The organism is Rhizobium sp. 05L429 (assembly GCF_056397645.1).
Genome location: NZ_JBFTNV010000001.1, coordinates 55,927 through 110,535, shown reverse-complemented (window position 1 = coordinate 110,535; position 54,609 = coordinate 55,927). Strand labels below are relative to the sequence as shown.

Genomic DNA, 54,609 nt, shown 5'->3' with positions numbered 1-54,609 from the left:
AAGAGCAGCGCAGCGACGGACAGCAGATTTCTTGTCATATCCCCAGACTCGGCGTGTTCGCTTTGAAAAGGACATAAGGCGAGACCTGTATCCGCCCAGTCCATAAGAATGTTGATTGTGCCCCGGAATGCCTTTACGGCGTGTAGATATTCTCTGTTCGCGTGAAAAAATGTCCGTCCTGTGACATTCTGATAGATGGAAAAAATAAAGCCATGACAAAGCTGATAGCTTTGCTGCTCATCCTTGCCATGGCAATCCAGATCATCAAGCCGCTCGGCTATCCGGGGCTGCGCCGCCGGATGGATTTCTGGAAGATCGCACTGATTGCCTTTGCCATCTGGGCGGTGGCACTGCTAGCGCGCGACTTCCTGGTGCAATAGGCAGGTTCAGTCCCGCAGGATGATCTCGCCTTTCATGACCGGCACACAGCTTCCGGAGATCGTCACGTCGGTGACGGTTCCGGCTCTCTTGACGACATCAAGTTCGATGATGCTGCGCCGGCCCATTTCGACGCCCTGTTCGATCGTTACGTGCTGGCTGATGTCAGCTTCCGGCAGCAACGAGACGAGATAGGCGGAAAGGGCTGCCGATGCGCTGCCGGTCGCCGGGTCTTCGATGACGTTGTCCAGCGGCGCGAACATGCGGGCGCGGATCTTCCAAGGTATCACCGCCGAGCGAACATAAAGGAACAGGGAGAAATCATGGCTGCCGGTTACAGACTTGGCCGCAGTCTGGAAGCCGTTGATATTAGGGCTAGCCGCAGCCAGAGCCTCAAGGCTCTCGAGTTCGGCAACGGCAAATTTCAGGCCGACCGAAACGAAGACCGGGACATGCGTGTTCTTGCGGATTGACGCCGGATCGATAGAGACGCAGCCAGCGATGACCGCATCGGGTATCGTGTCTTCTATTTCAAGCGGTCGTGGAGCGCGGATCGTCGCTGTGGTGACCCGGCCTTCGCGGCGCTTCAGGGCGACTTCTACCAGACCGGCCTTCTCCTCGAACCGCAGCGTATCGCCGATGGGGCGGCCGAAGATTTCGCTCTGCTGGCCCAGTACATAGGCGGTGCCGACATTGGGATGACCGGCGAAGGGTATCTCCATCGTCGGCGTGAAGATGCGCACCCTTGCCGTGTTTTTGGGGCTCTCCGGCGGCAGCACGAAGGTGACTTCGGAATAGCCGAATTCGGCAGCGATCTTCTGCATTGCCGCGTCGCTCAGCCCCCTTGCATCGGCCATGACCGCGAGCGGGTTGCCCTCGAAGCGGGTGGAAGTGAAAACGTCGACAGTGGTGTAGGACAGGCTGTTCATGGCGGCTCCGATGGTTGGGCGCCATGATTAGCGAGGCCAGCGGTTGCGGCGAAGGATTATCTTGTCGCGATGACAAATCGCCATCGCGATATGCAGGCACAAATAAAACAGGCGGCGAAGGTGTTCGCCGCCTGCATCATTCTCTCAAGCTTCAAAAGCTCATGCGGCCTTTTCGAGCTCGGCCTTCCAATTGCCCTTGGCGGCGAGGCTGTTCATTTCGGCGCGGTGCGTGAGTTCGCGCTGGCCGGCAGCGACATTTTCCGGCTTGCCGTTCCAGGCCTTGAGCGCGCTGTCCTGCAGGGCCCGGCCGTAGGAGAAAGTGACGAACCAAGGCAGTTCATAGCCGGAATTGATCGCCGAGAGATGGGCGGTCGCTTCTTCCGTGGTCTGGCCGCCGGAGAGGAAAGCGATGCCCGGAACGGCCGATGGGACCGTGCGCTTCAGCACCTGAACGGTACGTTCTGCGACTTCGGCGACCGAGGCCTTGCGGGCGTTCTTGCCGTCGATGACCATGTTCGGCTTCAGGATCATGCCTTCGAGGCTGACGCGGGCATCGGCCAGTTCCTCGAACACGATGCGCAGCGTGGATTCGGTCACTTCGGCGCAGCGGTCGATATTGTGGTCACCCGGCTTGCCGTCCATCAGGCATTCCGGCTCGACGATCGGCACGATCCCGGCCTCCTGGCAGAGGGCTGCATAGCGGGCGAGCGCCTGAGCGTTGGCGCGGACGGAACCGCGGGTCGGCAGGGTCTGGGAGATGGCGATGACGCCGCGCCACTTGGCGAAGCGGGCACCGGCGTCATAATATTTAGCCAGACGTTCTGCGAGGCCATCGAGGCCTTCGGTGACCGTTTCACCCGGATATTTCGCCATCGGCTTGGCGCCAGTATCGACCTTGATGCCTGGAATGCCGTCGGCGGCTTTGATGATGTCGACGAAGGGCGTGCCGTCGGCAGCCTTCTGGAAAAGGGTTTCCTCATAGAGAATGACGCCGGAGATATATTTCTTCATCGCTTCGTCGGAGCGGAAGAGCATCTCGCGATAGTCGCGCCGGCTGGTTTCGGTCGATTCAAGATTGATCGCGTCGAAACGCTTCTTGATGGTGGCGGTCGATTCATCGGCTGCAAGCAGGCCCCGACCACCGGCAACCATCTTCACTGCAATGTCTTCCAGTCGTTCGCTCATCTTGTTCTCTCCACAATGAAACCCGGTAGAATTGATAATATAGAACCCGGATAACAGAAGTTTATAGGGAGAAAAAAGGGAGCGCTAAGTCGTTGAAACGATTGAAATGATTTCAATCGTTTGAAAGTTCGGGAATTTTTTCTTTTCTTGAGCAAAAGACCGCAGAAGCGTTCGCCTCCACGGTCTATCCTGCTGGAATATCTGTCGAATCGGCTTATCGATTAGCGGCGGTTAGCGGGAGAGAACGGCCACGCCCGGCAGTTCCTTGCCTTCCATCCATTCAAGAAAGGCGCCGCCCGCGGTCGAAACATAGGTAAACTCTTCGGCAACGCCGGCATGGTTCAGCGCGGAGACCGTGTCACCACCGCCTGCGACTGACGTGAGCTTGCCGGCCCTGGTGCGTTCGGCGGCATATTTCGCAGCGGCGACGGTCGCTGCATCGAAGGGCTCGATTTCAAAAGCGCCGAGCGGGCCGTTCCAGACGAGCGTGGTCGCGCGCTCGATCCAGGCCTTGACGGCATCAATCGACTTCGGGCCGACATCAAGGACCATGGCATCGGCCGGAATGGCGTCGATGGAGACGGTCTCGTTGGCCGCACCTGCCTTGAATTCGCGGGCGATGACACCGTCTTCCGGCAGGACGATCGCGCAGCCGGCGGTGGCGGCTTCGATCATGATCTGCCTGGCGGTATCGGCGAGATCATGTTCGCAGAGCGACTTGCCGACATTGGTGCCGCGGGCGGCGATGAAGGTGTTGGCCATGCCGCCGCCGATGACGAGCGCATCGACCTTCTTCACGAGGTTCATCAGGAGGTCGATCTTGGAGGAGACCTTGGCGCCGCCGACGATCGCCACGACCGGGCGAACCGGGTTGCCGAGGCCCTTTTCCAGTGCCTCAAGTTCGGCCTGCATGGTGCGCCCCGCATAAGCCGGTAAATGATGAGCAAGGCCTTCGGTGGAGGAGTGGGCGCGGTGAGCAGCCGAGAAGGCATCGTTCACATAGATATCGCCGTTTGCGGCAAGTGCCTTGGTGAAATCAGGATCGTTCTTTTCCTCGCCTTTATGGAAGCGGGTGTTTTCCAACAGCAGGATATCGCCGTTGTTCATCTTCGCGACGGCGGAAGCGGCAGCCTCGCCGATGCAGTCGGAAGCTGTCAGCACGGCATGGTCAAGCACCTGTTCGACGGAGGGGGCAACCAGCGAAAGAGAGAATTCTGCCGAGGGTCCATCCTTAGGGCGGCCGAAATGAGCAAGCAGGATGACCTTCGCGCCCTTTTTTGACAGCTCAAGGATCGTCGGCGCAACGCGCTCGATGCGGGTCGTGTCCGTGACCTTGCCGTCCTTGACCGGGACGTTGAGGTCGACGCGGACGAGAACGCGCTTGCCGGCGATGTCGTTGAGGTCGTCGAGGGTCTTGAAAGCTGCCATGGGAGGATCCATTCGTGGTTGGCGAAAGTTGCGCCGACCATAGCAAGGATCGGAGGAGACGCAAGGCAGTCGGCCGCCGTTTCAGCGCGGGTTTTCGTCACGTCCTGCAGCACCTTCCGCCGTGGCTGCCTCACGTTTCTGGCGGCCTTTCATGCGGTCGCGAATGCGCTGGATAATATCGCGCAGATTGATGAAGATCGGCAGCGTGGTGGCCGGCTCGACAGCCTCCAGCGACATGCCGACAGAGGTGATGTGATCCTGATCGTCGAGGTCGCGGACGATGAGGATGAGCGAGCCGAGACGGACACGATCGGCGTAGTCCGCCTTGCCGCCGAGGCGCTGTTTCATCAGTTCGGCGATTGTCAGCCCCTTTTCGGATTCATTGAGAAGGCCCGGGCCATAGGCGGCATCGAGATCGGCTGCGGGGCGGGCCGGGGACAGTGCGAAGGCGCCGAAGAATTCCGCATCATCGTCATCAACGGGAGCGCGGCTGGCGAAGAGGCGGTCGAGCAGGCGTGAATAGCTGGGCGCGATGAAGAGATAGACGAGATCGTTTTCCCTGAGGCGGCCGGCATACTGATAACGCATCGACTTGCCGTCGCGGATCACCAGCGAGGGTGCTGCCCAGCGCGGAATGCGCTCGCCGCGCAGAACCGGACTGTCCTTGACGACGCGATAGGAAAGCAGTTCGTGATTGGCGGCACCCGGCAGGTCTACCTCCACCTTGTCGACCGCGCCGATGCGTGGAGGGATGATGAGGCCGAGGCGCTTGGCGACGGGTTTGATCGTCCAGCCCTGTACGAGCAGCGAGACCAGCACGATGATGAAGGCGGTGTTGAAATAGATTTGGCTGTGCTCCAGCCCGCCGAGGATTGGCATGATGGCGAGCAGGATGGAGACGGCGCCGCGCAGGCCGACCCAGGCGACGAAGCCGATTTCCTGCTGTGTATAATCGAAAGGCAGCAGCGACAGCCAGACGGCGAGCGGCCGGGCGACGAAGATCAGGAAGAGCGCGAGCAGGATCGCCGGGACGATGATAACAGGAAATTGCGAAGGTGTTGCGAGTAGGCCGAGGACAAGGAACATGATGATCTGGGCAAGCCAGGTCATGCCGTCCTGGAAGCGCCTGATGGTGCCGATCGCCTGCATCTTGCGGTTTCCGGCGTAGATGCCGGCGACATAGACCGCAAGGAAGCCGCTGCCACCCACCGCGCCGGTGAAGGAAAAGACGAGCAGGGCGAGCGCCAGCACGAAGATCGGCGTCAGGCCGCGATCGGTTTCCAGTCGGCCGGCGATCAGCACGATCATCATGCCACCAAGCAGGCCGAGGATAACGCCGAGGCCCATCTGCTGGATGAACATGGCGAGCATGCCGATATTGATGCCGGCGTAACGTTCGCCGCTCGCGAGAACCTCGACCAGGGCGATGGTCAGGAAAATCGCCATAGGGTCGTTGGTGCCGGATTCGACTTCCAGCGTGGAACGCACCTTGTCGCGGATGTTGATGCCGCCGATGCGCAGCAGGAAGAAGACGGCTGCGGCATCGGTGGATGCGACGATGGAGCCGAGCAACATACCTTCGAGCCAGCTGAAATGCAGCAGCCAGCGGGCCGCAAAGGCGAAGAGCGCTGCGGTCAGAAGCACGCCGACCGATGCGAGCGTCAGTGACGGGATTGCGGCGATGCGGAAGGCCTGCATCGGCGTGCCGAAACCGGAATCGAAAAGGATGATGGCGAGTGCGATCGAGCCCAGAACATAAGCGAGATAGTTGTTGCTGAATTCGATGCCGACACCGTCAACGCCTGCAGCAAGGCCGATCATCAGGAAGAGCAGAAGCAAGGGGGCGCCGAAGCGGAAGGCCAGCAGGCTCGAAAAGGCTGCAAGAAGCACGAGCGCCGTTGCGACCAGCACCACGATGTAAAACGCTTCCATGCCTACCCCTTTCGCTTCATCACGCCATCCCGAAGCCGCCCCGGCCTATTCTTCAACCCTCCGCGTCCAGCACGATCCGTTAGTAAACGGCAAAATGCGGCAGAAGGGTAGGCCTTGCGGCTTAACCTCGGCTGCATTGCTGCATCATGCTGCTGGACGGCCCTTGAAATGAGGGCCAGTGGAGAATGTTACGGGAGAAAGTCTGTAAAAAGAATGTATAGGCAAATCAGGCGAGAGCAGGGCAGATAGGCGGGGCACTGCACTTTTTGTTGATGAGGCTGTCAGAGGCCGCTTCGTTCCTTCTTCACCAGATATTGTTTCTGAATTCTGTCCACGGGGGTACCGTCGTCGAGAGGCACTTTTTCCATTACGTTATAAGTGCGGAATCCCATCTTTTCGTAATAGGCTAGCCCGCCGCCGTTATCGGCGCGAATGGTTGCGTTGATGAAGTCGATATTGCGTTCTTTCGCCACAGAAACTGTTGCTGAAAAAAGCGCGGTGCCGACGCCCGGTATCTTCGGACTTCGGCGAGCGAAGGTCCCGATGTCGGCCCATCCCTCCGGCCGGTTTTCATAGAGGCTAAGGAACTGAAAGCCGACGAGCCCGGATCCTGCTTGCGCTACATGACATGTGAGGGCGAATTCGCCGGTAATGAACCAGTCGGCCAACTGGTCGGGGGAAAGGGGAGCCTCCAGGGCAGTCGTGCCGCCGGCTTCGATGATCTCATTGAGAAGTCCGCTGAGTTCCTGTGCGTCATCAGCCGTCGCCTTGCGAATAGTGAGATGCGCCATGCTTTTCTATCCTTCCGTTGTTGCATGCAGGGTCGGGTACTTCGATCCCAGCCGCTCCGATCTTCTGTTTATCGCAGAAACGAAAACGGCCCGGTTTCCCGAGCCGTTTCCTGATCTCTCTGCCGGAAGCTTAGATGAGCTTGGCGAAGGCTACGGCCGTGTCGGACATACGGCTGGAGAAGCCCCACTCGTTGTCGTACCAGGACAGGACGCGCACGAAATTGCCTTCCATGACCTTTGTCTGATCGGTTGCGAAGATCGACGAGTGGCTGTCGTGGTTGAAGTCGCGGGAGACGAGCGGCTCGTCGGTGTAGCCGAGGATGCCCTTCAGCTTGCCGTTTGCAGCGGCCTTGATCGCTTCGTTGATTTCGCCGACAGAGGTGGCCTTCTTGGCAACGAACTTGAAGTCGATGACCGAGACGTTCGGGGTCGGAACGCGGATCGAGGTGCCGTCGAGCTTGCCCTTGAGGTGCGGCAGCACAAGGCCAACGGCCTTTGCGGCGCCCGTCGAGGTCGGGATCATCGAGAGGGCAGCGGCGCGGGCGCGATACAGGTCCTTGTGCATCGTGTCGAGCGTCGGCTGGTCGCCGGTGTAGGAGTGGATGGTCGTCATGAAGCCATGGTCGATGCCAACGGCGTCGTCGAGAATCTTGACGACCGGTACCAAGCAGTTCGTGGTGCAGGAGGCGTTGGAGATGACCAGATGCTCCTTGGTGAGCTGGTCATGATTGACGCCGAAGACGACCGTCAGGTCAGCGCCGTCGGCAGGAGCCGAAACGATGACGCGCTTGGCGCCTGCCGTCAGGTGAGCGGCTGCCTTGTCGCGGGCGGTGAAGATGCCGGTGCATTCCATCGCGATGTCGACACCCAATTCCCCATGGGGAAGGGTAGCCGGATCCTTGATGGCGGTGACCTTGATCGGCTTGCCGTTGCCGACGGTGATCGTGTCGCCTTCGACCTTCACGGTCGCTGGGAAACGGCCATGGATGGAGTCGTAACGGAGCAGGTGGGCGTTGGTCTCTACCGGGCCGAGGTCGTTGATGGCGACGACTTCGATGTCGGTGCGGCCGGATTCAACGATGGCGCGAAGAACGTTGCGGCCGATACGTCCGAAACCGTTGATGGCAACCTTGACTGTCATGTGCATTCACTCCCTAGAGGTGGGGCTTACAGATAGTAGGTGAGGAAGTGCCCGAAGGCACTTCCGTTGAAATCAGCCCGTTAAAGCTTGGCTTCTGCCGCGGCGACGACGGCGTCAGCCGTGATACCGAAATGTTCGAAGACCTTCTTTGCCGGACCGGATGCGCCGAAGCCCTTCATGCCGACAAACGAGCCTTCCGGACCAATGAAAGCATCCCAGCCTTCGCGAACGGCGGCTTCGACGGCGATCTTGACCGGTGAGTTGCCGAGGATTTCCTTGCGGTAGGCATCCGGCTGATCGAAGAAGAGTTCGGTGCAGGGAACGGAAACGACGCGGGTGCTGATACCCTTGCCTTCCAGCGTTGCGCGGGCAGCCACGGCCAGTTCCACTTCCGAGCCGGACGCGAAGATCGTGACCTTGGCGTCGGCATTGCCTGATAGCGTGTAAGCGCCGAGTTCGCAGAGGTTCTTCTCATTATACTCGGTGCGGACGGTCGTCAGGTTCTGGCGGGTGAGTGCCAGCGCAGACGGATGGTCCTTGCTCTTCATGGCGATCTGCCAGCATTCGGCCGTTTCGACGGCGTCTGCCGGGCGGAAGACCCGCAGGTTCGGAACGGCGCGCAAACCAGCGATCTGCTCGACCGGCTGATGGGTCGGACCGTCTTCGCCGACGCCGATCGAGTCATGCGTGAGCACGTGGATGACACGAATGCCCATGAGAGAGGCAAGGCGGATCGGCGGGCGGCAATAATCCGAGAAGATCATGAAGCCGCCGCCATAGGGGATAAGACCGCCGTGCAGCGCGATACCGTTCATGGCAGAGGCCATGCCGTGCTCGCGGATGCCCCAGTGCATGTAGCGTCCGGCAAAATCCGTCGGCGTGATCGAATGCATCTGGCTGGTCTTGGTATTGTTCGACGGAGTCAGGTCGGCGGAGCCGCCAAGCGTTTCCGGCACGAAGCCGTTGATGACTTCAAGCGCGTCTTCAGATGCCTTGCGGGAGGCGATCGTCGGCTTGGTCTCTGCGAGCTTCTTCTTGTAGTCGTCTATGACCTTGTCGAAACCATCAGGCAGATCGCCAGCGAAACGGCGGCTGAACTCGGCCTTGGCCGGTGACTTGGAAAGGGTCTCTTCCCAGGCCTTGACGATATTGTCGGAGCGGGTGCCGGCAGCGCGCCATGCGTCGAGGATGTCGGAAGGGATGACGAAAGGCTCGTATTCCCAGTTCAGCGCCTTGCGGGTGGCGGCGATTTCGTCGGCGCCGAGTGGGTTGCCGTGCACCTTGTGGGTACCCTGCTTGTTCGGAGCGCCGAAGCCGATGACGGTCTTGCAGGCGATGAAGGTCGGGCGGTCGGACTTGTGGGCGGCTTCGATCGCGTCTGCGATGGCGGCCTGGTCGTGGCCGTCGATCTCGATCGTGTTCCAGTGAACGGCCTTGAAACGGGCGACCTGGTCGGTCGAGTCCGACAGCGATACGGCGCCGTCGATGGTGATCGAGTTGTTGTCCCAGAAGAGGACCAGCTTGTTGAGCTTCAGGTGGCCGGCAAGCGCGATCGCCTCATGGCTGATGCCTTCCATCAGGCAGCCGTCGCCATTGATGACGTAGGTGTAGTGGTCCTGCAGATCGGAGCCGAATTCCTCGCGCAGCTTGCGCTCGGCAATCGCCATGCCGACGGCATTGGCAATACCCTGGCCAAGCGGGCCGGTGGTCGTTTCGATGCCGGTGGCATGGCCGTATTCCGGATGGCCGGCGGTCTTGGAGCCGAGCTGACGGAACTGCTTCAGGTCCTCGACCGACATGTCCGGATAGCCGGTCAAATAGAGAAGCGAGTAGAGCAGCATCGAGCCATGACCGGCAGAGAGAACAAAGCGGTCGCGGTTCGGCCAGTGCGGCTTCTGGGGATCGAAGCGGAGATATTTGGTAAAGAGGACCGTTGCCACATCCGCCATGCCCATCGGCATGCCCGGGTGGCCGGAATTCGCCTTTTCGACAGCATCCATGGAGAGGAAACGGATCGCATTCGCCATCCGGTCGTTTTGTTCGCGTGAGGTCATGGCTTTTCCGCTAGTTCCGGGTTTGAGGATGGCCTCGAGCCTGCCAAGACCATCAATGAGAGCGGTCGAGACATACCAGTTGGAACGGCCAAGTCAACAAAATGGAAGCCGTTTGGAGGCCGGGTGCGACGATTTTTGACATTTGACCGTCAAGTTTTACAAAAGACGAATCTTGTGTGACAGGCTTGTGTAAATCGCTCATCCACAGAATAGGGCGGGGTGCAGCGGGGAGGCTTTATTGACGTGCTCCGGGCTAGCTGCATATCCTCTTGAAAATACAGGGTCGGCGGCAGAGGCCGATTCGCGGGTCTTGTGCGGGGAACCGGAAAAGACATGACGCCTAATGGCAACATCATCGAAGCTGCGCTTACGGAGCTGAAACAGGCAATCTCGGGCCTAGAGAATGCCGTCGACATGCGCATCGAGCGCCAGCGTGAGCAGGGCGAGATCGAAGGCGAGGTCCGCCGCGTGCATGCCGACCGCTCGCGCCTTGCCCAGGAGCTCGATCAGGCCGAATTCCGCGCGAACCGGCTGGAAGAGGTCAATCGCGAGGTTTCGCGGCGTCTGGTGACGGCGATGGAAACGATCCGCGCGGTTCTTGACCGCTAAGAGGACTTGATGACATGGCGCAGGTAACGGTAACGATCGACGGCAAGGCCTATCGCATGGCCTGCGAAGAAGGCCAGGAAGATCACCTGACTGACCTCGCGGTGCGTTTCGACCGTTATGTCGGCCATCTCAAGGGGCAGTTCGGCGAGATCGGCGATCTCCGGATCACCGTCATGGCCGGGATCATGGTCATGGACGAGATCTCGGAGCTGACGCGACGTGTTGCCGGGCTGGAATCGGAGCTGGAGACGCTCCATAGCAACCGGGACACGGTCCTTGCCGCCACCGCTCGCACGGAAGAAGGCATTGCAGTTGCGCTTTCGGAGGTCACTAGCCGTATTCAGGGCATTGCCGACAAGCTGAACGGCCGCACGCCCGCCGAGCTTAATTAATTTGGGAGAGCAGTGCTGACCCACTGGTGCGGTGCTGCAAATGCCCCTATATTCTCTTACGCGGTCTGTGCTTCTCGACAGGAACAATGAATCCTCGGGGCCATACCCGATCCTTAGGGAGCTGTCCCTGTCCAGGCTCGTGGGTCTGGATACACGGCGCCCACCTACTTTCGTAGGCGCCCAGGATCGAAAGTTTCCACCGGTTGTGTGGATCGCGCTTCTCTCTTTCGGCCGGGTTCTTCCCCGTTGCGGGATATCTCCCGATAAGCTCTCTAGTCGCCCGGCGGCTCCGTCCAGCCGGTGAGCTTCGCCCAGTCGTAGGCGCCCTCCATGATAATATCGAATACCGGATCCTTGATGTCGTAATAGGCATTGACGTCATCGGGGAAATAGCCGGCGAGGCGTTGTTTGATCAGCCCGTAGGCCGCGGTGGCCGTCGGATGGGCGCGCAAAAAATCCCGGCAGAGAAGCGGATAGCGTTGATTGAAGCGGCCTCTTCCGCGGATATGCACATTTGCAGCACGGCCGGTGCTCTTGAAGAGCAGCTTTTGCAACTCGCCCTCCGCCAGATCGAGGCCCGGCGGGCAATGGTCGGTCACGCCTGCGCGGCGGATGAAGCCTTCCCGCTCGAAAGCTGTGTCGTTGATCTGATCGAGGGAGACGACGCTGAGCTGAACGTCAATGATATCCTTGGCAGCGAGATCAGGCACGGCGGTGGAACCGATGTGGTGGATCACAACGTCGGCTGGCGCTACGCGCAGGAGGGCCTGTTTCAGGCCCAGGAAGTCGTCGCTCCAGCTCTGTCTTGGCGGATGAATTTCTATTGGCATGAGGCTCGCTATCTTTTCGCCGTGACGGGCCTATGACAGGCTTGATATCCAGCCTAGCGGATATTGCTGACCAGGAAATCGATGAAGGCGCGGATGCGCGCCGCCAAGTGCTCGTGACCGGGATAGACGGCGTGGATGAGCTCGATATCCTCCGGATTATAGGCTTCAAGCACAGGTAACAAAGTTCCGGCGTCGATATCTGGCTGCACATGGAATTGGCCGACGCGTGCAAGACCAAGGCCGGCGAGGCAAAGACTGCGTGCTGTCGGTCCATTGTTGGTTTCAAAGTTGCCGAAAATGGGTCTTGCGAAACGATCGCGGCTTTGGGGATCGCGGAACGGCCATTCCGCCGCACCCGCAAGGAAGCTGAAGGTCAGGCAATTGTGACGTTCGAGATCGTCAGGAGTCTCCGGGATTCCCTCCCTTTTCAAATAGTCTGGTGACGCAACGATAATGCGGCGGCTTTCGAGCAGCTTGCGCGCCTTCAGGGAAGAGTCGCGCAAGGCGCCTGAGCGGATGGCAATATCGGCGCGCTCGCCGACAATATCGATGATGCCGTCGTTAAGTGCGAGATCGAGATCCACCTCCGGATAGAGATTCAAGAAATCCGGAACCAGCGGCACGATATAGCGAACGCCGAAGGCGACGGAAGTGCTGACGCGCAGACGTCCCCGCGGCACTGCCGCCCCGCCGGCGGCAACGGCACGTTCCGTCTCCTCGATGTCTGAGAGAATACGGCGGGAGCGTTCGAGATAGATTTCGCCTTCCGGCGTGAGCTGCAAAGCGCGGGTGGTGCGCACCAGAAGACGCGTAGCGAGACGCTCTTCCAGCCGCGTTACGAGCTTGCTGACGGCGGAGGGCGAAAGCCTGAGTTTGCGGCCAGCTGCCGAGAAACTCTGAAGTTCGGCGACCTGCACGAAGACATCCATCTCGCCGATGCGGTTGTCCATGACACCCTATCTTGAATTCAATTCACAACTGTTGAGCCATTATAGGCTGTTATCGAGCAGGTGCGCCACGCCCATATTCCGGCCCGAACAAGAATCAAACCATCGGGTTACTCTCATGCCACTTGCTCTCTTTGCGTTGACGATCGCCGCCTACGCGATCGGCACGACGGAATTCGTCATCGTCGGCCTGCTGCCGACGGTCGCCAACGATCTCCACATCACCCTGCCGCTCGCCGGCCTCATCGTCAGCGTTTACGCGCTGGGCGTCACCTTCGGTGCGCCGATCCTGACAGCGTTGACCGGGCGGATCGAGCGTAAGCCGCTCCTGCTCGGGCTGATGGCGCTTTTTGTTATCGGCCACATCATTGCCACGCTCAGCCCAGGCTACGAAGTGCTCTTGATTGCCCGTGTCGTCTCGGCTTTCGCACACGGCGTCTTCTTCTCCGTCGGTTCCACGATCGCTGCCGATCTGGTGCCGGAAAACCGCCGGGCATCGGCTATCGCCATGATGTTCATGGGCTTGACGGTCGCCATCGTGACCGGCGTTCCGCTCGGCACCTTCATCGGCCAGACCTTCGGCTGGCGTACCACCTTCGGTGTCGTCGCCGGTCTCGGTGTCGTTGCCTTTGCCGGCATCGCCTTGCTGCTGCCATCGAACCTCAAGAAGGCTCCGCCGGCCAGCATCGGCGAACAGATCCGCGTGCTTGCCACCGGTCGCTTGCTGCTCGTCTATGCAATGACCGCGCTCGGCTATGGCGGCACGTTCGTTGCCTTCACCTTCCTCGCGCCGATCCTCGAGCAGATCACTGGCTTTGCCTCCTCGGCCGTTGCCTTGATCCTGATGCTCTATGGCGTGGCGATTGCCATCGGCAATGTCGTCGGCGGGCGCATTTCCAACCGTGATCCCGTCAAGGCGCTGACTGTTCTGTTCATCGCCCAGACGCTGGTGCTGGTGCTCTTCGGCTTCACCGCGATTTCACCCTGGCTGACGATCCCGACGCTCGCGATCCTCGGCTTCCTGTCCTTCGCCAATGTGCCGGGCCTGCAGCTCTATGTCGTGCAGCTCGCACGTGAGCTCCGGCCGAATGCAGTCGATGTCGCCTCGGCGCTCAACATCGCCGCCTTCAATCTCGGCATCGCCTTGGGCGCCTGGATCGGCGGTCTGGTCGTCGAGTCCCGCTTCGGGCTGGGTGCAACGCCTTTCGTTGCGGCAGCGCTTGTTGCTGTCGCCCTTGGTCTCACCATCAGGAGCGGCGCACTCGACCGCCGCTCCACGCCTGCTGCGGCTGTTGCCGGCAGCGCCGCCTGATCTCTGCGTATTGAAAGGAAACAGCATGAAAATCGTCAGCGCCAATGGCGCCTCCATCCCCACCCTCGGCTTCGGCACGTTCCGCGTGCCAGGTCCTGATGCAGAACGCATGGTCTCGCATGTGCTTGCCACTGGTTATCGCCACATCGACACAGCGCAAATCTATGGCAATGAGGCCGAGGTTGGAGACGGTATCCGCCGTTCCGGCGTCGCACGCGGTGATCTCTTCCTGACCACCAAGGTCTGGGTCGAGAACTACAAGCACGCTGCCTTCATTGCCTCGGTGGACGAGAGCCTGAAGAAGCTCAGGACCGACTATGTCGATCTGCTGCTTCTCCATTGGCCGAACGAAGTCGTGCCGCTTGCCGAGCAGATCGATGCGCTGAACGAAGTCGCAAAGGCAGGCAAGGTGCGCCACATCGGCGTGTCGAACTTCAACACCGGCCTGATGCGAGAGGCCGTCAAGCTCAGCAGCCTGCCCATCGTCACGAATCAGGTCGAATATCATCCTTATCTCGACCAGACGCCGGTGCTCCGCGCTGCGAGCCAGCTCGATATGTCTGTCACCGCCTACTATGCCATGGCCGACGGCAAGGTGCTGAAAGATCCGGTGCTGCAGGAGATTGCGGCCAGTCACGGCAAGTCGGTCGCCCAGATCGTGCTGCGCTGGATCGTGCAGCAGGATGTCATTGCGCTGTCCAAGACTGTCTCGGAAGAGCGGGCGAACGAAAATGCGGCGATCTTCGATTTCGCGCTGACGGCGGATGAGATGGCGGAGATCCAGGCGCTGGCACGGGCCAATGGCCGAATTGTCAATCCGGATGGATTGGCGCCGGTCTGGGACAAGACCGCTTAAGGAAACGGGCGCTTCGGCGCCCGTTTTGCCGTACCGGATCAGCGGCCTTGGAGCGGGTAAGGACCATCCTCAAAGATCTGGTCGTGATAGCCCTTGGACCCGACAATGCGGGCGAGCGGGCTCCTCCAATCCTTGCCATCAGCTTCGGCAGGACAACCTATAATTTATGCAGCAGGATGCAGAAATTCTGCAGGCTCAGCCGAGCGTTGTGACCAGCCGTACATCGCTGCCGTCGGCAAGGAAGGTGCGCACCCAAAGAACATATCCGACGGTGATAGGCAGTACCCCAGGGCAGCAAAGCTCACTAAAGCGAGGGAGTGTCGAGTTCGCTTTTCAGCCGGTCCAGGATGGAGAGCGCATGCCCGGCATAGGCGCTGATCCAACGGTCATGGATCTGCTTGATCGGCAGGCTGTTCAGGTGGTTCCAGCGCTCCCGGCCTTCCTTCCTGGCTATGACCAGATCAGCTTCTTCGAGCACCTTCAAATGCTGCATGACGGTGCAGCGGTCCATCTCGGGAAAGGCTTCGCAAAGCGCACCGGTTGTGCGGGGTGCATCCTTCAGAAGGTCGAGAATGTCGCGGCGGCGGCGGTGCGCCAACGCCTTGAAAATGGGGTCGTCATCCGATTCGCTTGACATGTTATGTTTTTATAACATAATTGGGCGAGATACAACGGGGAAGAGGAGGAAGTCACATGTCCCTCAATATTCGCGTCTCGGGCCGTATCGGCCGCCCGGTGGCTGATGTCTTCGATGCGGTCGTCAATCCGAAGAGCCTGTCGGGCTATTTCACAACGGTCGGCGGAGCGAGCGCGCCGCTTGTGCAGGGCACGACGGTTACCTGGTGGAAGGATGTGCCGGTCGAGGTGGTCGAGCTCGTGCCCGACAGCAAGATCGTGCTGCGCTGGGATGGCGCCACGGACGAGGAGAAGAAGCCTTATAAGACGCTTGTGGAGATGAATTTCAAACCGCTTGATGATGGTGGCACCATGGTGACTATCGCCGAAGACGGCTGGCGCGAGGATGAGCCGGGGCGGCGCGGAACCTACCAGAACCTGGAGGGCTGGACGCAGATGTTCTGCTGCATGAAGGCCTTTGTCGAATACGGCATCAACCTGCGCGACGGCATGTTCCTCAGCGAGATGCGCGGCGAGCAGGCCAAAGCGCAGGAAGGTTGAGAGGAAGTGCCATGAGCGATTTGATCTATGGCGGCGTCGACGTTGCGATGAAGGTTCCGGCGCATCAGTATGAGGCCACTATTTCCTTTTACCGCGACGTTGTGCAGCTGAAGGAAATCGAAGGGGAGGATGTCTCCTTCGAACTCGGGCCGATCCGGCTCTGGATCGACAAGGTGCCGACCATGAGCCAGGCCGAGCTCTGGCTGGAATTCATGACGCCTGACTTCGACAGCGCCGCGGAGCATCTGGAGAAGGCCGGTGTTCCGCGCTGCGATCCCATCGAGCCGTTGCCCTCCAGCCTCCGCGGTGGCTGGATCCTTAATCCGGCTGGCATCGTGCATCTGGTGCGAGAGACTGGCCGCGGCTGACGGCATCCAAGAGACCGCTCGATGGACATAGATAGCCGCCGATGAGGCGGCTATCTGCTTTTGAAGGGTTGGAATTGCTCTTCAAAGACGGCAAGGTAGGAGGCGCGAGAGGTAGAGCCCTGCGCAAGATGCAACAGACGCATTCGCCTTTGTGACAGAGACTTCGCTTGCCTGTCACGATGCGGGTGCTAATTTCCGGAATCATATCGATTTAAATCCCAGGAGATTTCAGATGCAGCTTGGCATGGTAGGTTTGGGCCGTATGGGCAATTACATGGTCCAGCGCTTGATGCGGGGCGGCCACGAGTGCGTGGTTTATGACGCCAAGCCCGAAAGCGTAACCGAGCTTGTCGGCCTCGGTGCCGAGGGCAGCGCCTCGCTCGAAGAATTCGTCTCGAAGCTCGCGCGCCCGCGTGCGGTGTGGCTGATGCTGCCGGCGGCCATCACCGACAAGGTGATTGCAACGCTTCTTCCGCTGCTGCATGACGGCGATATCCTGATCGACGGCGGCAATTCCTACTATCACGACGATATCCGCCGCGGGGCGGAGCTCATCACCAAGGGCATTCACTATGTCGACGTCGGCACCAGCGGTGGCGTCTTCGGCCTCGAGCGCGGCTACTGCCTGATGATTGGCGGCGAAAAGGGCATCGTGCAGCATCTTTCACCGATCTTCGCGACGTTGGCGCCGGGCGATGGCACCACGGAAGCCTCGCCGAACCGCACGGCTGAAGCTGCGGCTCTCAGCACCGCCGAGCAGGGATTCCTGCATTGCGGCCCGCATGGTGCCGGCCATTTCGTCAAGATGGTACATAACGGCATCGAATATGGCCTCATGGCCGCCTATGCCGAAGGCCTCAACATTTTGAAGCACGCCAATGTCGGCGCCCTGACGCATGAGGCGGATGCCGAGACGGCGCCGCTCTCCCACCCGGAATTCTATCAGTACGATTTCAACCTGCCGGAAATTTCCGAAGTCTGGCGCCGCGGCAGCGTCATCACCTCCTGGCTGCTCGACCTGACGGCCGATGCGCTGCACAAGGATCCCGTCCTTACCCAATATGCGGGTCGTGTTTCGGATTCCGGCGAAGGGCGCTGGACGATCATGGCCGCTATCGACGAAAGCGTGCCGACGCCGGTGCTGAGTGCCGCACTCCATGGCCGTTTCTCCTCGCGCGACCAGGATGAATTCGCCAACAAGGTGCTTTCGGCCATGCGCGCCGGCTTCGGCGGCCATGCCGAGAAGCCGCACAAATAGGCGAAACATATTGTTCTGCTGTGATGAGCCGCCGGCCGCGAGGCCGGCGGCTTTCTTTTGACCATGATCAGCTAGACCGTTTGTTCGTCTGGCTTTTCCGCTGCGGCGCTTGCATAAATGCCTGACGTACGAAACCGGAGGCGGGCATGCGGCGAATTTCAGCGATCGGCATCTGCAGCATCATGATGCTGCTTTCTCTTTTCAGTGCCGTTTACGCACAGACGACCCCGGCAGCCTCTCCTGATGTTGCGCCGCCGCCTGCCCAGGTGCGGCAGATGATGGAACTGATGCAGACGCCGGAGGTCAAGCAATGGATGGCCACGCAGATGGCGGCGCCTGCGGTTTCTGATGGCAATGACGAGGAGATGTCGGTGTTGTCGGGCCGCCTCCAGCGGGCCCGCCGGCATATCGCCATGGTTTCCGGCGCCGCGATGACGCTGCCGTCCGAAGTTGCCCGTGCTTCATCGCTCTTCGTCGGCGAATTGAGCGCGGCCGGCCCCTTGCGCATGGCCGCGCAATTTCTCGCCATCCTGATCACCGGCTTCATCGTCGAAATGCTCGTGAGGACCGCCGTGCGCGAAAGGCGGGAACGGGCGGCGCAGATGACGGGCGCAAGGCTTGCCGCGCGTGTCATCCCCGCCATTGTCTTCGGCTTGGCGACTGGGCTGGTGCTGGTGAGCTTCAACTGGCCGCCGGTCAGCCAGAATATCGCAATCGCCATTGCCATAGCGGTGGTCGTGCAGCGCTTTGCCATTTCCTTCGGCGGGGTCATCGTCGATCTTGTCACCTTGCCGCGTGGGGAAGGGCCGACGGTTGCGGTCGATCACGCCGTTGCGCAATTCTGGTTTCGGCGTTGCGTGCTTTTCGTCATCTATTTCATCTTCGGCTGGGCCGTCCTGCAGTCGATGGAGCCGCTCGGCTATTCGATCGGCTCACGTTATCTGGTCGGCTATGTGCTTGGCATCGGGCTCTTCCTGATCGCGACGGAGGCGGTCTGCTCGCGGCCGGGCAATGAAACACGGCGCAGTCACGCCGCAACCTGGCTGCTGATTCTTTACTTCCTGCTGCTCTGGGGCATCTGGGTGCTCGGTTTTGACTGGCTCCTCTGGGTCTGCATCTATCTCCTGCTGTTGCCGAAGGTGCTTTCGGTGTCGACGCTCGCGGTCAAGTCGTTCCACCAGGCCGAGGCAGGCTTCCTCGCCCAGCGACGCATCGCGACCGTACTGCTCGACCGCGGTGTGCGGGCGGTCATTATCGCCCTCGCAGCGGTCTGGCTCGGGCGAATGCTCGGCGTCGAAACCACCGCGATGATGATGTCGAACGAGACGATGATTAACCGGGTGGCGCGGGGCATCATCGGTGGCATCGTCATCCTGCTTGCAGCAGACTTGCTCTGGCATCTCGTCAAGGCCTATATCGACGGCAAGCTTGTCGATGCGCCGATCAATGGCGCGGTCAGCGACGAGGAGAAGGTCAAGCGCGCCCGGTTGCAGACACTGCTGCCGATTTTTCGAAACATCATCGCGGTTGTCATCGTCGTGATCGGCGCCTTGATGGTGCTGTCGGGCCTCGGCATCGAGATCGGGCCGCTGATTGCCGGCGCCGGTGTTGTCGGCGTCGCGGTCGGCTTCGGTGCACAGACGATCGTCAAGGATGTCATCAGTGGCATGTTTTATCTGTGGGACGATGCTTTTCGTGTGGGCGAATATATCGAAAGCGGCAGTCACAAGGGTGTCGTCGAAGCCTTCAGCCTGCGGTCCGTGAAGCTTCGTCATCACCGCGGGCCACTGACGACGGTGCCTTTCGGCGAACTTGGGGCAGTCAAGAATCTCAACCGCGACTGGACGATCGACAAGATCAGCCTGAACGTGACCTACGACACCGATCTCGTGAAGACGAAGAAGATCATCAAGCAGATTGGCCAGCAACTTCTCGAGAACCCGGAATGGGGTCCCAACATCATCGAGACGCTGAAGATGAAGGGTGTCGAGCAGTTCGGCGAGTTCGCCATCGAAATCCGCTTGTCGATGATGACCAAGCCCGGCGAGCAGTTCGTCATCCGCCGCAACGCACTGGCGATGATCCGCAATGCCTTCAAGGAAAACGGCATCCAGTTCGCCGTGCCAACAGTGCAGGTTTCCGGCGAGCGGGAACTCGATGCGGATGCCGCCGCCGCTCGCTATGCGGCGCACTCACGCACGCGCGACGAGCCGGCGGCCTGATCTTTTCGGATATGCATCGGGGGCGACGAGAAGCTTACGAAAATGCAATGCATTCGGGCCTGTGTGCTGCGCAAATTTGCCCCAATTGGGGATGAAGGAGGCGGCAAGCGCGGGTGTGGGTAGCCGCGGCACGGCTTCATAGAGCTTGCATGCCGCGTATGTTACGTCTTTCGAAAGAGATTCCCGCCAGAATGGCAGTTGCAGCAGGTACGAGATGTCGGGTCACGGCAATTTGGAAGAGATTTCAGAGACGGAAGAAGGCTTTTCGCTGCGTGCGCTCTTTCGACGCTACCGGACGCCGTTAACGGCTTTCGCCACGCTTCTCATCTTCTGTCTCGTCGGTTACGCGATCATGCAACTGACGGACGAAGTGCGCTACGACGATGTTGTGGAGGCGCTGGCGGAAACTCGGCTGAGTTCCATCCTGCTCGCCTTGTTATTCACGGCACTGAGCTTTCTGGCGCTCGTCTTCTACGATCTCAACGCCATCGAATATATCGGCAAGCGGCTGCCTTTTCCGCATGTCGCGCTTACGGCCTTCAGTGCCTATGCGGTGGGCAATACCGCTGGTTTCGGTGCGCTTTCGGGTGGAGCGATCCGTTACCGCGCCTATACGCGGCTTGGACTTTCGCCTGAGGATATCGGCCGCATCATTGCCTTCGTGACACTATCCTTCGGCCTCGGTCTTGCTGCCGTGGCGGCGATTGCATTGCTTATCATCGCCGATGAAATTGCGCCGCTGATCAGCGTCGGCAGCCTTTGGCTTCGCATCATGGCAGCGGTGATCCTGGCGATCCTCGGCTCTCTCATGGTGCTCGGTCGCGACGGCCGGGTGATCGAGATCGGGTCGATCGCCATCCGCCTGCCGGATTCTCGTACCTGGTCGCGCCAGTTCCTGGTCACCGCCTTCGATATCGCAGCCTCCGCCACAGTGCTTTACGTGCTCCTGCCGCAGACGGCGATCGGCTGGCCGGTGTTTCTGGCGGTTTATGCGATCGCCGTCGGGCTTGGCGTGCTGAGCCATGTTCCGGCAGGGCTCGGCGTCTTCGAGACGGTCATCATCGCCTCACTTGGCAGCGCGGTGAATATCGATGCTGTACTTGGCTCGCTGGTGCTCTACCGCCTTATCTATCATGTGCTGCCGCTCTTAATCGCCATCCTTGCGGTCTCGGCCACCGAGCTACGCCGCTTCGTGGATCATCCGGCCGCTTCCAGCGTGCGGCGCATCGGCGGGCGGCTGATGCCGCAGCTTCTTTCTGCGCTGGCGCTGCTCCTGGGCGTCATGCTGATCTTTTCGAGCGTGACGCCGACGCCCGACCAGAACCTCGAATTCCTCTCCAACTATCTGCCTCTGCCGATGGTGGAAGGCGCGCACTTCCTCTCCAGTCTGCTTGGTCTTGCGCTGGTGGTTGCCGCGCGAGGCCTGGGCCAGCGGCTCGACGGCGCCTGGTGGGTGGCGGTATTCTCGGCCGTTGCTGCCCTCACGCTGTCGCTGCTGAAGGCGATCGCCCTTGTCGAGGCGGCCTTCCTTGCCTTCCTGGTCTTCGGGCTGTTCGTCAGTCGCCGGCTCTTTACTCGTCATGCCTCGCTTCTCAACCAGGCGATGACGGCATCCTGGCTGATGGCGATTGCGGTCATCATCGTCGGCGCGGTCGTCATCCTGCTCTTCGTCTATCGTGACGTGGAGTACAGCAACGAACTCTGGTGGCAGTTCGAATTTGCGGCGGAAGCGCCGCGCGGTCTGCGCGCTGTGCTCGGCATCACCATCATTTCCTCGGCGATCGCCATCTTCAGCCTGCTGAGGCCGGCGACCTTCAAGCCGGAGCCAGCGGACGAAGAATCGGTCCGCCGCGCTGTCGAGATCGTCGCGAAGCAGGATAGTGCGGACGCCAATCTGGTGCGCATGGGCGACAAGTCCATCATGTTTTCGGAAAAGGGCGACGCCTTCATCATGTATGGCCGGCAGGGCCGTTCGTGGATCGCGCTGTTCGACCCGATCGGCGACCATCATGCCGTGCAGGAGTTGGTCTGGCGCTTCGTGGAAGCGGCGCGTGCCGCCGGCTGCCGTGCAGTCTTCTACCAGATCTCGCCGGCGCTGCTCTCGCACTGCGCGGATGCTGGCCTGCGCGCCTTCAAGCTCGGTGAGTTGGCGGTGGCCGATCTGCGCACCTTCGAGATGAAGGGCGGCAAATGGGCGAACCTGCGCCAGACGGCAAGCCGCGCCCAACGCGACGGACTGGAATTCGCCGTTGTCGAACCCGCCGATATTCCTGCAATCATCGGCGATCTCTCGGCCGTCTCCAATGGCTGGCTCGAGCATCACAATGCCAAGGAGAAGGGCTTTTCGCTCGGCGCCTTCGATCCGGATTATGTGATGTCGCAGCCGGTCGGCGTTCTCAAGAAGGACGGCCGGATCGTCGCCTTTGCCAATATCCTCGTCACCACGGCGAAAGAGGAGGGGACGATCGATCTGATGCGTTTCTCGCCTGACGCGCCGAAGGGGTCAATGGACTTCCTGTTCGTGCAGATCATGGAATATCTGCGCGCCCAGGGTTTTACGCATTTCAACCTCGGCATGGCGCCTCTCTCCGGCATGTCGAAACGCGAGGTGGCGCCCGTCTGGGATCGTATCGGCGGGACCGTCTTCGAACACGGCGAGCGCTTCTACAACTTCAAGGGGCTTCGTGCCTTCAAATCCAAGTTTCATCCGCACTGGCAACCGCGCTATCTTGCGGTTTCAGGAGGGGGCAATCCGATGATCGCATTGATGGATGCGACATTTCTGATCGGAGGCGGATTGAAAGGGGTAGTGAGAAAATGATGAAAAACATACTCTTTGCCGCTGCATGCGTCAGCATGCTCGCGGCTGCGCCGTCCTATGCTGCGGAAGAAACCACTGATAGTTTCGAGACAGGCCTTATCCCTTCACCGCACATTTTCCTGCCGCAGGGCGAAGTGAAGGGCGCCGTCTTCCTGATCTCCGATGCCGCCGGCTGGGGAGACAATGAAAAGACCGAGGCCGACCGCCTGGTTTCGGAGGGTACCGTCGTCATCGGCGTCGACTTTCCGTCCTATATGGAAGCGCTCAATCGCTACGACGTCAGCTTGAACGATGGCTGCATCTATACGGTTTCCGATATTGAATCTCTGAGCCAGCAGGTGCAGCGCGCCGCAGGCAACAGCCCATATCACCTGCCCATCATCGCCGGAATCGGCGAGGGCGGCGCTCTGGCGCTGGCCATTGCCGCGCAGACGCCCGATGCGACGATCGGTCAGACATTCGCCGTCGATCCGCGCGCAGGTATTCCGCTGACCAAGGAGCTCTGCACGCCGGCGACCAAGCGGGTGGTGGGGGACCGTAGCATCTACGGGCTTAGCGATGGCGCCCTGCCGGACCCTGTTATCGCCACCTTCACGCCTGCGGCCGACAAGGATGGTCGTGCCCATGTCGAGGATCTGAAGAAAGTACATGATGCGATCGAAATCCGCGATTCTTCCGACGATGCGCAGACCACGTTTGCCGATACGCTCGATGATCTGGTAACGGCCTCGGGTGCCTTCGACAATCCGCTTGGCCTGCCGCTCGCGATCCTCGATGCCAAGCCGAACCTCGATACGATGGCCGTCATCTATTCCGGCGACGGCGGCTGGCGTGATATCGACAAGGAAGTGGGCGGCATGTTGCAGAAGGAGGGCATTCCCGTCGTCGGCATCGACTCGCTGCGCTATTTCTGGACGGAGAGAGAGCCGCAGGAAACGGCCGACGACCTCTCCCGTATCATCGACTTCTACCGCAAGCAGTGGAAGGTGAAGCATGTTCTGCTGATCGGCTATTCCTTCGGCGCCGATATCCTGCCTGCCACCTATCAGCGTCTGAAGCCGGCCGAGAAGGAGACGGTGGCGCAGATTTCGCTTCTGTCGCTGTCGCACCAGGTCGACTACGTGATCTCCGTCATGGGCTGGCTGGGTCAGAAGACCGACGGGGCGAGCGGCGATCCTATCAAGGACCTCAAGGGTACCGATCCGAAACTCGTCCAGTGCATCTACGGCAAGGATGATGACGATGATGTAGCGTGCCCTGCCGTCAAGGATGTCGGCGGCGAGGTGATCGAACTGCCGGGCGACCATCACTTCGATGAGAATTACGGTCTTCTGACCAAGACGATCATCAATGGCCTGAAAGCGCGTCTCAAGGGATGAGCATTTCTGTTTTTCTTTGAACTACGGAAATGCTCTATCTCTGTGTTTTACGCAATTCCGACCGCGAGACCGCTGCGCGCCTTTGCTGGAGTTGCTCAGCGCATCAGCATCTCTTCGCTCCAGCCGAGTGCGGTGATCTCGCCGTTCCGGAACCTCGCATCGTCGTTGACGATGAATTCGTCGAGCTGCGGCGGCGCGACGCTGCTGCCGGACAGCATGGCATGAACCTGCCCGCGATGGTGCGTCTGATGCTGGAAGAGGTGGTTCAGCACGTCCTCCATGCGCTCCCGCTGGATGCGGCCGTCGCGCTGCAGGTCAATAGTAGAGGCAAGCTTCTCCAGCGTCAGCGCTTCGCAGACGGCAACAAGGCGCTGGTCGACCTTGGCCTGCTCCGAGGCAAGTGATGACAGGTTGTCAAAGGGTTCCTCGATGTCGAAGGCACGAAGGCCGAACGTGCCGCCTTCGAGGCCATCGATATAGAACCAGTCGACTGTGATTATGTGGTTCAGAGTCGACTTGATCGACGGGAAAAAGCTTGCGCGCGTGGCCTCAAATTCACCGGGCTTGAGGTTTGCACAGGCGGAAAGAAGCCGATTATTCGCCAGGGCATTGTTGTAGGCGAGCTTTCGGAACATGCGGCAGGGGTCGAAACTCGCCATTGCGTCTCCTCTCTTGGAGCATTTCCGGTTTTCTCCGAAACACGGAAATGCTCTATCCCTTTGTTTCACGCAGTTCCGGACGCAAACCGCTGCGCACTCTTGCTGGAATTGCTTAGTTCTTGTCATCGAGATCGCCGTCGCGCCACACCAGATGACGGGGCGAGGCGGGCAGGTTTTCGATCTCAGCAGCGATGAAATAGGGCGGAATATCGAGCGCGGTCAGGGCCTGGAATGTTGCGGACACCCATTTGAACTCCAGATGGTTGTCGCCATCCTCCACCCGATGAATGATCTCATGCGTGCGGAACGGAAATTCCTGGGGGATTTCCATGAGATAGTAGAAGCCGAGTTCGTGCCAGTCGCGCCCTTCGTAATGGAAGAAATTCTCGACGGTCCAGAGCAGGCGGCCGACGGTCACCTCGACCCCGATCTCCTCCATCATCTCCCGTTTCAGCGTTTCCTCAGAGGTTTCGCCGATCTCGGCACGGCCGCCGGGAAAGGTCCAGAAAGGTTCGTGAACAGCGCGATGGACAAGTACGTGCCCATCACGAAAGCCGAGCCCGGCGATGCGGTAGTTGAAGCGCTGGCTGCCTGCATTGAGGCGTACGACGGTTCTTTTGGGCATGATATTATCCGAGATCAATGACCACTATCTCCGGCGGAACGCCGAAGCGCACCGGCGCGATAGAGCAGCCGAGCCCGCCGGAAACGATGATATTCCGGCCGTTCTCTATGATATGGCCATAGGCATAACGATCGCCATAGCGTGAGGGCACGATCGGCGAATAACCGAGAAGACGGATCTGTCCTCCATGCGTGTGGCCAGACAGCGTCAGCGATACACGTTCGGGCACGCGCGGAAAGATATCGGGCTCGTGGGCAAGCAGGATGACTGGCGCGTCGTCGGAAACCTGCGCGAGCGTTCCGTCGAGATCATCGAGACCCTGCATACGGCTGCGGCCCCATTTCCTGCCCGGCAGGAGCGCCAACTGGTCCTCCAGACCGGCCAGCCAAAAGCCATGCCCGCCCTTTTCCAAGCGGACGGCGCGATTGCTATAGACGGGAATACCGGCTTCGGCCAAAGCCCTATGTCCGAACGTATCGCCTCCGCCATTCAGCTGCGCAGTTCTATCCTCCCACCAATCATGATTGCCCATGATGGCGTGGACACCGAGCGGGGCTTCGAGCGTCGCGAGCGCCTTTGACCATTCGCTGGAATGGACATAACGCGTCACCATGTTCATGCCGGCCGCGTAGTCACCGAGCAGGAGTGTGATATCCCCCTCCAGCTCGTTCGCGAGGGCGCAGATCGAAGCGATGCGGGCTGCGGACATCCAGGGTTCGCAGGCGTGGAAATCGGCAAGTGCGACAAGCCGAAGCTTCAAGCCGGGCGGCCATCCAGGCGGGGTCAGCGTATAACGGGAAATCGTCAGCCGGGCCAGCGGTTCATAGGCGAAGGCATACCCGCCGAGCGCCATGAGGCCTGCGAAGCTGCCGCCCATGAGTTTGAGAAAGCCGCGCCGGCTGATCAATCAATCGTCCTCCCGGAACAGCCCGAACTGCGCAGCCTCCATATCCTTCGGCGGCTGCATGCCGAGATGTTTCCATGCGATTGCGGTCAGAACGCGGCCGCGCGGCGTGCGCTGAATGAAACCCTGCTGGATCATATACGGCTCGATGATGTCTTCAATCGCGTCACGCGGCTCGGAGAGGCCGGCGGCGATGGTTTCGATGCCGACCGGGCCGCCGCCGAAATTGACGGCGATCATATTGAGGTAACGCTTGTCGAGCTGATCGAAGCCGACATTGTCGACCAGCAGGCGGGTCAGCGCCTCGTCGGCGACCTCGCGGGTGACGGCTTCGGCCCTTGCGACTTCGGCGAAGTCGCGCACGCGGCGCAGCAGGCGGCCGGCGATGCGCGGCGTGCCGCGGGCGCGCCGCGCGATCTCGCGGGCCCCGTCATCGGTCATGCCAAGGCCCATCAGGCGGGCGCCGCGGCGAACGATCAGCTCGAGTTCCTCCACCGTGTAGAAGGAAAGGCGCACAGGAATGCCGAAACGGTCGCGCAACGGCGTGGTCAGCAGGCCGAGGCGGGTGGTGGCGGCAACGAGGGTGAATTTCGACAGGTCTATCTTCACCGAGCGGGCGGCCGGGCCTTCGCCGATGATGAGGTCGAGCTGGAAATCTTCCATCGCCGGATAGAGGATTTCCTCGACCGCCGGGTTGAGGCGATGGATTTCGTCGATGAAGAGAACGTCGCGCTCTTCGAGATTGGTCAGCAATGCGGCCAGATCGCCGGCCTTGGCGATAACAGGGCCGGAGGTGGAACGGAAGTTGACGCCGAGTTCCTTTGCCATGATCTGCGCCAGCGTCGTCTTGCCGAGGCCGGGTGGGCCGACGAAGAGGACATGGTCCAGCGCCTCACCGCGGTTTTTGGCGGCTTCGATGAAGATCTTGAGATTGGCACGCGCTTCCGCCTGGCCGGTGAACTCGTCCAGAGACTGCGGGCGTAGCGTCGTATCCAGGTCTTCGCCACGCTTTTCAGGCGTTATCAGGCGGGCATCGGTCATAGGGTATTTCCGTTCGAAGCTTGCTCAAGTCCATACACCAAGCGGCCTGCGTTGACACCCTGCGGGGCCATCAGCGCGAAAGTTCCCGCAGGCCAAGACGGATCAGCTTGGCGCTATCCGCATCTTCGCCGGCGGTCTTCATGGCGGCGGCAACCGCATTGGCTGCCTGATCACGCGAATAGCCGAGATTGGTCAAGGCTGAAACGGCGTCGGCAACGGGGGCTGCGGCCACACCTTCGCCGATCTCCTGCTTGAGGCCGATATTGATCGCATCGCCGGCAAAGGCAGGTGCCTTGTTCTTGAGCTCGGTGACGATACGGATCGCGACCTTGGGACCGACGCCCTGGGCGCGTGAAACGGCGGTCTTGTCCTGGAGGGCGATCGCATTGGCAAGTTCGGGAGGTGTCAGGGTCGAAAGCACCGCGAGCGCTACTTTCGCGCCGACGCCCTGCACGCTCTGCAGCAGATTGAACCATTCGCGTTCGAGCTGCGTCTGGAAGCCGAAGAGCTTAAGTTGGTCCTCGCGCACATAGGTTTCGATGAAGAGCACGCAGGCTTCTCCCGCGGAACCGAGCTTCGAGAGCGTGCGCGCCGAGCAATAGGCGACGTAGCAGACGCCGTGCACATCCACGAGCACATAGTCATCGCCGATCTCGTCTATAGTGCCTTTCAGCTTGCCGATCATGATCTTGTTCCGTCAGGGATGGGTTTCGGGTGAAATGATATCGAGCGAAAGATCAGCCGGCCATCGCCTGGCGCATACGGTTTCCACCGCGGTGATGGGCATGGCAGATGGCGATCGCCAAGGCGTCGGCGGCGTCGTCGCCCTTGAATTCGACTTTCGGCATGAGAATTTTCAGCATCATGTGGATCTGTTTCTTCTCGCCGTGACCGACGCCGATGACGGTCTTCTTTACGGCGTTCGGTGCATATTCCGACACCGGCAGGCCGGCGCGGGCAGGCACCAGCATGGCAATACCCCGAGCCTGGCCGAGCTTCAGGGTCGCTACCGCATCCTTGTTGACGAAGGTCTGTTCGACGGCGGCTTCGTCCGGCTTGTAGGAATGAACGACTTCAGCAAGGCCGTCATGCAGCTGGCAGAGGCGCGAGGCGAGATCCATGTCACCATCCGAGGTGACGGTTCCCGAGGCAACAAAACGCAGCGAATTACCGAGCGTATCGATAATGCCCCATCCCGTGCGGCGAAGGCCGGGATCGATACCGATGATGCGAATCGTGTTTTGCATGGCTCACCCTATAGCGGAGGCGAAATAAGTGCCATCGATATGTGAACAAAGCGAAAACGCGCCCTGTTTTCGGTACGGCATTTACCGGGAATTAAACCGGATGCATGAATTCTGGTCCATCAAATGTGAGAGGGGCCGGCTTCCGCAGGGCTTAAGCCTCCGATGTTCTGTTTACAGGTCAACTGGCCGGCGATTTTCCCGACTGGTGCGCCGTTCCGGAAGGGTTCGTTTTCATGGCTCAGAGATTTCAGTCCCTGTCCTTCAAGGTGATTGCCACCTTCATCCTGTTGGCCACGCTTTCGGTCGCGGTGATTGACGTCCTCGCCTATTTCGCCAGCAGCCGCGTTTCCGACGAGCAGGCACTGAAGGCGAAGGAGAGTGTGCTGATCTTCCGCGGCGACATGCTGCAGGATCAGTTCGAGCAGCTTGAGAACCAGGCGACCTCCATAGCGCGCATCGAAGCGCTGCAGATGTCGATCACTAATTTGAAAAGCGGCTGGAAGACGATGGAGAAGAGCTCCGGCGATGCGCGGGGCGAGCTGAAGAAGGTATTTATCACGAACAACCCGAATCCGGCCGACCAGCGCGAAAAGCTTACCAAGCCCGAGGGGCCGAGCGGATTTTATTATTCGAGCCACGAGAAGACGCAGGGCGAGGTGGCCCGCGATCTCACTGATACCGCCTTCAGCGATCTGCTGATCGTCGATCTCGACGGCACCGTGCTCTATTCCTACAAGAAGAACGACGACTTTGCCGAAAACCTGAAGTCCGACGCCTGGAAGGCCACCGGATCAGGCATCGCCTATGCCAAGGCGATCGAGAATACCGCGAAGGCAACCGACGATTCCGCGCCGACGGCCTTCTCCGGTCTGCGCGTCGATGCGGGCAGCGGCAACTCGGCGATCTTCTATGCCGTGCCGATCGTCAAGCTCGGCCAGGCGAAGGGTCTGATGCTGTTCAAGGTGCGCGACGACGTCGTCACCGGCATTCTAGCGAAGGGTATCGTGTCCGGCAGCACGGCACAGGCGGCGATCATTTCAGGTGACGGCTCGGCCGTCGGTCTTAATGCGTCCGGCCGGCTTGCGACGCTCGATACTGCGCAGTTCACCTTTGTGAAGGATGCGCTAGCGAGCTCGGCGATGACAGTTGCGGATTTCGATCGCGCCGATGGTGTGGCACGCGCTTATGTGCGCGGCATCGACTATCGCGGTGACCGGTTCCTCGTCGTCGAAAGCGTGCTGCTCAGCGAATTGAATGCCGGCTCCATCGAGATCGCCACGCTGCTGACCTGGATCGGCATCGGCGTTCTCGTCATCATGGCTGTTGCCACGGGGCTCATCACCAACTTTCTGTTCTCGCCGCTCGCCCGCCTTGCGGGCGTGACACGCGAAGTCGCTGACGGCAAGCTGGAAGTCGAGATCGGCAGCCAGAACCGCAAGGACGAGATTGGCACGATGGCGAAGGCGCTTGGCCGTTTCAAGCAATCGCTGATCGAAGGCCGCGAACTCGAAGCAGTGAGCGAGCAAACGCGTGCGCAGGCCGAAAGCGAACGCCAGGAGAACCTTGCGCAGCGCGAAGCCGAAGCCCGCAGCCTGCAGGACGTCGTCACGGCACTCGACGAAGGGCTTCATCATCTGGCAAGCGGCGATCTGGCCTATCAGATCGAAACCCGCTTCCCGAGCGAGCTCGAAAGCCTGCGCGTGAACTTCAACGAGGCGCTCTCAACGCTTAACGAAACGATGACGGCGATCGGCGGCAACTCGATGGCCGTCCGTGCAGGCTCCGAGGAGATGCGCACGGGGGCGGATGAACTGGCCGGCCGCACCGAGCGGCAGGCAAGCTCGATCACCGAGACGGCTAATGCGATCAGCGCCATCACCCAGTCGGTGCGCGTGCAGATCCAAAGAGCCGAGCATGCCGAGCGCATCGCCCGCGATGCCAAGAAGGAAACGGTCGGCTCCAGTCAGATCATGCGCGAGACGATTGCGGCGATGGAGGCGATCCAGACGTCTTCGCGCCAGATCAACACCATCATTTCCGTCATCGACGATATCGCCTTCCAAACCAATCTGCTGGCGCTGAACGCCGGCGTCGAGGCAGCGCGTGCCGGCGAAAGCGGCAAGGGCTTTGCGGTCGTCGCCATGGAAGTGCGCGAACTGGCGCAGCGGTCTTCGAGTGCAGCCAAGGAAATCTCCAGCCTGCTGCAGAAATCCACGCATGAGGTAGAAAGCGGTGTGGCCCTCGTCGAGAAGGCCGGGGTTGCACTGACCGGCATCGGCGGCCATGTCGAAGCCATCAACGGCCAGATCAACGAGATCATGGAGTCCACCCGCGAGGAGGCGGATACGTTACGGCAGATCAACACGTCTGTCGCCGAACTCGATTCCATGACGCAGCAGAATGCGGCTATGGTCGAGGAAACGACGGCTGCGATCCATCGTCTCGCGACGGAGGCTGTGGAAATGGACCGCCGGCTCGGCAATTTCACCCTTGGCGAAGGACATCAGCAGCATGGCGGCGACATGCACCTGCTGCGGAAACGGGCTTGATCGTATTATGATTATCCGCTTCGAAAGACCTGAGGATGCGGATGCCATTCACGCACTGACATGGGCGGCATTCGAGCCGATGCCTTATAGCAACAATACCGAGGCCCGGATCGTCAGGGATCTTCGTGCATCAGGTGACCTTGCGATATCGCTCGTTGCGGAAGAGGGCGAAGAGATCATCGGCCATATCGCGTTCTCGCCGATCACGATCGGCGGTGTCGAGGACGGATGGTATGGGCTGGGGCCGATTTCGGTGAAGCCGGAGCGGCAGCGGCAGGGCATCGGCAGAGCGTTGATCCAGAAAGGTCTGGACCTGCTGAGAGAGCGTGACGCGACGGGCTGTGCGCTGATCGGCAATCCCTCGGTCTATCGCGGCGTCGGCTTCGAAAGCGATGGAAGGCTGACTTACGGCGATCTCGAAACGCGATATGTGCAGCGGATCGTCTTCAAGGGACCGCCACCCTCCGGTGCACTGAAATTCTCTTCTGCTTTCGACGAATGACAGCCGCTTGCTACCCGTGTTTTTGTTTGCGCTGCGATTTGGAATAGCTCCATAGCGAACCTACATAGACCGCACCCCTATTCTTGCGCGGCAGGTTTCCATGGTTCCCTTTTCCATTCTCGATCTTTCCCCCGTGGCTGAAGGCACGACCATCAGCCAATCTTTCGCTGCGTCGAAGCGAATGGCTCAGAAGGCTGAGGAATACGGCTATACGCGTTTCTGGATGGCGGAGCATCACGGTATGCCCGGCGTTGCAAGCGCTGCAACCTCAGTCATTCTCGGCCAGATCGGAGCGGTGACGAAGACCATCCGCATCGGCTCGGGCGGCGTCATGCTGCCGAACCATGCGCCGCTCGTCATTGCCGAACAGTTTGGGACGCTGGAAGCTTTGTTTCCCGGGCGTGTCGATCTCGGGCTTGGCCGCGCGCCGGGAACGGATATGCGCACGGCGCAGGCGCTGCGGCGTAATCTCGATGCCGGAGCAAACAGCTTTCCCAATGATGTGGTGGAGTTGCAGCAGCTTCTCGGTACGCCGATCGAAAACCAGGCGATCCTTGCCGTACCCGGCAATGGTTCGCACATCCCGATTTGGCTGCTCGGCTCCAGTCTCTACAGCGCCCAGCTTGCGGCCATGCTCGGCCTTCCCTTTGCCTTCGCCTCGCATTTCGCGCCTGATATGCTGCTCGATGCGATCGCGATCTACCGTGACCGTTTCCAGCCCTCGGCAGAACTCGACAAGCCCTATGTAATGGTCGGCGTCATGGGCGCCGTTTCGCAAACGGACGAGGAGGCACAGTATCATTTCACTTCGGCCCAGCAGCAGTTTGTCAACCTGCGGCGCAATGTGCGCGGGCCTTTCCCGCGACCGCTCAAGGATATGGATGCTTTCTGGTCGCCGATGGAGAAGATGAATGTCGAACACACGCTGCGTTACGCCGTCGTCGGCTCGCCGGCCACGGCCGAAGCTCAGCTCAACGACTTCCTGAAGGAGACGCAGGCCGACGAGGTGATCATCTCGATGCCGATCCATGACGTCGAGGCGCGATTGAAATCGGTGGAGCTCTTTGCCGGGCTCGGTAATTTCATGCGGGCTGCGGCCTAACCAGCAGAATTCAGGCAAACAAAAACCCGGCTGAAGTGCAGCCGGGTTTTTGATTCCGTATTCGATAAGGCGTCAGGCCGAAAGCTTGGCCAGGACTTCTTCCGAGACTTCAAAGTTCGAATAGACGTTCTGGACGTCGTCATCGTCTTCGAGCGAGTCGATGAGCTTCAGCATCGACTGGGCCTTTTCTTCGTCGACCGGCACGTTGTTCTGGGCGCGCCAGACCGCCTTTACGGTATCAGCTTCACCGAGAGTGGCTTCGAGAGCCTTGGCAACGTCGCCGAGGGCTTCGAAGGCGGTTGTGATGTAGTGGCCTTCCTCATCGGTCTCGACGTCATCGGCGCCGGCCTCGATGGCGGCTTCCATGATCTTGTCGGCGTCACCCGCGGACAGCTTGTAGGTGATTTCGCCGACATGGTCGAAGGAGAAGGACACCGAGCCGGTTTCACCGAGGGCGCCGCCGGCCTTGGTGAAGATCGAGCGGACGTTAGAAGCTGTGCGGTTACGGTTGTCGGTCAGGGCCTCGACGATGATCGCCGTGCCGCCCGGGCCATAGCCTTCATAGCGGACTTCGTCATAGTTCTCCGTGTCGGCGCCGGAAGCCTTCTTGATCGCGCGGTCGATATTGTCCTTCGGCATCGACTGGGCCTTGGCGTTCTGGATCGCCAGGCGCAGGCGGGCGTTCATCGTCGGGTCGGGCAGGCCGGCCTTGGCGGCAACGGTGATTTCGCGCGCGAGCTTGGAGAACATTTTCGACCGCACGGAATCCTGACGGCCCTTGCGGTGCATGATGTTTTTAAACTGTGAATGGCCAGCCATGGCACCCCTGTTCACGTCTCATTGTTCGGAATGGGCCGCCTTATAGGATCGGAAGGGGCGATATTCAAGGAAAAAGCAGCTTTTCGATCCTTCCCTGACGGCGTGGCGGGTGGCGGAACAAAGCCGAGGAGATGACGTTTTCAACCGACGACACCAACAGGAAAGGAACGGCTATGGCAAGCTTCAGCGAAGCCCGTGAACAACCGGCACGTCAGCTCTGGGACCAGATCAACGACATCCATGCCGGCATGCTCGGCCTTTCAGGCGTCGACATGCATATGCAGCCGATGGCTCCGAATGTCGATCCGACCACCAATACGATCTGGTTCTATACCAAGACGGATGCCGAACTCGTGCAGATGATCAAACCAGGCAGCCGCGCGTATTTCTGCGTCATCGGCAAGAACCACGATTATCATGCCTGCCTGTCCGGGGTTATCGAGGTGCGTCCTGATTCCGCAAAGATCGAGGAGTTCTGGAACTCTGTCGTGGCCGCTTGGTATGAGGGCGGCAAGAAGGATCCGAAACTGACGATGCTTTCCATGCATGTCGATGATGCGGAAATCTGGGTGTCTACCGGCAGCAAGCTGAAATTCGGCTGGGAAATCGCCAAGGCCAATTTCGACGAGGAGAAGATGCCCGATGTCGGCATCAAGCGGCATCTGCAATTTGCTTGAGTCCAAAGGCCCGGCATAGAGCGCCGTGCGTCCATTCGGACGCACAAAGGACGCTCTACCTTTTTGAATCTACAGCATCAGCCCGAAAATCGATTCCGATTTTCGGGCTGATGCTGTAGTCCGGGCCCTTTTACTGCACGTCTTTCATCACATAGATCAGGGGCTTCTTCGGGAGCGTCCGCAGCGAAACGGTAATGCTGTTGTCGGGCGCATAGTTGACGTCGAAACCATTGCCGAACATCGAGACGAAGGCGTTGACCGGTGGCCCGCGGCGATGCATCGGCAGTATCAGCGATGAGCGCAGCCGTTTGATGACGCGGCTCATGCTGTCGGGTCCCATGGTCAGGCCGCCGTCGACCGGTACCATGACCACGTCGAGCCTGCCGATTTCGGTGTAATGCGTATCGGTCAGCTCATAATGCAGGTGGCCGAGATGGCCGATGCAAAGGCCTGATATCTCGAAGATGAAAATGGAATTACCGTCGAGTTGTGAACCGCCGAGCCCGTAGCTGAAGCGGATATCCGTCGTGACGTTGCGGATATAGGCGTCACCAACCACGAGATTGATCCTGGCCTTATCGCCAGAGGCGTCGCTCCAGCCATGCAGCACGTGTTTGATGCCGGGATCCGGCGTCAGCGTGTAATGCGTTGAGTGCGCCTTGTTCATGGTCACGACATCGGGGGTGACGGCCGGCTTGTACCAACCATTATAATCAGTGGCGATGACGATGCCGCCAGGCGTCTCGATCTCGAAAGTCGAATGGCCGAGATAGGTGAACTTGACGTCCTCACCCTCGGAAACCGCTGGGACCACCGGCACTGTGCTGGAGAAACTCGCGAAGGTGGCCTTGGGAATATTCTGCGCGATGGCCTGGCACTGGCTGACCGGTCTTCGATCTTCCTGGGCTTCGGCAAGGTTCGGTGCGGAGAAAACCGCAACACATGCGATAGCGAGGACAAGACAATGCGGCTTCATGCCACCCCTCCGGCGCTTTCACGACGCCGGGAGGATGCGGCATGCCGTCGCAGCGGTCCAGACGGGGCATGCTCACAATTGCGTGTTACGAGGCGCTAGCGCCAAAACTCCGGGATCGTCTCGGCAAGCCTCGGGCCGAGGCGCAGGGGGGCGATCTTCTCCGCCAGTCCCGTCGCATCGGAGATTTCCACGCCGACACCGCAGATCGTGGCAGGCCCGGTGGCTGCCTCCATGCGGCCCTTCGGCATCTTGGAGATGAAGCGGTTGAGCGGCTCTTCCTTGTCCATGCCGAGCGAGGAGTCGTAATCGCCACACATGCCGGCGTCCGACATATAGGCGGTGCCGCCGTTCAGGATCTGCGTGTCGGCGGTCGGCACATGAGTGTGCGTCCCGACGACAAAGCTGGCGCGGCCGTCGACGAAATGGCCGAAGCACTGCTTCTCGCTTGTCGCTTCCGCATGGAAATCGAAGATGATGGCATCGGCCTGTTCCTTCAAAGGGCAGGCAGCAAGGATCGTTTCGGCCGCCTTGAAGGGGTCGTCGAGCTCGGGATGCATGAAGACGCGGCCCATGATGTTTGCGACGAGCACGCGGGCGCCGTTGCGCGCATAGAAAAGGCCTGAGCCGCGGCCAGGCGTTCCCTGAGGGTAGTTCGCCGGTCGCAGGAATTGGTCATGGCGACCTGCGAAGGCGACGGCATCCTTCTGGTCCCAGACGTGATTGCCTGTCGTCACCACGTCGGCGCCGGCATTGATCGTTTCCAGAAAAATGTCTTCGGTGATGCCGAAGCCGCCGGCGGCGTTCTCGCCATTGACGATGACGAAGTCGAGTTTCAGGTCGGAAACCAGGCCGGGCAGGCGATCCCAAACCGCCGTGCGTCCCGTCTTGCCAACCATGTCACCCAGAAATAGCAGTCGCATTCCCTATCCAATCCGTGAGGTAAAATGGCGCAGGCCGCTTTCCGTCAGGATGGCATCCAGGCTTATGTCGTGCGGCTCAGCGGGTACCTCTGCCACTTCCTGGCAGTCAAATGCAATGCCGATCAGCTTCGGAGACAGGCCTTTTTGCCGGAGACGGTCGATTGCCCGGTCGTAATGGCCGGCGCCGTAGCCGATGCGGTGGCCACGGGAATCGAAGGCGGACAGCGGCACGAGCATAATATCGGGGTCGAGAACAGCCGCATCCTCACCTGGGCCGACCGTGCCGAAACCGGTGCTGATCAGCGCTGAGCCATGGGCGAGTTCCCGGAAGACAATGGTCTGCTTATTGATGATGGCTGGCACGCAGAGGCGGGCTCCACGTCCGCGCCACCGTGTCATCAACGGCTGTAAGTCGGCTTCGGAGCGGATCGGCAGAAAACCCGAGATGATGGTGCCGGGCGCAAAAGCAATGGCATCGCCGGCATGAGCCGCCATGTCGAGGCTTTTGGCGGCACGCAGACCGGTCGGGATGGCGTCGCGAAGCGCCAGACGCCCGGTGCGCAGTTGGGCCTTCAATTCCTTTGGTGTCATTTTAGGTTCCGTATCGTTATCCGGCGAAGATAGCCGCTCGCCGTCGGTTGCAACAGGCAAAACACCTATTCTTCACCTATTGGCGGCTCATCCTCGATATGGGCTTGGGCGAGCTTCAGCATGATTTCCGATGCTTCCATCAATGTCGTGCGCTCTTCCGGCGTCAGGCGGGCGTCCATCGCCTTTTCCAGCCAGGCGCGGCGAGAGCCTATGTCCTCGGACAACACCGTACGGCCGTGAGGAGTGATCGACAGTTCGATCTCGCGACGGTCGGTCTCGCTACGCATGCGGCTGATGAGCCCGTCGCGCTCAAGTGCAGCGATGATGCGGGTAACCGATTGCGGTTGCAGGTGCTCCTCCAGGGCCAACCGCCAGGCGGGCATCGGCCCCAGACGGTGAAGGGTGGCGAGGATTGCGATGGTCGACAGGCTATGCGGACCCTCGGCCCGCGCGGCACGCAGGCGGCGGCCGAGCAACAGGACGGATCGCAGGATAAGTGTCGCAGGTGCGTCGTGGTTACTGGACATATAGTACGCACTGCGTATTATTTTCCCCGATCCCAATTCCGGGTCTGAGAGACGGTTGATGGAAAAGACACTCAATCACGTAGCCGGGGCCTTTCGCTGGTCGACTGAAAAGGAAGTGACGGCAATCGAAATCGCCGTACCAGCGCTTGCCATGGCCGTTCCGGCACTGCTTGCTGCGAAAGGCCACCATACGGGGCTCGGCCTGATCGGCGGCATGGCGATGAGCGGGACGGTAGCGCATGGCAGACTGCGGGCGCAAGCCGCGAGCGCAGGGGCCGCACTGCTGGTGCTGATGCTTGCGGCAGCGCTTGCCTGCGCACTCGGGCGGCTCGGCGACGCTTGGCAGATCGGCCTGCTCTTGATCGCCGCGCTTGCCGGTGTCACAGGCGGTTTCGATCGCGCCATGGTCGCCGCCTCGATGCGTTTCATCTTCTATCTGGTCATGGTCGGCGGCATCGTCTCCGCCACGACGGCAGATCCGCTGCTTATCTTTGCCGTCATCATCGGCGGCGCGCTTTTCGCTGTCGTTCTCCACATGGCGATGGCTGTGGTCGTCGCGCATACCCGCGGTCATGCCTCAGAGGAGACCGAGGACGACCGCAAGCCAACCGCCAGACAGAAATTCAACAGGCTACGGCACTCCCTGGTGGAGCCGGCAGGTTGGCAATATCCCGTCCGGCTGGTTTCCTGCCTGAGTGCCGTCTCGCTGATCCACCTGTTCTTTCCCGATCATGACGTTCATTGGGCGGCGCTGACGCTGGTGCTGCTGATCGAGCGGCGGCCGGAACGTTTGCCGCTCAAGACGACGCAAAGGGTGATCGGCGTCCTTTTCGGCGTCTGCTGTGCGGGGTTGTTATCCTTCCTTGCCTTGCCGATCTGGGCCGATGTGCTTGTTGTCGCAGCGCTCGGCGGTATCAGGCCGTTTTTGCGGGCCAGGAACTATCTCGTCTATTCGATCGTGATGACGCCGCTGATGATGATGGCCATGGGGACAGCCGATCATGCCGTGCCGGCTTCCGCGCTCCTGGACAGGTTATTCGCAACCGTCTTTGCCGCCTGCCTGGTGCTGCTCGTCAACCAGGCAACGATTTATCTGTTGCCTCAGACGGCAGCGCCGAAAACCTAGACGACGATGCTGGAGGGAATGGTCGCCGTCGGCACTGCAGCCGACAGGCCGGTCACGGCCGATTGTGCTGCGCCGATTGCGCCATCGGCGGCAGCATCGCGGTTCTTCTCGCGTAGATCGCGCATGGCCTTTTCAAGGATCTGCTTCAGTTCGCGGACGACGGATTTGAATTCTTCCATCGTTTTGCGGTCATCGGCGGAAATTGCCGACGACTTCGGACCGTCTTCGACGGTTTCCTGATAGGCCTTGCGGGCATGAGCCGCGCCATCCGTTTCCGCAGTGTTGGTGCCGTCTTCGGCTGCTTCCGTTGGCGTTTCGGTATCCTGCGTTGCCTCAGTGGAAGCCGTTGCATCGCTTGCGACAACCTTGCCTGTTGCGCTCGTGGTGGCATCGGTCGTCGCGGCCGTGGAAGCGGACGTGGCTGCTGCGCTGGTGGCGGCACTTTCGCCGGAAGAGCCACCAGTGGCAACGGCCGAGGCGAATTCGGAGGCCGCGGCGCCGACCTTGCGCGCGAGTTCGGCCGCGAGACGGGCGATCACTTCCGGAGGAAAGCCCGCCGTCTTCAGCGCCTGAAGCTCCTGCTTGGCTTCCTCGAGCTTGCGCTGGGCACGGCTCTTTGCATCGTCGGCGGAGCTTGCCAGCGAATTTCGCACCTGCTCCAGCGCCAGCGACTGCCGCTGGATCTTCAATACGCCGGTATCGGGCTCGTCGCTCGTGGATGAAACGCCGGATTGTGCTGGCTGAGTGCCGCGCAGAAGGGTGGACGCCGAAACGGTTGCGAGCTGCATAAGATACCCCCGATTACATTTGGGGCGTACTCTGCCAGATCAGACTTGCGTGGAACTGGGCCGAGGAACCATTTTTTTCTCGGCCAATTGCCGCATGGTCTGCTCGAAAAGAGACATACCGCCTGGCTTCCAGCCGAGTGTGCGGATCTTTTCCGTATTCATGGGGCAAAGCCCCGCCTTGTCCGCTGCCTCGGGCAGCGGGAAGGGACAGTTGGCGTGGTGCCGGATGCGCGAGAGAATATCTCTTGTGTCGACGGCGATATCCGAGACGTTGAAGACTTCGCCGGAGATCCGGGCACTTTCTGTTTCAAGCATCAGTCGCACGGCACGACCGAGATCGCGGCCGTGTAATTCGGTTCCCGCGCGCTGGGAAACAGGCTCTCCGCGGAGATACTCATCGATCAGGTCGTCCCATTTGTTAGGGGAGCGATCGCCGTAAATACCGGTTGCCCGCAGGCTTACTCCGGCAAAGCCTGGGCCGGAAAGATGTGTCAGTGATCGTTCAGCATCTAGCTTGACCTGGCCGTACAGGGTTTGCGGTGCTGGGGGCTTGGTTTCGACCAGTTCGGTGCCTGGCGCAGGCTCGCCATAAGCAGCGCGGCTGGAGATGAAGATGCAACGGCGGGTGCCGGCACGCTTTGCTTCCCCGAAGAGTTTGACGGTGCCGTCGAGGTTCAGACGGCGAAACGCCTTTGGGTCGTCGCCTTCGCCGCCGCGGTATTTTCCCTCGACGTGGCTGAAGGCGGCATGCACGAAGAAATAGGCATCATCGAAGGCGCCGATATGGTCCTCGTCCGGATCGAGCGAAAGTCGGGCGAAATCGACCGGACGGGAGAAGGACCGGGAGAGCGGCGCGCGCCGCCCGCCGATAATCACCTGATATCCGGCAGAAAGCAGCTCTTCGACGATATAGTGTCCGACGAGGCCCGTTCCGCCTGATACCAGTACTTTCATGCCGCCTCATCCGGATTGGCCAGAGATGCAATCTCCGGCACATGGCCGCCAGTATGGAAACAATGCCACAAATCGATCAAAGGTTGTAGCCTCGTTGCCTTAGGGTGATCCTTTTCCCAAGGTTTTTCATACTGATAGTGGAGGACCGAAATGCTCTTCCAATCCCACAGTGCCGGCATTGTAAACCACACATATTGCAGCATGTTAAAATATACGGGCAGGCCGTGCCAATCGGGAAAGAATGTTTCGAGGAACGTCTGATCGGTGCGCCGCCAGAAGATGTCGGGCTGATCCAGAACGTCGATCATCCGCCTGAAGGTCTCTTCCGAAGGACGGGCGACGAAGACGCCGGAATTCATGCGGTGGAAATCGGCGAGACTCTCATAGACATTCGGCGCCGCGGAGAATTCCGGGTAGGCGAAGAGCTTGTCGATATTCTTCAAGACGATCGCATCGGCATCGATGAAGACGCAGCGCTCATATTCGACAAGCTGCCAGAGGCGCAGCTTACAGAAATTATCGAGCGGCGAATGAAACGCCGGTTTGCGGCCTTTTGTGAAGGGTGCGGCGACGTGGAGATTGCCGCGCGCATGACGCTCGTTGAAAGCATCTGACAAGGGTAGATGCTCGACTTCGATCAGCCGGCAGCCCAGAGCGTCCAGTGGGGCGAGGGCGGACGCATCGACCCCGCCGGTATGCAGAACGACGATGGAGGCTTCGGCGCCCGTGCGGCGCAGGGAGTTTGCCAGCGCGGTGGCGCCTCTGGCGTAGTCGGCGTTGGTGACGAGGGTGACGTAGGCAAAAGGTGGGGTATGGGTCATTGGCGGCGGGCGCTCCCGCCAACGCCTAGATTTACGCGCGGTCGGTGCCTCGAGATAAAAGCACCGCTCATGATACGGACTTCAGCCGCTTGCCTTCCGGGTCGTGATTGATCGTCGCAGCGATATCCTTCGTCCAGGCAGAGACGGCCGGGACACGGGAGCGGTCGACGCGGTAAGCGAATTTCTTGGCGACTTCGACGATTTCGTCGAGCAGGCCGGCCTGCAGGGTAATCGGATCGAGGCCGAGACCCAGGAATTTGTCGTTCTTGACGACCAAATCGTTTTCGGCCGCCTCCTTGCGCGGATTGGGTAGCCGGACGATCTCCGAACCACTCATCCTGGCGATCATCTCGGCGAGATCGCGCACGCGATGGGTTTCTGTCATCTGGTTGAAGATCTCGACGCGCGAGCCGCGGGCCGGAGGATTCTCGAGTGCCAGCTCGATGCAGCGGACGGAATCCTGGATATGGATGAAAGCACGCGTCTGACCGCCGGTGCCGTGGATCGTCAGCGGATAGCCGATGGCGGCCTGAATGAGGAAGCGGTTTAGCACCGTGCCGTAGTCGCCGTCATAATCGAAGCGGTTGATGAGCTGCGGATGGCGGCGCGTCTGTTCGGTATGCGTGCCCCAGACGATGCCCTGGTGCAGATCAGTGATCCTTAGGCCATCATTCTTGGCGTAAAACTGAAAGAGAAGCTGATCCAGGCACTTGGTCATGTGGTAGATCGAGCCCGGATTGGACGGATAGAGGATTTCCTGGGAAACGGTCTCGCCGCCGGTCGTTTCGATACCAACGGGCAAATAACCTTCAGGGATCGCCGCGCCGACCGTCGAATAGCCGTAGACGCCCATGGTGCCGAGGTGGACCAGATGAGCATCGAGCTGCAGTTCGACCAGTGCGTTCAGCAGGTTGTGCGTGGCGCTGACATTGTTGTTGACGGTGTAGTTCTTGTGGCGGTCGCTCTTCATCGAGTAGGGGGCGGCGCGCTGTTCAGCGAAATGGATGATTGCGTCGGGCCGGTTTTCGGCGAGCCACTTCTTCAGGAGCTCGTAGTCACGGGCGAGATCGATGAGATTGAAATGGATGCGGCGGCCGGTTTCGGCATGCCAGATGCGGGTGCGCTCCTGAATGGAGTCCATCGGCGTCAGCGATTGCACGCCCAGTTCCGTATCGATCCAGCGGCGGGAGAGATTGTCGAGGATGTGGACGTCATGCCCGGCATCGGAGAGATGCAGCGAGGTTGGCCAACCGATGAAACCGTCTCCGCCCATCACCGCAATCTTCATGCCACTGGCTCCTCATGGTTGTTTCCTAAGGGGAATAGTTAGGAAATATGACAATTGTTCAATGCTTGCGTGTCGAGACGTGTTGCGCCAAAGAGGGCCGGAAAGTTTGGAGAAAATTATGGCGGAACGCGGTTTTTCTATTTCCGGCGAACTTACCGAAGCGGGCCATCGCCTCGTGCAGCGGGTCTATTATGAGGATACGGATTTCTCCGGCCTGGTCTATCATGCCCGCTATCTGCATTTCCTCGAGCGCGGCCGCACCGACTATCTGCGTTGCCTCGGCGTCGAGCAGCGCGACCTCGTCAGTGCCGACGAGGAGGGGCTGGTCTTCGTCGTCCACCGCATGGAGATCGACTTCAAGAGCCCGGCGCGAATGGATGATGTCCTGACCGTGGTGACCCATACCGAAAAGGCGGGCGGGGCCAAGATGGTCCTCAGCCAGGAAATCCGCCGCGACGATATGCTGTTGATTGCCGCAAAGGTGATCATTGCCGTCATCAACGCCAAGGGCAGGCCGCGCCGGTTACCGGAGGCGCTGGCAAGGCAAATGCTCATTCCGGAAACATGAGCAAGAGGCAGACAATACCGCCGTTTTCTGTGCGGAGACGCCCTGATACGAGGGCTTGTAAAAACTTGAATTTTATGTGAAGGAATTGCCGCGCTGCAAGATGAGCGCTGTGTTCAGCAACCGGACGATTCTCCGGTCAAGTTAATCCAGGAACAAAATCTCCCGCGATATTCCCGCTGTCATCGTTTGGCACTAACGATCTATTAACCATAATGGTGTCTTACTCGCGGAGTCGGAGTTTGTGCGACGCACGCCTTCCTTTGACCAAATTTGACGGCAAGAAGGCGGAAGAAGAGCTTGGAAGCTTGACCAGGGCTTTGGGCGGCGGCCGCCAGACATTCTTGCGTGATCACTTCGTGCCGCCCGGTCAAGCGCCGGGCGTTTGGATTCGGGGATTTTGGATCTATGGAACAAGTAGGATTGGCAGCAGCCACGACCGACGTCAGCCTCTGGTCGCTTTTCATGCAGGCCGGCATCGTCGTCAAGTTGGTCATGCTCGGCCTTATCGCCGCTTCGGTGTGGACCTGGGCTATCGTCATTGACAAATATCTGGCTTACGGCCGCGCCCGTCGCCAGTTCGACAAGTTCGAGCAGGTGTTCTGGTCGGGCCAGTCGCTGGAAGAACTTTATCGGACGCTTTCCGAGCGTACCAATACCGGCCTTGCAGCGATCTTCGTCGCGGCGATGCGCGAATGGAAAAAGTCCTTCGAGCGGGGCGCGCGTTCGCCGATCGGTCTGCAGATGCGTATCGACCGCGCCATGGACGTGACGCTCGCCCGCGAATCCGAATTTCTTTCCGCTCGCCTCGGGTCGCTCGCGACGATCGGTTCGGCCGGTCCGTTCATCGGCCTCTTCGGTACGGTTGTCGGTATCATGACCTCGTTCCAGGCGATCGCCGGTTCGAAGTCCACCAATCTCGCGGTCGTCGCACCCGGCATCGCGGAAGCGCTTCTTGCAACCGCCATCGGCCTTGTCGCCGCTATCCCGGCGGTTATCGCCTACAACAAGTTCTCCGCCGACGCCGGCAAGCTCTCGGGTCGCATGGAAGGCTTTGCGGATGAATTCTCCGCCATCCTTTCGCGCCAGATCGACGAGAAGCTGCAGCCGCGCCAGGCTGCGCAGTAACGGACGGAGTGGACGACCATGGGTATGGCTGTAGGCGGCAATAGCGGAGGGGGCGGCGGACGCCGCCGTCGCGGTGGCCGCAACAAGGGAGTGATCTCCGAAATCAACGTGACGCCGCTGGTCGACGTCATGCTCGTGCTGCTCATCATCTTCATGGTGGCGGCGCCGATGATGACGGTCGGCGTTCCGATCGATCTGCCGGAAACGCAGGCCAAGGCACTGAATTCAGAGACGCAGCCGATTACGATTTCCGTCAAGAACAACGGCGAAGTCTATCTGCAGGAAACGCCGATCCCAGCTGAAGAGATTGCTGCAAAACTCGAGGCAATCGCGACCACGGGTTATAACGAGCGCATCTTCGTGCGCGGCGATGCGACCGCTCCTTACGGCGTGATTGCCGACGTCATGGCCCGCATCCAGGGTGCAGGCTTCAAGAATATTGGCCTCGTGACACAGCAGAAGAAGGACCAGTAGCGTTCAAGATGAAGACCAGCGTCGTCACATCTGCGGTTCTGCACGGGCTGGTGCTTACCTGGGCGCTGGTGTCGCTAAGCGCTCCGGAATCCTTCAAGGTGGAGGATTTCGAGGCGATGCCGGTCGATCTCGTGCCGGTGGAATCCATCACGCAAATGCAGCAGGGCGACAAGAAAGCTCCGAAGAAGGAGACATCAGCCCCGGTGCCGACGACCCGGCCGCCGATCGCGCAGCCGGCGGAGAATGCCGGTGACAACAATGTCGACCTGAAGACGCCGCCGGTCCCGAACGCCAAGCCCAGTAACAGCGAAGCTGCGGCGGCGAATTCGAGCGAGAAGCCGCTGCCGACGATCGATCCCAAGCCGAACGACGTCAAGGAAGTCAACAAGGAAGAGACCGAGGTCGAGCAGCCGAAGGAGGTTGCTTCCATTCCGCCGCCAAAGCCAGTCGAAGTGACACCGCCGAAGCCCGAGGAAAAGCCGCCGGAAGAACAGGCCAAGCCTGAGGAACCGCCGAAGCCGGATGCCGAAGCATTGCCGGACAAGGTGCCGACGCCGGTCGTCAAGCCACAGGTAAAGCCGCCGGAACCACAGAAGGCTGCTGAAAAGCCGCCGGAAAAAACGCCGGACGAGCCGAAGGCTGCAGAAAAACCGACAGACAAGAAGAAAGCCGACAAGAAACAGGAAGTGGCGAAATCGGCTTCTTCAATGAAGAGCGACTTCAACGCGGACGAGATTTCGGCGTTGCTGAACAAGACCGATCCTTCCGCCGGCGGCGCCAAGCGTTCGACGCAGGAGGCATCGCTGGGGGCGAAGAAGAGCAATGGCGGTTCCAAGCTCAGCCAAAGCGAACAAGATGCGCTACAGGGTTTGATCCAGGGTAACTGGCTTATTACTCCGGGAATGGAAGGCCTTTCCGGCATGGTCATCACGGTGCATTTCAAACTCGATAAAGATGGAAACATTATCGGCCAGCCTGACATCGAGTCTTCCGGCGGAAGCAGCACCGATTCAACGCGTCGTGCGCTGGAAAGTGGCGCTTACCGTGCCGTGATGAAATCTGCTCCGTCGTTCCGCACGACGCTTCCGATGGACAAGTATGACGTGTGGAACGAGGTTGTCCTTAATTTTCATCCTAGCGATATGGGGATTTGAATGCCGAGGAATTCGATCCATTTCGCGAAATCTTTCGGGATGTACGCGGTGCTGATCGGGTTGATCCTTGGCCTCGCATTTCCTTTCGATGCAAATGCGGAGACGGCTGATCGCCGAAGCAGCGCAAACGCCCCGATCCTCAGCAAGGCTGAAATCACGGCGCTTGTGCACTCGATCGAACGTCAATTCATCGTCGACAGTCGCCTGAAAGATATCGGCAGCGTGCGTTTGACGATCCACATAAAGCTAGCGAGAGACGGGCAGATCGTCGGCAACCCTGATGTGCAGGTCACCGGTGGCAGTGAGCGTGCGCAGAAAAGTCTTAGCGATGCCGGCCTTCGCGCAGTTCGTCGCGCAGCTCCTTTTACGGTGCTTCCGAAAGATAAATACGATGTCTGGAAGGAAATTGTTTTCAATTTCGACACCAGCGCTCTTACCCAATAAGATGCTGAAAGGCTTGTTTGATATGGTCAAGTGTTCCCTCATCCGCGCTCTGATGGTCATTGCAGGCCTGATTGGGGCCGCAGCCTTTACGACGCCGGCGAACGCGTTGGTCACCCTCGATCTTCGAAAAGGCAATGTCCAGCCGATGCCGATTGCGGTGACTGACTTCCAGGGCGACATGGGCGCGCAGGTCTCGCAGGTCATCGCCGCCGACCTGCAGCGTTCCGGCCTGTTTGCCCCGATCAACAAGACGGCCTTTATCGAAAAGATCTCCAATCCGGATGCTGCGCCGCGCTTCGAGGACTGGAAGGTTATCAATGCCCAGGCGTTGGTCACTGGCCGAGTTACCAAGGAAGCGGATGGCCGCCTTCGCGCCGAATTCCGCCTGTGGGATACTTTTGCCGGGCAGCAGATGACCGGTCAGCAGTTCTATACGCAGCCGGAGAACTGGCGGCGTGTCGCTCACATCATCGCCGACGCGATCTACAAGCAGATCACCGGCGAAGAGGGATATTTCGATACCCGCGTCGTCTTCGTTTCCGAATCCGGTCCCAAGCAGCAGCGCAAGCGCCAGCTGGCGATCATGGATCAGGACGGCTTCAACGTTCGCATGCTGACCGACGGCAGCGATCTCGTACTGACGCCGCGCTTCTCGCCGAGCCGGCAGGAAGTGACCTACATGTCCTTCGCCAATCAGCAGCCGCGCGTTTATCTGCTGCAGCTTGAGACCGGACAGCGTGAAGTCGTCGGTAACTTTCCGGGCATGACCTTTTCGCCGCGCTTTTCTCCCGATGGCCAGAAGGTCATCATGAGCCTTCAGCAGGAAGGCAATTCGAATATCTACACGATGGACCTGCGTTCGCGCACGACCACCCGCCTGACATCCACGGCCGCGATCGATACGTCGCCCTCCTATTCGCCTGACGGCAACCGCGTTGCCTTCGAAAGTGACCGCGGCGGACAGTCGCAGATCTATGTCATGAATGCCGATGGTTCGGGCCAGACCCGCATCTCGTTCGGTGACGGTCGGTACTCCACGCCGGTCTGGTCGCCGCGTGGCGATCTGATCGCCTTCACCAAGCAGTCGGGCGGCAAGTTCTCGATCGGCGTGATGAAGCCGGATGGTTCGGGCGAACGCATTTTGACGACCGGTTTTCACAACGAAGGCCCGACCTGGGCGCCGAATGGCCGCGTCATCATGTTCTTCCGCCAGGCGGCAGGTGCCGGTGGCCCGCAACTCTATTCGATCGACCTAACAGGCTACAATGAACAGGCCATCAAGACGCCGGCCTATGGCTCGGACCCGGCCTGGTCGCCGCTTCTGGAGTAGTGGAGAGCGGAAATAACGCCTTCATGTCGCCGCAAAGTCCTGAAAATGGGCGATGCAGGGACAAATCAACGAATCGTTAACCATAATCTTTGATGGCCGGTTAACCGAGTGCGGTTACTGTCCGGAAACCCTGATTGAAGTCGCAAGGAGACCCGGCCATGAGCCGAATTCACACCCCGGCAATGAGCCGTCTGCAGAATTTCGCCCGCAACCCCGTCATGATCGCGCTGGTCGCCGGTCTCGCTCTTGCGAGCTGCGCCAACAAGAAGAACGTGCCGAACAGCGCGGGTGATCTCGGCCTCGGTGCCGGTGCGGCAACGCCGGGCTCTGCCCAGGACTTCACGGTCAATGTCGGCGACCGCATCTTCTTCGACACCGACTCCACATCGATCCGCGCCGATGCCGCCCAGACGCTCGACCGTCAGGCTCAGTGGCTCGGTCGCTACCCGAACTACCAGATCACCGTCGAAGGCCATGCCGACGAACGCGGTACGCGCGAATACAACCTTGCTCTCGGTGCTCGTCGTGCCGCATCTGCCAAGGATTACCTCGCCTCGCGCGGCGTTCCGGCCCAGCGCATGAAGACGATCTCCTACGGCAAGGAACGTCCGGTCGCCGTCTGCGACGATATTTCCTGCTGGTCGCAGAACCGCCGTGCAGTCACCGTTCTCGGCGGCGCAGGCATGTAATTTCCGGCAAAAGCCGGATTTTGATGAGGCGGCCCCTTGCGGGCCGCCTTTCTTTTTGACCACACTTTGGCCAGACTCCGTTGCTTTTTGAAAGCAATTGGAAAAATCTCCTGCTCGTGCCATCGGGGCGCGAAGAATCACTGGGACAGGACGATACAAATGAAGAAACTAGTCGTGGCAGGCATGCTGTGCCTTGCGGCCGTGACCGGGAGCGAGCGAGCGGCATATTCCGCTTCGTTCTTCGGCTTGCACATCGGCGGCCAATCCGCGCAACAGAGTCAGCCAGCAGCACCTGTTATCAAAGTGCAGAGCGGTGATGCGGAAATCCGTGTACAGCAGATGGAAGACCAGATGCGGCAGTTGAACGGCCGAATCGAGGAAATGAGCTATCAGCTCCTCCAGATGCAGGAGACGATCCGCAAGCAGCAGGAAGACAACGAATTCCGCTTCCAGCAGCTCGAAAAGACGGGCGGCGGCGCAAGCGGCGGTGGCGGTGCCAAGGCGCCGGTGAAAAAGAGCGAGGCAGATGTCGCTCCGCCGGCATCAGGCGGTGGCGACGATATCGCCAGGGTCATCCAAGCCCCGCAGGGAGCCGAAACGGCTCCCTCCACCGATGTGCCGGCCAATGAAGGCCTCGGCCAGCCGCCGCGCGAGCTGGGCTCCATGGATTTCGACCAGAACGGCAATCAGATCGGCGGTTCGGTAGGTAAAGGTGCAACGGTCGGTTCCGCGCCGCTTCCGGATGCTGCGCCGAAGGGCAATAGTCTTCCAGGCGTAACTGCGCCGCAGCAGACAGCGTCGCTCGGCAGCGAGGCCGATCAGTACAAGGCCGCCTACGGCCATGTACTTTCCGGCGACTACAGCACGGCCGAACAGGAATTCACCCAATTTATCGGCCGATACCCGAACAGTGCACGGGCTCCGGACGCCAATTTCTGGCTCGGCGAAGCGCTTTATTCGCAGGGTAAATTCAACGAGTCGGCGAAGACCTTCCTCAACGCCCATCAGAAATACGGCACCTCCGAAAAGGCGCCGGAGATGCTGCTGAAGCTTGGTATGTCGCTTGCCGCGCTCGACAATACCGAGACTGCCTGCGCGACGCTGCGCGAAGTGTCCAAGCGCTATCCGAAGGCTTCCCGCGCCGTCATAAACAAGGTCGCGAGCGAACAGAAGCGTCTCGCCTGCTAAGGCCTTCCGGTTTGTTTCCGGAAGAACCCATTTCCCCCGAGGCGGCAATCGGCCGTTTCCTGGCTTCGCTGAAGACGCCCGCGCGCATTCTTTTCGCGATCTCGGGCGGAAGCGATTCCACCGGCCTGCTTCTCCTGCTTTCCAAAGCGCTGAAGGCCACTCCAGATCTTTCCATTTCCCTTTGTGCTGCGACCGTCGACCATGCGCTGCGCTCTGAATCCGCAGACGAGGCGCGTCAAGTGGCAGCACTGTGCGCATCGCTCGGCATTCCGCACCGGATAGTGGTCTGGCAGGGCGAAAAACCGAAGACCGGTATCATGGCGGCTGCGCGCGAGGCGCGTTACGGTCTTCTCGCCGAGGCTGCGGAAACGCTCGGCGCCAATCTCATCGTTACCGGGCATACGGCCGACGATCAGCGCGAAACGCTGAAGATGCAGGGCAAGCGAACCGAGCAGGTTTCGATCGGCATTGCGGATGCGGTGCTCTTCGACCGGCGCTTCTGGATCCTGCGGCCGCTGCTTTTCTCCACGCGTGCGGATATCCGCGCTTTCCTGAGTGCGCGAAACGTGTCGTGGATCGACGACCCCAGCAACGAGGATCTGAAATACGAACGGGTGCGGACGCGCCTGCAGCTATCGACCGAAGCTGGTTCAGAGAAGGATACCCGTAGGGACGGGCAGGCGCGGCTGGCTCTTGCGTCCGGAGGAGCAGAATGGCTCGATCGATATTTCAGGCTTCATGGCGGCCTGCTCGGACAGGTGATGCCCGATGGGCTGAAGCAGGATCACGCAGTCCTCAACTATGTGCTCGGCCGCCTGACGGCGGTTTTCGGTGGACAGTCGTTCGTGCCGGGGACGGTACAAATGGGACGGCTTTTCGCTTTCGCAGCCGGTGGCAAGCCGGGGCGGATGACCATCGGCAGGGTGGTGTTTGATTTGCGGCGTGACGGGCTTTATCTGGCGCGTGAGAGCCGAGGGGTGTTGCCTCTGGTTCTAAAGCCCGGGGAGGCTGGGGTTTGGGATGGGAGATTCAAGGCCAAAAATGGGTCGGGAACGACGATGAGGATCGAGGCGCGGTCCGCTCACTCCTCCGTCATCCCCGTGCTCGTCGCAGGAATCGAGCCACCGCGCGACCGTGCGGCGAATGACTTCGACGCACTGGATTCACGTGGTGAGCACCGGAATGAGGGAGAGTGGGCTAAGTTCCTTCCAAAGGCTGCTTGGAAGCGAGCCCTCGCTTCTGCTCCGGCCTTGTTCGCCGAGGAACCGCTTTTATTTCCAGAATCCGTCCGATCGGTCGATATGACGGCGCATTTTGCCCCCTTCGACCGCTTTTTGACACGATTTGATTTCACCTTTGCCGACAGGCTTTCCGCAGTTTTCTCAAGGGCGCCCTATGCGGAGCCGCCTTTAAGAAGTATTGACGGAAAAACAATCTGACTTGGTGGATTACCTTGGCAATGGCGCAGGGCAACCCTATGTTAGAGACCAAATATGACGGCCGCCATGAGGCGACTGTTCCAGTGCTGGGGAGTTCAATGAACCCTAACTTACGTAATTTCGCCTTGTGGGCGATCATAGCGCTTCTGCTGATCGCTCTCTTCAGTATGTTCCAGACGGCTCCGGCGCAGACGGGTTCCCGTGAAATCCCTTATTCGCAGTTCCTGCGTGAGGTTGATGCGGGCCGCGTGAAGGATGTTGTGGTCACCGGTAACAGGCTGACCGGAACCTATCTGGAGAACAACAATACCTTCCAGACCTATTCGCCCGTCATCGACGACAACCTGCTCGACCGCCTGCAGGCCAAGAACGTCGCTGTAACTGCGCGTCCGGAAACCGATGGTTCCTCCGGCTTCCTGAGCTATCTCGGAACGCTGCTGCCGATGCTCTTGATCCTCGGCGTCTGGCTGTTCTTCATGCGCCAGATGCAGGGTGGCTCGCGCGGTGCGATGGGCTTTGGCAAGTCCAAGGCCAAGCTTCTGACCGAGGCGCATGGCCGCGTGACCTTTGACGACGTCGCCGGCGTTGATGAAGCCAAGCAGGATCTGGAAGAAATCGTTGAATTCCTGCGCGACCCGCAGAAATTCCAGCGCCTCGGCGGCAAGATCCCGCGCGGCGTGCTGCTCGTCGGTCCTCCGGGTACCGGTAAGACGCTGCTCGCCCGCTCGGTTGCCGGCGAAGCCAACGTGCCGTTTTTCACCATTTCCGGTTCCGACTTCGTGGAAATGTTCGTCGGCGTCGGTGCAAGCCGCGTCCGTGACATGTTCGAGCAGGCCAAGAAGAATGCGCCCTGCATCATCTTCATCGACGAAATCGATGCCGTCGGCCGCCATCGTGGCGCCGGTCTCGGTGGTGGTAACGATGAACGCGAGCAGACGCTGAACCAGCTTCTTGTCGAAATGGATGGTTTCGAGGCGAATGAAGGCGTCATCCTTATTGCCGCCACCAACCGTCCCGACGTTCTCGACCCCGCGCTTTTGCGTCCGGGCCGTTTTGACCGCCAGGTTGTGGTTCCGAACCCCGACATCGTCGGTCGCGAGCGCATCCTCAAGGTCCATGCCCGCAATGTCCCGCTGGCACCGAATGTCGACCTCAAGATTCTGGCCCGCGGAACTCCCGGCTTCTCCGGTGCCGACCTGATGAACCTCGTCAACGAAGCAGCCCTGATGGCCGCCCGCCGCAACAAGCGCGTCGTCACCATGCAGGAATTCGAAGACGCCAAGGACAAGATCATGATGGGCGCCGAGCGCCGTTCCTCGGCCATGACCGAGGCGGAAAAGAAGCTCACCGCTTACCATGAGGCCGGCCACGCCATCACCGCGCTCAATGTCGCGGTGGCCGATCCGCTGCACAAGGCAACGATCATTCCGCGCGGTCGTGCGCTCGGCATGGTCATGCAGCTTCCTGAGGGCGACCGCTACTCGATGAGCTACAAGTGGATGGTCTCGCGACTCTGCATCATGATGGGCGGCCGTGTCGCCGAAGAGCTCACGTTCGGCAAGGAGAACATCACCTCCGGCGCTTCCTCTGACATCGAGCAGGCTACCAAGCTTGCACGTGCCATGGTCACGCAGTGGGGCTTCTCCGACCAGCTTGGTCAGGTTTCTTACGGCGAGAACCAGCAGGAGGTTTTCCTCGGCCACTCGGTTTCGCAGTCGAAGAACGTTTCGGAAGCCACCGCGCAGAAGATCGACAATGAAGTGCGTCGCCTGATCGACGAAGCCTATACCCAGGCCCGCACGATCCTGACGGAAAAGCATGACGAATTCGTCGCTCTCGCCGAAGGCCTGCTCGAATACGAGACGCTGACCGGCGAAGAGATCAAGGCGCTGATCCGTGGCGAAAAGCCTGCGCGCGATCTTGGCGATGATTCGCCTCCGAGCCGCGGCTCGGCTGTGCCTAAGGCCGGTGCGCGCCCAGCTTCCAAGGGTGATGAACCCGAGGGAGGGCTGGAACCTCAGCCCCACTGAAATTGAACGGGATTTACCTAAGAGGCCGGATTTCCACAGGGAATCCGGCCCTTTTTATATTAGTAACAGGATATAATCAGTTTTCTTGGTAATTTACGTGCCGGTTACGCGGTTTTGTGGCATTCCGCTGACTAAAGACAAGTCTGAATCGAGGTCTCTGGCACAGCATCAATCTTTGAAGCCGGATTCTTGCTTGAGGAATGCGTAAGCTTCTACGGCGCGCGGAAAGCGCAGGAGTGCATATGAAAAGACGCTATTTTGGGACGGACGGCATCCGAGGCCAAGCCAACATCTTCCCCATGACGCCGGACCTTGCCATGCGGGTCGGTATTGCCGCAGGAACGATTTTTCGTAACGGCGCCCACCGTCATCGTGTTGTGATCGGCAAGGACACACGCCTGTCAGGCTATATGCTGGAGAATGCCCTGGTGGCCGGCTTTACCGCGGCGGGACTGGACGTGTTCCTGCTCGGACCTATTCCGACACCTGCGGTTGCCATGCTGACGCGTTCGCTGCGATGCGATATCGGGGTAATGATTTCAGCCTCGCACAATCCGTTCCAGGACAACGGTATCAAGCTTTTCGGTCCTGATGGTTACAAACTCTCCGATGACCTCGAAGCGCAGATCGAGGATCTGCTCGACAAAGATCTATCGGGACAGCTTGCCAAGGCTGAGGAAATCGGCCGGGCCAAGCGTGTCGATGGCGATATCTATCGCTATCTCGAGCACGTCAAACGCACCCTGCCGCGCGACGTGACCTTGCAGGGCCTGCGCGTCGCGGTCGACTGCGCCAATGGCGCAGCCTACAAGGTCGCTCCTGCCGTGCTTTGGGAACTTGGCGCCGACGTGGTGACGATCGGCAATGAACCGAACGGCACGAATATCAATCTGAATTGTGGCTCTACCAGCCCGGTCGCCTTGCAGAAGAAGGTCGACGAGGTGCGCGCCGATATCGGCATCGCGCTCGATGGCGATGCCGACCGCGTCATCATCGTGGACGAAAACGGTTCGATCGTCGATGGCGATCAGCTGATGGCCGTCATCGCCGAAAGCTGGGCCGAGAGCCAGCAGCTGCGCGGCAACGGTATCGTCGCGACCGTCATGTCCAATCTCGGCCTTGAGCGCTTCCTTGGGGACAAGGGCCTTGGTCTTGCGCGCACGAAGGTCGGCGACCGCTATGTCGTCGAGCACATGCGCCAGCACAATTACAATGTCGGTGGCGAGCAGTCCGGCCATATCGTGCTTTCGGATTACGGCACAACCGGCGACGGTCTCGTTGCCGCCCTGCAGATCCTGGCGGCGGTCAAGCGCACCGGCAAAACGGTCAGCGAAATTTGCCGCCGTTTCGAGCCGGTGCCGCAACTTCTGCGCAATGTCCGCATTTCCGGCGGCAAGCCACTCGAAGACCTGCATGTGGTCAAGGCGATCGCCGATGCCGAAGCCGAGCTTTCCAAGAATGGCCGTCTCGTCATCCGCCCTTCCGGCACCGAGCCGTTGATCCGCGTGATGGCGGAGGGCGACGACCGCGCGCAGATCGAGCGCATCGTCAACGATCTGATAGGCACGATTTCGAGCGTACGCAGCGCCGCCTGAAAGCGTCGCCTCAAGGATTGAAAGCCGGCCTTCGAGCCGGCTTTTTTATTGGTGCCGATTTACTGGTATTGCGCGAGCCAGACCGTGTGGTTGCCGCAGGTCGGGTCTTCGGCCTTGTGGGCGACGACTGTGAAGCCGTGTTCGGCGAGCAGGGCGCGATATTCATCCGGACTGAGACTGCTGTGATAGAGCGGTTCGCCGACGAAGACGCCCATGGCTTCGCCATGCGCCGGGCCACTGGTGAACATCAGCGCCGTTCCCGGCTTCGAATGCGTGCGAAACAGCGGGAACATACGCCGCTGGTCTTCTGATGTCAGATGGAAGAAACTGTCCCAGGCAATCAGCCCATCGAAACTTCTGCCAAGCGACAGATGGCGCATATCTGCGACCTGCCAATCGGAGTTTGGAAAGCGCGTCCGGCACATCTCTATCAGGCTGGGCGACGAATC

The 54,609-nt window shown here is 60.1% G+C and carries 54 protein-coding genes, 1 other RNA gene and 1 pseudogene (2 of these 56 cut by a window edge); 28 read left to right on the top strand and 28 right to left on the bottom strand.

The annotated features are described in order from the left end of the window. Positions 1–38 carry the 5' portion of an MFS transporter gene (locus AC1DNW_RS00555; RefSeq protein WP_113295353.1) on the bottom strand. Its footprint begins 1,243 nt before the window's first position, so only the first 38 of its 1,281 coding nucleotides appear in the window; its start codon is at positions 36–38; its stop codon lies off the left edge, out of view. Between the two features lie 174 nt (positions 39–212). Here AC1DNW_RS00555 and AC1DNW_RS00550 point away from each other — a divergent pair, with 174 nt between their 5' ends. Next, positions 213–380 carry a hypothetical protein gene (locus tag AC1DNW_RS00550; RefSeq protein ID WP_183850680.1) on the top strand — a complete coding sequence of 56 codons (168 nt, stop codon included), beginning with the start codon at positions 213–215 and terminating at the stop codon, positions 378–380. 6 nt (positions 381–386) lie between these two features. Here AC1DNW_RS00550 and AC1DNW_RS00545 read toward each other — a convergent pair whose 3' ends face one another. The 7 genes from AC1DNW_RS00545 to tkt all read right to left on the bottom strand — a co-directional run bounded on the left by AC1DNW_RS00545 (position 387) and on the right by tkt (position 9,838). Continuing rightward, complete coding sequence (locus AC1DNW_RS00545; protein ID WP_113310271.1) at positions 387–1,307, bottom strand: PhzF family phenazine biosynthesis protein; 921 nt, start codon at positions 1,305–1,307, stop codon at positions 387–389. Positions 1,308–1,466: 159 nt separating this feature from the next. Continuing rightward, positions 1,467–2,492, bottom strand: coding sequence for a class I fructose-bisphosphate aldolase (locus AC1DNW_RS00540; RefSeq protein WP_113310270.1), 1,026 nt, complete (start codon positions 2,490–2,492; stop codon positions 1,467–1,469). Positions 2,493–2,723: 231 nt separating this feature from the next. Continuing rightward, positions 2,724–3,920 (bottom strand): phosphoglycerate kinase, encoded by a 1,197-nt coding sequence (locus tag AC1DNW_RS00535; RefSeq protein ID WP_115036355.1) that lies wholly within the window; start codon positions 3,918–3,920, stop codon positions 2,724–2,726. Between the two features lie 81 nt (positions 3,921–4,001). Beyond that, positions 4,002–5,852 (bottom strand): potassium/proton antiporter, encoded by a 1,851-nt coding sequence (locus tag AC1DNW_RS00530; protein WP_113310268.1) that lies wholly within the window; start codon positions 5,850–5,852, stop codon positions 4,002–4,004. A gap of 281 nt (positions 5,853–6,133) precedes the next feature. After that, complete coding sequence (locus tag AC1DNW_RS00525) at positions 6,134–6,643, bottom strand: N-acetyltransferase family protein (RefSeq protein WP_477851740.1); 510 nt, start codon at positions 6,641–6,643, stop codon at positions 6,134–6,136. A gap of 130 nt (positions 6,644–6,773) precedes the next feature. After that, positions 6,774–7,784, bottom strand: coding sequence for a type I glyceraldehyde-3-phosphate dehydrogenase (gene gap, locus AC1DNW_RS00520; protein WP_113295359.1), 1,011 nt, complete (start codon positions 7,782–7,784; stop codon positions 6,774–6,776). An 80-nt stretch (positions 7,785–7,864) separates the two neighbouring features. Further along, positions 7,865–9,838, bottom strand: coding sequence for a transketolase (gene tkt, locus AC1DNW_RS00515; protein WP_113310266.1), 1,974 nt, complete (start codon positions 9,836–9,838; stop codon positions 7,865–7,867). A 333-nt stretch (positions 9,839–10,171) separates the two neighbouring features. Between tkt and AC1DNW_RS00510 the strand changes: the two genes are divergently transcribed. The 3 genes from AC1DNW_RS00510 to ssrS all read left to right on the top strand — a co-directional run bounded on the left by AC1DNW_RS00510 (position 10,172) and on the right by ssrS (position 11,057). Continuing rightward, entirely contained in the window at positions 10,172–10,447 is a 276-nt protein-coding gene (locus AC1DNW_RS00510) for a DUF4164 domain-containing protein (RefSeq protein WP_112545050.1), read from the top strand. Between the two features lie 14 nt (positions 10,448–10,461). Continuing rightward, on the top strand, positions 10,462–10,839 hold the full coding sequence (locus AC1DNW_RS00505; RefSeq protein WP_113295361.1) for a cell division protein ZapA: 378 nt from the start codon (positions 10,462–10,464) through the stop codon (positions 10,837–10,839). Between the two features lie 59 nt (positions 10,840–10,898). Then, a non-coding RNA gene (gene ssrS / locus AC1DNW_RS00500) (6S RNA) lies at positions 10,899–11,057 on the top strand. A gap of 54 nt (positions 11,058–11,111) precedes the next feature. Here the strand turns inward: ssrS and AC1DNW_RS00495 are convergent. Next, positions 11,112–11,669, bottom strand: a complete 558-nt coding sequence (locus tag AC1DNW_RS00495; RefSeq protein ID WP_113310265.1) for a GrpB family protein — start codon at positions 11,667–11,669, stop codon at positions 11,112–11,114. 53 nt (positions 11,670–11,722) lie between these two features. Beyond that, a complete protein-coding gene (locus tag AC1DNW_RS00490) occupies positions 11,723–12,619 on the bottom strand; it encodes a LysR family transcriptional regulator (protein ID WP_113310264.1) in 897 nt (298 codons plus the stop codon). Between the two features lie 115 nt (positions 12,620–12,734). On the opposite strand from AC1DNW_RS00490, the gene AC1DNW_RS00485 reads away from it, so the two are divergent. Then, the gene (locus AC1DNW_RS00485) at positions 12,735–13,928 is read left to right on the top strand and encodes an MFS transporter (RefSeq protein ID WP_113310263.1); all 1,194 of its coding nucleotides are present in this window, start codon (positions 12,735–12,737) and stop codon (positions 13,926–13,928) included. A 25-nt stretch (positions 13,929–13,953) separates the two neighbouring features. Then, on the top strand, positions 13,954–14,784 hold the full coding sequence (locus AC1DNW_RS00480; RefSeq protein WP_113310262.1) for an aldo/keto reductase: 831 nt from the start codon (positions 13,954–13,956) through the stop codon (positions 14,782–14,784). A gap of 38 nt (positions 14,785–14,822) precedes the next feature. On the opposite strand, the pseudogene AC1DNW_RS00475 reads toward AC1DNW_RS00480, so the two are convergent. Together AC1DNW_RS00475 and AC1DNW_RS00470 are read right to left on the bottom strand one after the other, a co-directional pair. Further along, positions 14,823–14,924, bottom strand: a pseudogene (locus tag AC1DNW_RS00475) (NAD-dependent epimerase/dehydratase family protein); the annotation flags it as partial. Between the two features lie 164 nt (positions 14,925–15,088). Beyond that, positions 15,089–15,421 carry a metalloregulator ArsR/SmtB family transcription factor gene (locus AC1DNW_RS00470; protein ID WP_113310261.1) on the bottom strand — a complete coding sequence of 111 codons (333 nt, stop codon included), beginning with the start codon at positions 15,419–15,421 and terminating at the stop codon, positions 15,089–15,091. A 56-nt stretch (positions 15,422–15,477) separates the two neighbouring features. Between AC1DNW_RS00470 and AC1DNW_RS00465 the strand changes: the two genes are divergently transcribed. The 6 genes from AC1DNW_RS00465 to AC1DNW_RS00440 all read left to right on the top strand — a co-directional run bounded on the left by AC1DNW_RS00465 (position 15,478) and on the right by AC1DNW_RS00440 (position 24,008). Continuing rightward, positions 15,478–15,960 carry an SRPBCC domain-containing protein gene (locus AC1DNW_RS00465; RefSeq protein WP_113310260.1) on the top strand — a complete coding sequence of 161 codons (483 nt, stop codon included), beginning with the start codon at positions 15,478–15,480 and terminating at the stop codon, positions 15,958–15,960. An 11-nt stretch (positions 15,961–15,971) separates the two neighbouring features. Then, entirely contained in the window at positions 15,972–16,328 is a 357-nt protein-coding gene (locus AC1DNW_RS00460; RefSeq protein ID WP_113310259.1) for a VOC family protein, read from the top strand. A 232-nt stretch (positions 16,329–16,560) separates the two neighbouring features. Beyond that, a complete protein-coding gene (gene gnd, locus AC1DNW_RS00455; protein ID WP_113295369.1) occupies positions 16,561–17,586 on the top strand; it encodes a phosphogluconate dehydrogenase (NAD(+)-dependent, decarboxylating) in 1,026 nt (341 codons plus the stop codon). Between the two features lie 146 nt (positions 17,587–17,732). After that, positions 17,733–19,808 carry a mechanosensitive ion channel family protein gene (locus AC1DNW_RS00450; protein WP_113310258.1) on the top strand — a complete coding sequence of 692 codons (2,076 nt, stop codon included), beginning with the start codon at positions 17,733–17,735 and terminating at the stop codon, positions 19,806–19,808. A gap of 214 nt (positions 19,809–20,022) precedes the next feature. Beyond that, positions 20,023–22,629 carry a bifunctional lysylphosphatidylglycerol flippase/synthetase MprF gene (gene mprF / locus AC1DNW_RS00445; RefSeq protein ID WP_113310257.1) on the top strand — a complete coding sequence of 869 codons (2,607 nt, stop codon included), beginning with the start codon at positions 20,023–20,025 and terminating at the stop codon, positions 22,627–22,629. Continuing rightward, positions 22,626–24,008, top strand: a complete 1,383-nt coding sequence (locus AC1DNW_RS00440; protein WP_113295372.1) for a virulence factor family protein — start codon at positions 22,626–22,628, stop codon at positions 24,006–24,008. The genes mprF and AC1DNW_RS00440 overlap by 4 nt, the downstream gene beginning before the upstream one ends. 95 nt (positions 24,009–24,103) lie before the next feature. Here the strand turns inward: AC1DNW_RS00440 and AC1DNW_RS00435 are convergent, their stop codons facing one another. The 6 genes from AC1DNW_RS00435 to ruvC form a co-directional block, all read right to left on the bottom strand. After that, positions 24,104–24,667 carry a DinB family protein gene (locus AC1DNW_RS00435; protein WP_113310256.1) on the bottom strand — a complete coding sequence of 188 codons (564 nt, stop codon included), beginning with the start codon at positions 24,665–24,667 and terminating at the stop codon, positions 24,104–24,106. Between the two features lie 112 nt (positions 24,668–24,779). Then, on the bottom strand, positions 24,780–25,292 hold the full coding sequence (locus AC1DNW_RS00430; protein ID WP_113295455.1) for an NUDIX hydrolase: 513 nt from the start codon (positions 25,290–25,292) through the stop codon (positions 24,780–24,782). 4 nt (positions 25,293–25,296) lie between these two features. Then, entirely contained in the window at positions 25,297–26,199 is a 903-nt protein-coding gene (locus tag AC1DNW_RS00425; protein ID WP_113310255.1) for a metallophosphoesterase, read from the bottom strand. Continuing rightward, the gene (gene ruvB / locus AC1DNW_RS00420; RefSeq protein ID WP_113295375.1) at positions 26,200–27,237 is read right to left on the bottom strand and encodes a Holliday junction branch migration DNA helicase RuvB; all 1,038 of its coding nucleotides are present in this window, start codon (positions 27,235–27,237) and stop codon (positions 26,200–26,202) included. It lies immediately after the preceding gene. A 70-nt stretch (positions 27,238–27,307) separates the two neighbouring features. Next, positions 27,308–27,922, bottom strand: a complete 615-nt coding sequence (gene ruvA, locus AC1DNW_RS00415; RefSeq protein ID WP_113310254.1) for a Holliday junction branch migration protein RuvA — start codon at positions 27,920–27,922, stop codon at positions 27,308–27,310. Positions 27,923–27,974: 52 nt separating this feature from the next. Then, a complete protein-coding gene (gene ruvC / locus AC1DNW_RS00410; RefSeq protein ID WP_113295377.1) occupies positions 27,975–28,484 on the bottom strand; it encodes a crossover junction endodeoxyribonuclease RuvC in 510 nt (169 codons plus the stop codon). A 233-nt stretch (positions 28,485–28,717) separates the two neighbouring features. Here ruvC and AC1DNW_RS00405 point away from each other — a divergent pair, with 233 nt between their 5' ends. From AC1DNW_RS00405 to AC1DNW_RS00395, 3 genes are all read left to right on the top strand, one after another. Continuing rightward, entirely contained in the window at positions 28,718–31,033 is a 2,316-nt protein-coding gene (locus AC1DNW_RS00405; protein WP_477851738.1) for a methyl-accepting chemotaxis protein, read from the top strand. A gap of 7 nt (positions 31,034–31,040) precedes the next feature. After that, complete coding sequence (locus AC1DNW_RS00400; protein ID WP_113309279.1) at positions 31,041–31,535, top strand: GNAT family N-acetyltransferase; 495 nt, start codon at positions 31,041–31,043, stop codon at positions 31,533–31,535. Between the two features lie 100 nt (positions 31,536–31,635). Further along, complete coding sequence (locus AC1DNW_RS00395) at positions 31,636–32,637, top strand: LLM class flavin-dependent oxidoreductase (RefSeq protein ID WP_113309280.1); 1,002 nt, start codon at positions 31,636–31,638, stop codon at positions 32,635–32,637. 72 nt (positions 32,638–32,709) lie between these two features. Here the strand turns inward: AC1DNW_RS00395 and AC1DNW_RS00390 are convergent, their stop codons facing one another. Continuing rightward, complete coding sequence (locus tag AC1DNW_RS00390; RefSeq protein WP_113295381.1) at positions 32,710–33,456, bottom strand: YebC/PmpR family DNA-binding transcriptional regulator; 747 nt, start codon at positions 33,454–33,456, stop codon at positions 32,710–32,712. 173 nt (positions 33,457–33,629) lie between these two features. On the opposite strand from AC1DNW_RS00390, the gene AC1DNW_RS00385 reads away from it, so the two are divergent. Continuing rightward, entirely contained in the window at positions 33,630–34,133 is a 504-nt protein-coding gene (locus AC1DNW_RS00385) for a pyridoxamine 5'-phosphate oxidase family protein (protein ID WP_113309281.1), read from the top strand. Positions 34,134–34,263: 130 nt separating this feature from the next. Here the strand turns inward: AC1DNW_RS00385 and AC1DNW_RS00380 are convergent, their stop codons facing one another. The 4 genes from AC1DNW_RS00380 to AC1DNW_RS00365 form a co-directional block, all read right to left on the bottom strand. Continuing rightward, on the bottom strand, positions 34,264–35,109 hold the full coding sequence (locus tag AC1DNW_RS00380; RefSeq protein ID WP_113309282.1) for an MBL fold metallo-hydrolase: 846 nt from the start codon (positions 35,107–35,109) through the stop codon (positions 34,264–34,266). Positions 35,110–35,204: 95 nt separating this feature from the next. Next, positions 35,205–36,029: a TIGR00282 family metallophosphoesterase gene (locus AC1DNW_RS00375; RefSeq protein ID WP_113295384.1), complete on the bottom strand. Its 825-nt coding sequence runs from the start codon at positions 36,027–36,029 to the stop codon at positions 35,205–35,207. A 3-nt stretch (positions 36,030–36,032) separates the two neighbouring features. Next, entirely contained in the window at positions 36,033–36,620 is a 588-nt protein-coding gene (locus tag AC1DNW_RS00370) for a 5-formyltetrahydrofolate cyclo-ligase (RefSeq protein WP_113309283.1), read from the bottom strand. A gap of 65 nt (positions 36,621–36,685) precedes the next feature. After that, positions 36,686–37,147, bottom strand: coding sequence for a MarR family transcriptional regulator (locus tag AC1DNW_RS00365; protein WP_113309284.1), 462 nt, complete (start codon positions 37,145–37,147; stop codon positions 36,686–36,688). A gap of 58 nt (positions 37,148–37,205) precedes the next feature. Here AC1DNW_RS00365 and AC1DNW_RS00360 point away from each other — a divergent pair, with 58 nt between their 5' ends. Then, positions 37,206–38,273 carry an FUSC family protein gene (locus tag AC1DNW_RS00360; protein ID WP_113309285.1) on the top strand — a complete coding sequence of 356 codons (1,068 nt, stop codon included), beginning with the start codon at positions 37,206–37,208 and terminating at the stop codon, positions 38,271–38,273. Here AC1DNW_RS00360 and AC1DNW_RS00355 read toward each other — a convergent pair. The 4 genes from AC1DNW_RS00355 to AC1DNW_RS00340 form a co-directional block, all read right to left on the bottom strand. Continuing rightward, positions 38,270–39,061 (bottom strand): hypothetical protein, encoded by a 792-nt coding sequence (locus tag AC1DNW_RS00355; protein WP_113309286.1) that lies wholly within the window; start codon positions 39,059–39,061, stop codon positions 38,270–38,272. The two genes, AC1DNW_RS00360 and AC1DNW_RS00355, sit on opposite strands and share 4 nt — an antisense overlap. A gap of 39 nt (positions 39,062–39,100) precedes the next feature. After that, positions 39,101–40,015 (bottom strand): NAD-dependent epimerase/dehydratase family protein, encoded by a 915-nt coding sequence (locus AC1DNW_RS00350; RefSeq protein WP_113309287.1) that lies wholly within the window; start codon positions 40,013–40,015, stop codon positions 39,101–39,103. Then, positions 40,012–40,836, bottom strand: coding sequence for a glycosyltransferase (locus AC1DNW_RS00345; protein WP_113309288.1), 825 nt, complete (start codon positions 40,834–40,836; stop codon positions 40,012–40,014). The genes AC1DNW_RS00350 and AC1DNW_RS00345 overlap by 4 nt, the downstream gene beginning before the upstream one ends. Before the next feature lie 67 nt (positions 40,837–40,903). Continuing rightward, positions 40,904–42,124: an NAD-dependent epimerase/dehydratase family protein gene (locus AC1DNW_RS00340; protein WP_113295391.1), complete on the bottom strand. Its 1,221-nt coding sequence runs from the start codon at positions 42,122–42,124 to the stop codon at positions 40,904–40,906. A gap of 118 nt (positions 42,125–42,242) precedes the next feature. Here AC1DNW_RS00340 and ybgC point away from each other — a divergent pair, with 118 nt between their 5' ends. From ybgC to glmM, 11 genes are all read left to right on the top strand, one after another. Next, positions 42,243–42,692, top strand: coding sequence for a tol-pal system-associated acyl-CoA thioesterase (gene ybgC / locus AC1DNW_RS00335; protein WP_113295392.1), 450 nt, complete (start codon positions 42,243–42,245; stop codon positions 42,690–42,692). A 405-nt stretch (positions 42,693–43,097) separates the two neighbouring features. After that, complete coding sequence (gene tolQ / locus AC1DNW_RS00330; RefSeq protein WP_113295393.1) at positions 43,098–43,817, top strand: protein TolQ; 720 nt, start codon at positions 43,098–43,100, stop codon at positions 43,815–43,817. An 18-nt stretch (positions 43,818–43,835) separates the two neighbouring features. After that, a complete protein-coding gene (gene tolR / locus AC1DNW_RS00325; RefSeq protein ID WP_113295394.1) occupies positions 43,836–44,291 on the top strand; it encodes a protein TolR in 456 nt (151 codons plus the stop codon). Between the two features lie 8 nt (positions 44,292–44,299). Beyond that, positions 44,300–45,445 carry a hypothetical protein gene (locus AC1DNW_RS00320; RefSeq protein ID WP_113309289.1) on the top strand — a complete coding sequence of 382 codons (1,146 nt, stop codon included), beginning with the start codon at positions 44,300–44,302 and terminating at the stop codon, positions 45,443–45,445. Further along, the gene (locus AC1DNW_RS00315; RefSeq protein WP_113309290.1) at positions 45,446–45,889 is read left to right on the top strand and encodes a cell envelope integrity TolA family protein; all 444 of its coding nucleotides are present in this window, start codon (positions 45,446–45,448) and stop codon (positions 45,887–45,889) included. A gap of 22 nt (positions 45,890–45,911) precedes the next feature. Continuing rightward, positions 45,912–47,219, top strand: a complete 1,308-nt coding sequence (gene tolB / locus AC1DNW_RS00310; RefSeq protein WP_113309293.1) for a Tol-Pal system beta propeller repeat protein TolB — start codon at positions 45,912–45,914, stop codon at positions 47,217–47,219. 158 nt (positions 47,220–47,377) lie between these two features. Beyond that, positions 47,378–47,908 carry a peptidoglycan-associated lipoprotein Pal gene (gene pal / locus AC1DNW_RS00305; protein ID WP_113309296.1) on the top strand — a complete coding sequence of 177 codons (531 nt, stop codon included), beginning with the start codon at positions 47,378–47,380 and terminating at the stop codon, positions 47,906–47,908. 159 nt (positions 47,909–48,067) lie between these two features. Next, positions 48,068–49,096 carry a tol-pal system protein YbgF gene (ybgF, locus tag AC1DNW_RS00300; RefSeq protein ID WP_113295399.1) on the top strand — a complete coding sequence of 343 codons (1,029 nt, stop codon included), beginning with the start codon at positions 48,068–48,070 and terminating at the stop codon, positions 49,094–49,096. Between the two features lie 11 nt (positions 49,097–49,107). Further along, positions 49,108–50,535 (top strand): tRNA lysidine(34) synthetase TilS, encoded by a 1,428-nt coding sequence (gene tilS, locus AC1DNW_RS00295; RefSeq protein WP_477851734.1) that lies wholly within the window; start codon positions 49,108–49,110, stop codon positions 50,533–50,535. Between the two features lie 98 nt (positions 50,536–50,633). Continuing rightward, entirely contained in the window at positions 50,634–52,565 is a 1,932-nt protein-coding gene (gene ftsH, locus AC1DNW_RS00290) for an ATP-dependent zinc metalloprotease FtsH (RefSeq protein ID WP_113295401.1), read from the top strand. Positions 52,566–52,807: 242 nt separating this feature from the next. Further along, positions 52,808–54,160 (top strand): phosphoglucosamine mutase, encoded by a 1,353-nt coding sequence (gene glmM / locus AC1DNW_RS00285; protein WP_113295402.1) that lies wholly within the window; start codon positions 52,808–52,810, stop codon positions 54,158–54,160. Between the two features lie 59 nt (positions 54,161–54,219). Here glmM and AC1DNW_RS00280 read toward each other — a convergent pair whose 3' ends face one another. Then, positions 54,220–54,609: the 3' portion of a class I SAM-dependent methyltransferase gene (locus AC1DNW_RS00280; RefSeq protein WP_113309304.1), read on the bottom strand. It continues 225 nt past the right edge of the window; the window shows 390 of its 615 coding nt (coding positions 226–615); the start codon falls outside the window, past its right edge; the stop codon is at positions 54,220–54,222.

Excerpts from the sequence above, each read along its gene's own strand:
- AC1DNW_RS00550 (WP_183850680.1), top strand. The coding sequence starts at position 213 with ATGACAAAGCTGATAGCTTTGCTGCTCATCCTTGCCATGGCAATCCAG.
- AC1DNW_RS00545 (WP_113310271.1), bottom strand. The coding sequence starts at position 1,307 with ATGAACAGCCTGTCCTACACCACTGTCGACGTTTTCACTTCCACCCGC.
- AC1DNW_RS00540 (WP_113310270.1), bottom strand. The coding sequence starts at position 2,492 with ATGAGCGAACGACTGGAAGACATTGCAGTGAAGATGGTTGCCGGTGGT.
- AC1DNW_RS00535 (WP_115036355.1), bottom strand. The coding sequence starts at position 3,920 with ATGGCAGCTTTCAAGACCCTCGACGACCTCAACGACATCGCCGGCAAG.
- AC1DNW_RS00530 (WP_113310268.1), bottom strand. The coding sequence starts at position 5,852 with ATGGAAGCGTTTTACATCGTGGTGCTGGTCGCAACGGCGCTCGTGCTT.
- AC1DNW_RS00525 (WP_477851740.1), bottom strand. The coding sequence starts at position 6,643 with ATGGCGCATCTCACTATTCGCAAGGCGACGGCTGATGACGCACAGGAA.
- gap (WP_113295359.1), bottom strand. The coding sequence starts at position 7,784 with ATGACAGTCAAGGTTGCCATCAACGGTTTCGGACGTATCGGCCGCAAC.
- tkt (WP_113310266.1), bottom strand. The coding sequence starts at position 9,838 with ATGACCTCACGCGAACAAAACGACCGGATGGCGAATGCGATCCGTTTC.
- AC1DNW_RS00510 (WP_112545050.1), top strand. The coding sequence starts at position 10,172 with ATGACGCCTAATGGCAACATCATCGAAGCTGCGCTTACGGAGCTGAAA.
- AC1DNW_RS00505 (WP_113295361.1), top strand. The coding sequence starts at position 10,462 with ATGGCGCAGGTAACGGTAACGATCGACGGCAAGGCCTATCGCATGGCC.
- AC1DNW_RS00495 (WP_113310265.1), bottom strand. The coding sequence starts at position 11,669 with ATGCCAATAGAAATTCATCCGCCAAGACAGAGCTGGAGCGACGACTTC.
- AC1DNW_RS00490 (WP_113310264.1), bottom strand. The coding sequence starts at position 12,619 with ATGGACAACCGCATCGGCGAGATGGATGTCTTCGTGCAGGTCGCCGAA.
- AC1DNW_RS00485 (WP_113310263.1), top strand. The coding sequence starts at position 12,735 with ATGCCACTTGCTCTCTTTGCGTTGACGATCGCCGCCTACGCGATCGGC.
- AC1DNW_RS00480 (WP_113310262.1), top strand. The coding sequence starts at position 13,954 with ATGAAAATCGTCAGCGCCAATGGCGCCTCCATCCCCACCCTCGGCTTC.
- AC1DNW_RS00470 (WP_113310261.1), bottom strand. The coding sequence starts at position 15,421 with ATGTCAAGCGAATCGGATGACGACCCCATTTTCAAGGCGTTGGCGCAC.
- AC1DNW_RS00465 (WP_113310260.1), top strand. The coding sequence starts at position 15,478 with ATGTCCCTCAATATTCGCGTCTCGGGCCGTATCGGCCGCCCGGTGGCT.
- AC1DNW_RS00460 (WP_113310259.1), top strand. The coding sequence starts at position 15,972 with ATGAGCGATTTGATCTATGGCGGCGTCGACGTTGCGATGAAGGTTCCG.
- gnd (WP_113295369.1), top strand. The coding sequence starts at position 16,561 with ATGCAGCTTGGCATGGTAGGTTTGGGCCGTATGGGCAATTACATGGTC.
- AC1DNW_RS00450 (WP_113310258.1), top strand. The coding sequence starts at position 17,733 with ATGCGGCGAATTTCAGCGATCGGCATCTGCAGCATCATGATGCTGCTT.
- mprF (WP_113310257.1), top strand. The coding sequence starts at position 20,023 with ATGTCGGGTCACGGCAATTTGGAAGAGATTTCAGAGACGGAAGAAGGC.
- AC1DNW_RS00440 (WP_113295372.1), top strand. The coding sequence starts at position 22,626 with ATGATGAAAAACATACTCTTTGCCGCTGCATGCGTCAGCATGCTCGCG.
- AC1DNW_RS00435 (WP_113310256.1), bottom strand. The coding sequence starts at position 24,667 with ATGGCGAGTTTCGACCCCTGCCGCATGTTCCGAAAGCTCGCCTACAAC.
- AC1DNW_RS00430 (WP_113295455.1), bottom strand. The coding sequence starts at position 25,292 with ATGCCCAAAAGAACCGTCGTACGCCTCAATGCAGGCAGCCAGCGCTTC.
- ruvB (WP_113295375.1), bottom strand. The coding sequence starts at position 27,237 with ATGACCGATGCCCGCCTGATAACGCCTGAAAAGCGTGGCGAAGACCTG.
- ruvA (WP_113310254.1), bottom strand. The coding sequence starts at position 27,922 with ATGATCGGCAAGCTGAAAGGCACTATAGACGAGATCGGCGATGACTAT.
- ruvC (WP_113295377.1), bottom strand. The coding sequence starts at position 28,484 with ATGCAAAACACGATTCGCATCATCGGTATCGATCCCGGCCTTCGCCGC.
- AC1DNW_RS00405 (WP_477851738.1), top strand. The coding sequence starts at position 28,718 with ATGGCTCAGAGATTTCAGTCCCTGTCCTTCAAGGTGATTGCCACCTTC.
- AC1DNW_RS00400 (WP_113309279.1), top strand. The coding sequence starts at position 31,041 with ATGATTATCCGCTTCGAAAGACCTGAGGATGCGGATGCCATTCACGCA.
- AC1DNW_RS00395 (WP_113309280.1), top strand. The coding sequence starts at position 31,636 with ATGGTTCCCTTTTCCATTCTCGATCTTTCCCCCGTGGCTGAAGGCACG.
- AC1DNW_RS00390 (WP_113295381.1), bottom strand. The coding sequence starts at position 33,456 with ATGGCTGGCCATTCACAGTTTAAAAACATCATGCACCGCAAGGGCCGT.
- AC1DNW_RS00385 (WP_113309281.1), top strand. The coding sequence starts at position 33,630 with ATGGCAAGCTTCAGCGAAGCCCGTGAACAACCGGCACGTCAGCTCTGG.
- AC1DNW_RS00380 (WP_113309282.1), bottom strand. The coding sequence starts at position 35,109 with ATGAAGCCGCATTGTCTTGTCCTCGCTATCGCATGTGTTGCGGTTTTC.
- AC1DNW_RS00375 (WP_113295384.1), bottom strand. The coding sequence starts at position 36,029 with ATGCGACTGCTATTTCTGGGTGACATGGTTGGCAAGACGGGACGCACG.
- AC1DNW_RS00370 (WP_113309283.1), bottom strand. The coding sequence starts at position 36,620 with ATGACACCAAAGGAATTGAAGGCCCAACTGCGCACCGGGCGTCTGGCG.
- AC1DNW_RS00365 (WP_113309284.1), bottom strand. The coding sequence starts at position 37,147 with ATGTCCAGTAACCACGACGCACCTGCGACACTTATCCTGCGATCCGTC.
- AC1DNW_RS00360 (WP_113309285.1), top strand. The coding sequence starts at position 37,206 with ATGGAAAAGACACTCAATCACGTAGCCGGGGCCTTTCGCTGGTCGACT.
- AC1DNW_RS00355 (WP_113309286.1), bottom strand. The coding sequence starts at position 39,061 with ATGCAGCTCGCAACCGTTTCGGCGTCCACCCTTCTGCGCGGCACTCAG.
- AC1DNW_RS00350 (WP_113309287.1), bottom strand. The coding sequence starts at position 40,015 with ATGAAAGTACTGGTATCAGGCGGAACGGGCCTCGTCGGACACTATATC.
- AC1DNW_RS00345 (WP_113309288.1), bottom strand. The coding sequence starts at position 40,836 with ATGACCCATACCCCACCTTTTGCCTACGTCACCCTCGTCACCAACGCC.
- AC1DNW_RS00340 (WP_113295391.1), bottom strand. The coding sequence starts at position 42,124 with ATGAAGATTGCGGTGATGGGCGGAGACGGTTTCATCGGTTGGCCAACC.
- ybgC (WP_113295392.1), top strand. The coding sequence starts at position 42,243 with ATGGCGGAACGCGGTTTTTCTATTTCCGGCGAACTTACCGAAGCGGGC.
- tolQ (WP_113295393.1), top strand. The coding sequence starts at position 43,098 with ATGGAACAAGTAGGATTGGCAGCAGCCACGACCGACGTCAGCCTCTGG.
- tolR (WP_113295394.1), top strand. The coding sequence starts at position 43,836 with ATGGGTATGGCTGTAGGCGGCAATAGCGGAGGGGGCGGCGGACGCCGC.
- AC1DNW_RS00320 (WP_113309289.1), top strand. The coding sequence starts at position 44,300 with ATGAAGACCAGCGTCGTCACATCTGCGGTTCTGCACGGGCTGGTGCTT.
- AC1DNW_RS00315 (WP_113309290.1), top strand. The coding sequence starts at position 45,446 with ATGCCGAGGAATTCGATCCATTTCGCGAAATCTTTCGGGATGTACGCG.
- tolB (WP_113309293.1), top strand. The coding sequence starts at position 45,912 with ATGGTCAAGTGTTCCCTCATCCGCGCTCTGATGGTCATTGCAGGCCTG.
- pal (WP_113309296.1), top strand. The coding sequence starts at position 47,378 with ATGAGCCGAATTCACACCCCGGCAATGAGCCGTCTGCAGAATTTCGCC.
- ybgF (WP_113295399.1), top strand. The coding sequence starts at position 48,068 with ATGAAGAAACTAGTCGTGGCAGGCATGCTGTGCCTTGCGGCCGTGACC.
- ftsH (WP_113295401.1), top strand. The coding sequence starts at position 50,634 with ATGAACCCTAACTTACGTAATTTCGCCTTGTGGGCGATCATAGCGCTT.
- glmM (WP_113295402.1), top strand. The coding sequence starts at position 52,808 with ATGAAAAGACGCTATTTTGGGACGGACGGCATCCGAGGCCAAGCCAAC.